Here is a 57,671-nt window from a genome sequence, read left to right as displayed (position 1 = left end):
CGCCTTGATGGCGGGCTCGGAGAAGTCGTTGGCCAGCATGCCGTCACGGAAGCCCGCATAGGCCTCTTCCAGGACCGACAGTTTCTTCTTACCCATGGCGCGGCGCAGAATATCGGCTTGGCCGAGTGAGTACCCGGCCACCTTCTGCGCGATCTGCATGATCTGTTCCTGATAGACGATCAGGCCGAAGGTGTCGGCGAGGATCTCTTTCAGTGGCTCTTCGAGCTCGGGGTGGATCGGTTTTACTTCTTGCCGGTTGTTCTTGCGGTCGGCGTAGTCGTTGTGGGCGTTCATGCCCATCGGGCCGGGGCGGTACAGCGCGAGGACGGCGACGATATCGCCGAAGCCGGTGGGCTGCATGCGGCGCAGCAGGTCGCGCATGGCGCCACCGTCGAGCTGGAACACGCCGAGGGTGTCGCCGCGGGCGAGCAGTTCGTAGGTGGCCGGGTCGTCGAGCGGCAGGTTGTCCATGTCGAGATCGATGCCGCGGTTGGCCTTGATGTTCTCCAGGGCGTCACCGATGACGGTGAGGTTGCGCAGGCCGAGGAAGTCCATCTTCAGCAGGCCGATGGCCTCACACGACGGGTAGTCCCAGCCGGTGATGATCGCGCCGTCCTGGGCGCGCTTCCACACCGGGATCGCGTCGGTGAGCGGCTCCGAGGACATGATGACCGCGCAGGCGTGCACGCCCGCGTTGCGGATCAGGCCCTCCAGGCCGCGCGCGGTCTCGTAGATCTTGGCGACATCGGGGTTGGAGCCGATGAGCTCGCGGACCTCGGCGGCCTCCTTGTAGCGCTCGTGGTCGGGATCGGTGATGCCGGAGACCGAGATGTCCTTGGCCATGATCGGCGGCGGCAGCGCCTTGGTGATCTGGTCGGCGATGGCGAAACCGGGCTGGCCGAACAGGACTCGGGCGGAGTCCTTGATCGCGGCCTTGGTTTTGATGGTGCCGAAGGTGATCACCTGGGCGACGCGGTCGCTGCCCCACTTCTCGGTGGCGTAGCGGACCATCTCACCGCGCCGGCGATCATCGAAGTCGATATCGATATCGGGCATCGACACGCGCTCGGGGTTGAGGAATCGTTCGAACAGCAGGCCGTACGGGATAGGGTCGATATTGGTGATGCCCATCGCGTAGGCGACCAGCGAACCCGCGGCCGAACCACGGCCGGGACCGACGCGGATGCCGACTTCCAGCGCGTGCTTGATCAGGTCACCGACGACGAGGAAGTAGGCGGGGAAACCCATTTCGCAGATGACACCGAGCTCGAAATCGGCGCGCGCCATGTACTCCTGCGACGGGCCGTCGGGGAAACGACGATCGAGACCGTCGAAGACTTCCTTGCGCAGCCAGGTGGCCTGGGTGTGGCCTTCGGGCACCGGGAAGACCGGCATCCGGTCGCGGTGTTCCCAGACGTCGTCGTAGGACTGCACGCGCTCGCCGATGAGCTCGGTGTTGTCGCAGGCGCCGGGGACTTCCGCGTCCCAGATCGCGCGCATCTCCGCGGCGGACTTGAGGTAGTAGCCGTCACCGTCGAACTTGAAGCGGGTCGGGTCCGAGAGCGTCTTGCCGGTCTGAATGCACAGCAGCGCTTCGTGGTTCACCGACTGGTCTTTGGTGACGTAGTGGCAGTCGTTGGTGGCGATCGGCGGGATGCCGAGTTGGTTGCTGATGTCGATCAGGCCCTCGCGGACCCGGCGCTCGATGGACAGACCGTGGTCCATCACCTCGAGGAAGAAGTTGTCGGCGCCGAAGATCTCCTGCCACTTCGCGGCGGCTTCGAGCGCTTCGCGGTCGTGGCCGAGACGCAGGCGGGTCTGCACCTCGCCCGACGGGCAGCCGGTCGTCGCGATGATGCCCTCGGCGTGCTGGGCGATGATCTCCTCGTCCATGCGCGCCCACTTGCCCAGCTGGCCCTCGATGGAGGCCAGGCTCGACAGCTTGAACAGATTGCGCAGACCGGTCGCGTTCTCGGCGACCATGGTCATGTGGGTGTAGGCACCCGAGCCGGAGACGTCGTCGCCCTTCTGGCCCGGATCGCCCCACTTCACTCGCTTGGTGTCGAAACGCGAGCCCGGCGCGATGTAGGCCTCGATGCCGATGATCGGCTTGATGCCCGCCTTCTTGGCCGAGTTGTAGAACTCCGAGGCGCCGTACATGTTGCCGTGGTCGGTCATGCCGACCGCGGTCATGCCCAACCGATCCGCCTCCGCGAACAGCGGCGAAATCTTCGCCGCACCATCGAGCATCGAGTACTCGGTGTGGTTGTGCAGGTGAACGAACGATCCGGACGGAGCCAAGACGGTCCTTCCTCCCAGAGAGTCGGCGGGGGTTGGCCTTGGCATTCTATGCACGGGGGTCCGACAGATTTCGCACTCGGCACGCGCGCCCCGAACCGCACCTCGGCGTGGGTCGGCGTGTCGTGGCGAAGGTCACCGACGAGCACTCGACCGCGCGAAGAAGGCGACCTGATCCGCTACCCGTGCCTACACCGACATAATCGGTGGGTGTACTCCGATCGGCCCACTCGTTGATCACCTTCGTCGTGGCCGCTGTGGTCGTCGCGGCCTTACTGGTCGTGGCACTACTGGTGTGGCGGCGGACCCAGCGTGTCGTCACCACACCGGCCCAGCGTGCGGTCCACCAAGCGCTGCACACCGCCTCGCTGGCCGCCGTGCCGTTGCGTCGTGGGCTGACCCAGGAGTCCGCGAACGAGGCGGCGCCGCACCTGAGGGCCCTCGCCGGTGCCGAGGCACTGGGTGTGGCCGATGCCGAGGGGACTCTGCTGGCCTGGGACGGTCCGCAGACCGGAATGCTCGAGTCGTTCGCCGATGCGGCGCGGCGGGCTGTTGCCGATGAGCGGCCCGTGCTGGTCACCGGCGACGAGCACACACTGATCGCCCAACCGTTGCCGATCGACACGGGGGCGGCGGTCGGTGTGCTCGGCATGGTGACGACCGGCAAGCCGGGACCAGGCATGCTCGGGGCGGCCGCGGAGGTGGCGCGATACGCGTGTGGGCAGCTGGAACTCGCCGAGCTCGATGCTTCCAGGTCGCGGGTCGACCGGGCCGAATTGCGTGCGCTGCGAGCCCAGATCAGCCCGCACTTCATCTACAACGCGCTCAATACGATCGCCTCGTTCGTCCGCACCGACCCGGATCGGGCCCGCGAACTGATCCTCGAATTCGCCGACTTCACCCGCTATTCCTTCCGTGCCGCAGGCGAATTCACCGTCCTCGCCGACGAACTGCGCAATATCGAGCGATACCTGGCGCTGGAACAGGCCCGCTTCGGCGACGCCCTCGACGTGCGTTTACGCATCGCACCGGAAGTGCTCGGCGTCGTGCTGCCCTTCCTCGCCTTGCAGCCACTCGTGGAGAACGCGGTCCGGCACGGCCTCGCCGGCGGCGGCCGGGGCGGGCAGCTGAGCATCGTCGCCAGCGACGCGGGCACCGACTGCTTGATCAGCGTCGAAGACGACGGCATCGGCATGGACCCCGACCTGCTGCGCTCGGGCGCCCTCGACGCCGTCGACACCGATTCCGGCCCGGCCCGCACCGGCGAGGCCGCCCACGTCGGTCTGGCCAATGTCGACGACCGCCTCCGCGCCGCCTTCGGCAACGACTACGGCCTCGTCGTGGAAACCGCGCCAGGCGCCGGGACGAAGGTGAGCATGCGCGTCCCGAAATTCCGCGCCGGCATTCGGGCCTGATCCATCCGACAGGTGGGACCTCGGGGCGATCGATCCGCATCAGCGGCGACGACGGTTACGATGGATGGGTTGTGATCTGGAACACCGATGAACCGTCGACCGCGCTGCGGGTGCTTGCCGTCGATGACGAGAAGCCGGCGCTGGACGAGCTCGTCTATCTGCTGAGCGCGCAGGCCGGGGTCGGGGAGATCCATCGGGCGGGTGAGGCGACGGGGGCGTTGCGGCTGTTGCGGGCGCATCCGATCGACGCGGTGTTTCTGGATATCGACATGCCCGGGCTGACGGGGATGGAATTGGCGGGGATTCTGTCGGAGTTCGCGGAGCCGCCCGCTGTTGTTTTCGTGACGGCGCACGACGATCACGCGGTGGCGGCGTTCGATCTGGGGGCGGTGGATTACCTGCTCAAGCCGTTGCGGGAGGCGCGGCTGGCCGAGGCGGTGCGGCGGATCGTGGCGGCCAGGGTATCGGTGGCAGCCGTCGTGGCGCCGGAGACCGCGCGTCCGAGCGAGGTGATTCCGGTGGAGCTCGGCGGGGTGACCACGTTGGTGAATCGGGCTGATGTGGCCTGGGTCGAGGCGGATGGGGACTACGCGCGGTTGCATACCGGCAGTGGGTCGCATCTGGTACGGATTCCGTTGTCGGCGTTGGAATCACGGTGGGAGGACGCCGGTTTTCTGCGCGTGCATCGGTCGTATCTGGTGGCGTTGCGATTGGTGACCGGGTTGCGGAGTGCGGGGAACGGGACTGTGGTGTGTCTGCGGGCCGAGGGGGCGGCGGGAGCGGTGGAGTTGCCGGTGAGCCGGCGTCAGGTGCGCGAACTCAAGCAGCGGCTCGTGCACGGGCCAAGGCAGAACTGGTCGCAGCGGTGACGGATCCGCAGCGGCCGCCGCGCGAACGGGTGGTGCTGGCGCAGCGGCGGGGTGCGCGTCAGGTGCGCACGCGCACGGAGGTGGTCGAGCAGACCGATCTGGGTGCGGCGTTGATCGGTGGGTTGATCCGGGCGCAGCTGGGTCTGGCATTGCGTCTGGGCCTGGTGGTGGTGGTCGGGTTCGGCGCGCTGCCGGTGCTGTTGCGCGTCGACGCGATCGCCGAGACCACGGTGCTCGGCATTCGGCTGCCGTGGCTGATCCTCGGCGCCGGCGCGTTCCCGGTGCTCTACGCGCTGGGGTGGCTGTATGTCCGCCTCGCTCAGCGCAATGAGGACGACTTCCTGGAATTGGCCGGGGACTGATCCATGCCCTGCGAACAGACGGGATCGCCAGGACGCGGTGAACCCGAGCGCCGAGCCGACGTTGGCCACATCGAATGCGATCGGCGGACGCCGTACCCGTGCCATCCTGCGCCCGGATCGAACACTGCGCAATGCGCGGATCGAACACTGCGCAATGCGATGGGCTGACCCCATGAGCCCCGACAATCCCGCGCTTACGGTCGCCGCACTCTTACTGGCGGCGCTCGCCACCGTCGGCATCGGTTTTTACGGAGTGCGCCTGTCCCGCACGACTTCCGACTTCCTTGTCGCGTCGCGCACGGTGGGTTCGCGCTGGAACGCGGCGGCGATTTCCGGTGAATACCTTTCCGCCGCTTCCTTTCTCGGCGTCGCCGGACTGATCGCCAAATACGGCGCCGACGCCCTCTGGTATCCGGTGGGTTTCACCGCGGGCTATCTGGGCCTGCTGATGTTCGTGGCTGCCCCGCTGCGCCGGTCCGGTGCGTACACCGTGCCCGACTTCGCCGAATTCCGGTTGGGGTCGATTCGGTTGCGGCGCATGGCTGCCGGTCTCGTCGTCTTGGTCTGCGCGGTGTATCTGATTCCGCAGTTCCAAGGCGCCGGACTCACACTGCACATTCTGCTCGGGGTGCCCGGCTGGGTGGGCGCGGTCTCGGTGGGCGCGATCGTACTGGCGAATGTGATCGGCGGCGGAATGCGGTCGGTGACCTTGGTACAGGCATTCCAGTATTGGCTGAAATTGACAGCGGTGGCGGTGCCCGCGCTGGTGCTCGGAATGCATTTCTTCGCCGACGAACGACCGGTCGGCACCTCCGTGCCGCCGACCGTCGACGAGCGAACCACCGTCGACATCTCCACCGATGTCGTGGTGCACCTGGATGTTTCGCAGCAGGTCATGATCACCGGAACGCTCGACGGGCAGCCCGTCGCGGGTCCGGTCGTGCTGACACCGGGCAATCACACTCTCGCCGAAGGTACCGAGCTGATCCTCGCGCCGGGCTCGGCTGTTCCGGTGGTGGCCGGTGCACCGGCCGACGGTGCGAGCTGGGTGGCACCCGGGGGCGGATTCGGCGGGCAACACCCGCAATACCAGGTGTTCTCACTGATCGTGGCGACCTTCCTCGGCACCATGGGCCTGCCGCACGTGCTCGTCCGCTTCTACACCAATCGAGACGGCCCGTCCGCTCGCCGGACCGCGCTGACGGTGATCGGACTGGTCGGCGTCTTCTACCTGTTCCCGATCCTGCTCGGCGTCTTCGCCCGCCTCTACGTGCCCCAACTGCTGATCACCGGCGCCTCCGACGCGGCGGTCGTGCTGCTGCCCGGCGCGGTGCTCGGCGGGCTCGGTGGACAGCTGCTGGCCGCGCTGGCGGCGGCCGGGGCGATCGCGGCGTTCCTGTCCACCTCGTCCGGGCTGCTGGTCAGCCTGGCCGGCGTGCTCAGTACCGACGTGCTGCGCGGGCGCATCCGGGACTTCCGGCTGGCCGCTCTGGTCGCGGGCCTGGTCCCGCTCACGCTCGCGGTGACGGTCGCGTCTCTCGACCTTTCGCGCACCGTCGCCCTCGCCTTCTCGGTGGCCGCGTCGACGCTGTGCCCACTGCTCGTCCTCGGTATCTGGTGGCGCGGACTCACCGCGACCGGCGCGGCCGCGGGCATGCTCGTCGGCGGCATCACCTCAGGTGGCGCGACCGTGCTGGCGGTGCTCGGTGGCGTCTCCCCCGACCTGGCGAACGGCTGGCCCGCCGCGATCGTCGACTATCCGGGCGCGGTGAGCGTGCCGCTGGCCTTCGCGGTGACCATCCTGGTGAGCCTCGCCACCACGGGCCAGGATCCCCGGGCGGTCGCGGGCGTCTTTCTGCGCATGCACGCCCCCGAACGGCTCGGTATGAGCGCCGACCGCGACCCCGAAACCGCCACCCACCGGTGATCTTGCGACGACCGTTCGTCGCACCACACCGACCGCTCACCGCACGGGCGGCCACCTTCACCGAGTGACCCAGGCCACACCATCATGCGCTGCCATCCTGCCCCTTACCGTCATCTTCACGCACGACCCCCCTTCACGCTAGGACGACCGGCATGACCCAAACCGACACCGAGGCGCCAGATCCGCGCACGCCGAGTGCCGACGAATGGCTCGCGGTACAAGCGAGTCCGCAGTTCCAAGATCTGCGAAACCGGCTGCGCCGCTTCATCTTCCCGATGACCGCGCTGTTTCTGGTGTGGTACCTGAGCTACGTGTTGCTCGGCGCCTACGCACACGACTTCATGGCACAGCAGGTCTTCGGCAACATCAACGTGGGCCTGCTGCTCGGCCTGGGCCAGTTCGTCTCCACGTTCCTCATCACCGGGCTCTACGTCCGTTTCGCCAACCGTGAGCTGGATCCGCGCGCCGCGGCCATTCGCGAAGAACTCGAAGGGGCCGCCGCATGATCGGTCAGCGCCCGGAGGCGGCAGCTCGCGTAACCACGCAGGGCACCCGATCATGCAGAGAGGCCACAGCATGAGCGTCACCTTTGCCGCGTCCGACACGGTGGGCAACCCCATCGCCAATATCGCCATCTTCCTGCTGTTCGTCGCGGTCACCATGGTCGTGGTGATCCGGGCCAGCCGCAACAATGCCAGTGCCGCGGACTATTTCACCGGCGGGCGCGGCTTCTCCGGCCCGCAGAACGGCATCGCCATCGCCGGTGACTACCTGTCGGCCGCGAGCTTCCTCGGCATCGCGGGCGCGATCGCCGTCTATGGCTACGACGGGTTCCTGTATTCGATCGGGTTCCTCGTCGCCTGGCTCGTCGCGCTGCTGCTGGTGGCCGAGATGCTGCGCAACACCGGCAAATTCACCATGGCCGACGTGCTCAGCTTCCGGCTGAAGGAAGGCCCGGTGCGCACCGCGGCCGCGCTGACCACCCTCACCGTCTCGCTGTTCTATCTGCTCGCGCAGATGGCGGGCGCAGGCGGCCTGGTCGCGCTGCTGCTCGATATCTCCAGCCGCGCGGGACAATCCGTCGTCATCGCGGCCGTCGGCGTGCTGATGATCGTGTACGTGCTGGTCGGTGGCATGAAGGGCACCACCTGGGTGCAGATCATCAAGGCGGTGCTGCTGATCGCGGGCGCCGCGCTGATGACGGTGATGGTGCTGGCGAAATTCGGCTTCAACTTCTCCGACATCCTCGGTGCCGCACAGGAATCGGTGAGCGATTCCACCAGCAAGGCGGTCGCCGCCCGCGATGTGCTCGCTCCCGGCGCGCAATACGGCGGCAGCGAGCTGTCCAAGCTGAACTTCCTGTCGCTCGGCCTGGCCCTGGTACTCGGCACCGCGGGTCTGCCGCACGTGCTGATGCGCTTCTACACGGTCCCGACCGCGAAAGAGGCCCGGCGCTCGGTGGTCTGGGCGATCGGCCTGATCGGCGCCTTCTACCTGTTCACCCTGGTGCTCGGTTACGGCGCGGCGGCCATCGTCGGCCCGGACAAGATCCTCGCCGCGGCGGGTGGCCAGAACTCGGCGGCGCCGCTGCTGGCGTTCGAACTCGGCGGCGTAATCCTGCTCGGGGTGATCTCGGCGGTCGCCTTCGCGACGATCCTCGCGGTCGTGGCCGGACTCACCATCACCGCGTCGGCCTCCTTCGCCCACGACATCTACGCCAGCGTGCTCAAGCAGGGCGAGGTCGACGAGGTCAAGCAGGTGCGGGTCTCGCGGATCACCGCGGTGGTGATCGGTGTGCTCGCGATCGGTCTCGGCATCCTCGCCAACGGCCAGAACATCGCGTTCCTGGTGGCGCTGGCGTTCGCGGTGGCGGCGGCGGCGAACCTGCCGACCATCCTGTACTCGCTGTTCTGGAAGCGCTTCAACACCACCGGCGCGCTGTGGTCGATGTATGGCGGCCTGATCTCGACCATCGTGCTCATCGTGTTCTCGCCCGCGGTGTCGGGCAGCAAGACCGCGATGATCAGCGGTGCCGATTTCGACTACTTCCCGCTGTCCAACCCGGGCATCGTGTCCATTCCGCTGGCGTTCGCGCTCGGCGTGCTCGGCACCTTCCTCGGTGGACGTGGCGAGCAGGTCGATCAAGCCAAGGCCGCGGAGATGGAAGTCCGGTCGATGACCGGCGTCGGTGCGGAGAAGGCGATCTCGCACTGACGCCACCCCTGCCCGTGCCGGTGGTTCGCCCCACCGGCACGGGCCTGTACCCCCACGCTTTCGAAGGAGAATTTTCTTGTGACCAGTTACCCGCCTGCCCCGGAGTTCGTCGCGCCGGCCAATGCCGATGCCTGGCTGTACGAGCGGGCGCGCGCCGATCGCGACGGTTTCTGGGCCGAGCAGGCCAACCGGTTGCACTGGCACAAGCCCTTCACCGAAGTGCTCGACTGGACCGGCGCACCGGTCGCGCGCTGGTTCGGCGACGGCGAACTCAACGTCGCCTATAACTGCGTCGACCGCCACGTCATCGACGGGCACGGCGACCAGGTCGCCATCCACTGGGAAGGCGAACCGGGCGACTCCCGGGCGATCACCTACGCGGAACTGCTCGACGAAGTGTGCAGGGCGGCGAACACTTTCACCGCGCTGGGTCTCGTGGCCGGTGATCGGGTCGCGATCTACATGCCGATGGTGCCCGAAGCCATCGTGACGATGCTGGCATGCGCGCGCCTCGGGCTCACCCACTCGGTGGTGTTCGCCGGGTTCTCCCCCACGGCATTGCGTCAGCGGGTCGACGACGCCGAAGCCAAGTTGATCGTGACCACCGACGGGCAGTGGCGGCGTGGGAAGCCCGCCGCGCTGAAGTACGCCGTCGACGAGGCGCTGGGGTCGGACCCGTCGACCGTCGAGCATGTGCTGGTGGTGCGCCGGGTCGGCCTCGACGTGCCGTGGACCGAGGTTCGCGACCTGTGGTGGGACGAAACCGTCGCTGTTGCTTCGCCTTCGCACGAGGCGCAGCCCTTCCCCGCCGAGCATCCGCTGTTCATCCTCTACACCTCCGGCACCACCGGAAAACCCAAGGGCATCCTCCACACGACCGGCGGATACCTCACCCAGACCGCCTACACCCACCACAACGTCTTCGACCACAAAGCCGGACAAGACGTCTACTGGTGCACCGCCGACATCGGCTGGGTCACCGGACACAGCTACATCGTCTACGGCCCACTCGCCAACCGCGCCACCCAGGTCGTCTACGAGGGCACACCCAACTCCCCCGACGAACACCGCCACTTCCAGATCATCGAAAAATACGGCGTCACCATCTATTACACCGCGCCCACCCTGATCCGCACGTTCATGAAATGGGGCCGCGAGATCCCCGACGCACACGACCTGAGCACCCTGCGACTGCTCGGCTCCGTCGGCGAACCCATCAATCCGGAGGCGTGGCGCTGGTACCGGGAAGTGTTCGGCGCCAACAAGACTCCGATCGTCGATACCTGGTGGCAGACCGAGACCGGCGCCATCATGATCTCCCCGCTGCCCGGCGTCACCGCCACCAAGCCCGGCGCTGCGATGGGCGCGCTGCCGGGGATCTCCGCCAAGGTCGTCGACGACGAAGGTACGCCGCTGGGTTCCGGCGAATCCGGTCTGCTCGTCCTGGATCAGCCGTGGCCGTCGATGCTGCGCGGCATCTGGAACGATATGGACCGCTACCGCGAAACCTATTGGCAGCGTTTCGCTTCCGATGGCTGGTATTTCGCCGGGGACGGCGCCAAGCTCGACGCCGACGGCGATCTGTGGATCCTGGGGCGCGTCGATGACGTCATGAATGTGTCCGGGCACCGGATCTCCACCGCCGAGGTGGAATCAGCGCTCGTCGGGCACCCGTCCGTCGCCGAGGCCGCGGTGGTCGGCGCCGCCGACGAGACCACCGGGCAGGGGATCGTCGCCTTCGTCATCCTCACCGGCTCGGCGGCCACGGCCGACGCCCTCGTCTCCGAGCTGAAGGCGGCGGTCTCGCTGGAGATCAGTCCGATCGCGCGGCCACGCGAGATCCACATCGTGCCGGAGCTGCCCAAAACGCGCAGTGGCAAGATCATGCGCCGGCTGCTGCGCGATGTCGCCGAAGGTCGCGAACTCGGCGATACCTCCACACTGGTCGACCCGTCGGTGTTCGAGTCGATCGCCACCGCGTGACGGGTCGGCGCTCCGAGCCGGCAGCCGTCTTCCGCACCGACGTCGCACGACGGCGCGGGAATCGGCGGTCGGCCCGAGTCACCATCGAACGGGCCCGACCCCGCCGAAAGGACACAGCGTGAGCGCACCGGATGGACGCGGTATGCCCGGCACCGGGCATGCTGGGACGGTGGAGATACCTATGTTCCCGCTGGGCGCGGTGCTGCTACCCGGTGAGTCGCTGTCGTTGCAGATCTTCGAGCCGCGGTACGTGGCGCTGATCGAGGACTGCATGGATGGGCGGCGGGAGCCGGAATTCGGCGTCGTGCTGATCGCGCGCGGGCACGAGGTCGGCGGTGGTGAGGTGCGCACGGAGGTGGGCACCGTCGCCCGGATCGCCGAGGTCATCGAACTGCCCGGTTCGCGATACCGCGTGCGCTGCAAGGGAACCGACCGTATCCGCATCGACAAGTGGCTCGTCGACGCCCCGTACCCCCAAGCCGAAGCCGCGCACTGGCCCGACGGCCCCGGCACCGACGACAGCGCGTTGCTGGAGGGCTTGCGTGAACGCGCGGACCGCCTGCACACCCTGACGGCCCAGTTCGCGCGCCGCAACGGCATCCGCCGCCCCCCGCCCTCGGCATCGCTGCAGGACCTGTCCGACGATCCGACCACCCGCTCCTACGAACTCGCCGCTCGCCTGCCGATCGGCCCGACCGACCGCCAGTCGGCCCTGTCCGCCCCGGACCCGCACAGTCGACTCGCTGCCTTGTCCACCTCCGTCGACGACGCGATCGCGATGATGGAGTTCCGCCTGCTGTGACGTCAGCCCGCCGGCGCGAGGGTGATCACGATCTTCGCGCGAGCGTGCTCGGTCTCCATGTACTCGATGGCGGCCGGCGTTTCGGCCAGCGGATAGGTCCGGTCGATGGCCGGGCGCAGCAGGCCCGACTCGATCAGTTCGCGGAGCTCGGTGAGTGACCGCGGCGTCTGTTCCGCCAGGGGACACCGGATAGCCGGTTTCACGAACGGCCGAGCCAGCTGACCGCGCGCGAGCAGGCCGACCGGGCCGAACCAGCTGCCGCCGTCGAAGTTGCCGCCACCGGACAGCACCAGCGTGCCGGTGGATTCGACCAGGCGAAGCAGTGCACGCAAGGTCCTGGTTCCGGCCAGGTCGAGGACGGTGTCGTAGCGGCCGGTCACGGTGTCGCGGGTGTAGTCGACGACGTGCTCCGCGCCGAGCGACCGCGCCGCCTCGACATTGCGGGTGCTGCACACCGCGGTGACCCGCGCGCCCCGCGCTCGGGCGATCTGGACCGCGAAGGTGCCGACCCCACCGGACGCGCCGATGATCAGCACCCGCTCACCGTCGCCGACATGGCGCAGGCAGGTCAGGGCGGTATTGGCGGCCAACGGCACCGCCGCCGCTTCCTCGAAGCTCAGATTCGCCGGCTTCCGGTCGAGCAACACCCGCGCCACCGCGACGTACTCCGCGAACGAACCGCTCACCGCCTCGCCGAACACCTCCTCGCCCACGGCCAGGTCCGAGACACCGTCCCCCACCGCCTCGACCGTCCCCGAGAAGTCCCCGCCCGGCACCGGGTTCGCCGGTCCCCGGCGACCGAACACCGACCGATCCATCCACCGCGCGATCTTCGGGTCACCCCGCATCACATGCCAATCCCGCGCATTCACCGACGCGGCGCGCACCCGAACCAGCACCTCCCCCGCGCCCGCCGACGGCCGCCCGACCTCCGTCACCGCCAACATCGCCGATGACCCGTATACCTGCTGCGTAATCGCCCTCACACCGAGAACGCTAGGCGCCCCGACCACCCACCCACATCAGGGAATCCCCCGATGCGTCCGGAGATTTCACGCCAGGTGCGGGCCTACCCGCGTGGCACCGGACGCTGCGGCGAACGTGTCTCGCCAACGGGATTCGCCAGACACCGCTCGAGTGCACCGAACGCTTCGAAGACTTCAGGGGCCTCGAACGCGCGGTTGCGGCGGCCGACTGTGAGTTGCCGCAGGATTCCGGCGTCGACGAGTCGCTCGATCGCGGTGTTGGCAGCGGGAAAACTGCGTTCCACCAGAGCAGCGGCGGTCGCGACGGTGATGATCGGCGCGCCGACGAGATGCGGAAGTAGCAGGGCGGCAGCCGAATCCGCTCGCAATGGCGCAACCCGCTCGCGCCATCGCCGCAACAGGGCGGCGGTTCTCGTCTCGAACATTGTGGCGTCGGTGACCGCCTGTTCACAGGCTGCGGCGAACCTACCGATCCAGGCATTGACGCCGTCCATCGCTGCCCCGGTGCCGGATGGACCGAGGTGACGGAATCCGGTGAGGCCATCGATGTAGCTGCGGGTCGCCGTGGCCAAGACGAGCGAAATCGGCGCGATCACCCGCTCGGAGAGTCCTCGTCGACGGAGCACGAGGTGGATCAGAACACGTCCCGCACGACCGTTGCCGTCGACGAACGGGTGGATCGTCTCGAACTGGGCATGTGCGATCGCTGCCTGCGCGACCGCGGGCAGGTCGGCGGTGTTGACGAACGCGATCAGGTCCGCCATCAACTCCGCGACATAGCGCGGCGGCGGTGGCACATACGCAGCGGAGCGCGGGTTGTACGAACTGCCGCCGATCCAGTTCTGCTGATCCCGGTACCTGCCGCCGTGGGAGGCGAGGTGCGTGCCCGTCATCAATCGTCGATGCACATCGGTCAGTACCTCATCGGTGATTTCCTGACCGCGCGAGACCGAACGCACGCCCAGTGCCATCGCATCGATGTTCGCCAGCACCTCCACCGCGGTGACATCGGTGGAGACTTCGTCGAAGGCCGCGGCAACCTCAGCGCGCAACAACCGTCGTGCGCCGATTTCGAGGCCTTCGATGCGCGAGGACGCGACGGCCTCGGCCCGCAGCAGCAGTCGCGACAGCACCTCGGTATCGGACAACGCCGACGCGTCCCGATCGAGCCGGGCAATCGCGATCTCGGCATCCGCGACATCGGCGGCCGTGGCGCCATCGAAGGTGAATGCCCTGCCCATCAGCGGATCCGGTAGGTAGGCATCAAAAGAACCGGCGCTCCGGTCACGACGGGACAGCCCACCACGATCGAGGGAACTCTCCCACTGACACGACAATAGCTCGGCCAATTCACACCTCCTTATTAAAGCTTATCAGTCAATCTTTAATAAGGAATTCGAGATCGCTGACTTCTACCTCGGAAACGGTCGAACCAGGAGGGGGTGTGGGCCGTTGACAGGGAAGGAGCTGGTGCGCGCGAGACGCGGACCAGCTGCCTCCTCGACCGAAGCGGAGAGCGACCGATGACCATCAACGATTTCTCGCTGAACCGCCGCGCCGTCGTGGTGGGTGCGGGCGTATTGGCCGCCGCGGGAACGCTGACCGCGTGCGGTACCTACGAGAAGAACGACGCGGCGCCCGCCAGGGCTGCCGAACCAGGGGCACCCGCCGGTGCGCTGACCAAGGCGGCCGATGTCCCGGTGGGCGGCGGGGTGATCGTCGGCGACACCGTCGTCACCCAGCCGACGGCGGGCAATTTCGTCGGGCTGTCATCGACCTGCACGCACGCTGGGTGCAAGGTCGCCACGGTGGCGAACGGCACCATCAACTGCCCCTGTCACGGAAGCCGATTCGGGCTCGACGGTGCCGTGCGCGGCGGTCCCGCGACCGAGCCGCTGCCCGCCAAACCCGTTCGCGTCGAGGGAGACTCGATCGTTGCCGGGTAACCCGAACGCGCACCACACCCGCACCGCGGCAGTGCGGGCGTGGCGATGCGATCAGCCTGCGGCGTCCATCATTTCGGACATGCGCCGTTCCATTTCTTCCGGCGAGACGTCCTCGATGTGGGTGGCCACGGTCCAGCGGTGACCCCACGGGTCTTCGAAGGCGCCGCTGCGGTCGCCGTAGAACTGGTCGGTCACGGGGGTGATCGCGGTGGCGCCCGCGGTGAGCGCCGCGGCGAAGGCGGCGTCGGCGTCGGCGACGTAGACCATCAGGTTCACCGGGGAGCCGCCGACGGACTTCGGGTCGCTGAAGCCGATCTCGGGGACCGGGTCGCCGACCATCAGTACCGAGTCGCCGACCAGCAGCTCACTGTGGACGATGGTGCCGCCGGGGCCGTCCATCTTCATGCGCACGGTCGCGCCGAAGATCGCGGTGTAGAAGTCGATCGCAGCGGCCGCGCCCGCGCACGCCAGCCCGGGACAGATCCGCGGATAGCCGTCGGGGAAGGGGGAAACATCAGACATCGGAGACCTCCGTGTCGAGAGTGATGCTCGGACGACCACCAGCGTATTCCCCTGGCCTGATCGGGGAAAGGCCGCCGCACCCTTCGGCCAGTCGGTGAGATCAGGACTAGTAGAACTCGTTTTACTCCTGTAGAACTTGGTGCAGGTTGTAGAACCTGTTTCAGTTTTGCTGTCGAAGTCGGAGGGCCGGGACGTGCGCTACGGGGTTGTCTTGTTCACCAGTGACCGGGGCATCACGCCCGCCGATGCGGCCAAAGCCGCCGAGGACGCCGGATTCGACGCGTTCTACGTCCCCGAGCACACCCATATTCCGGTGGTGCGGGCCGCGGCCCATCCGCAGACCGGGGACTCCTCGCTGCCCGACGACCGGTACCTGCGCACCCTCGACCCGTGGGTCGCGCTGGCCACCGCCGCCGCGGTCACCGAGCGGATCACCTTGTCGACGGCGGTGGCACTGCCCGCCGAGCACCACCCGATCACCCTCGCCAAGACCATCGCCTCCCTCGATCACCTGTCCGGTGGGCGGGTGGAACTGGGCGTCGGATTCGGCTGGAACACCGATGAACTCGCCCATCACGGCGTTCCCGCGAACAAGCGACGCACGGTATTGCGCGAGAACCTCGACGCGATGCGGGCACTGTGGTCGCAGGAGGAAGCCGAATTCGCCGGTGACTTCGTGAAATTCGGACCGAGCTGGTCCTGGCCGAAGCCGGTGCGCGCCGGGGTCCCGGTATTGCTCGGAGCGGGCGGTACCGAGAAGTCGTTCGGCTGGCTGGCGGCCAATGCGGACGGTTGGATCACCACCCCGACCGAAGGTGACCTGGGCGCCAAAGTCGAACTCCTGCACCGGGTCTGGAAGGACGCGGGCCGCGACGGCACCCCCCGGGTGATCGCGCTGGCCGGTCGTCACAATGCCGAGCAACTCGCCCGCTGGGCCGACCTCGGCGTCACCGAGGTGGTCTTCGGTCTTCCCGATAAGAGCGCCGACGACGTCGGTGGCTATCTCGGCCACCTCGGCGGGAAACTCGCCGTCGCGGCGTAAATCCGAACCGGCTCAGCCGCACCGGTTTCAGCCGCTACTGGTTTCAGCCGCTACTGGTTTCAGCCGCGGAGTTTGCGCACCTGAGCCGCGGTGAGATCGGAGAGCACGCCGGGGTCGACGACTTCCGGCGCGGTGACAACAACCTGAACCAGCGTGTTCCCCACCTGAACCAGCGAAGTCGCCGACGTGAGCGTGAGCCCTTCGCTGGTAGCGGTCAAGGCGAACGCCGAGCCGGCATCGCCGGCAGGCGGCTGAGCGAGTGCGCTGGTTCGATACTCGATCCGCACCCCGGCGTCGTCACCCGAGTAGCTGGTACAGCGCCGGGGCTGGGCCTGCAGCGCATCGAACGCCGGGGCCAGCGCCGCGTCCGCATAGCTCGCGGCATCGATGTCGATGGTGGCGAAGCTGGGCCCGGCGAACTGCACCGACGCGGCGGCGGCCGACCCAGGCCACTGCTGCGCGATCGGCAAGAGCAAACGCCCACAGTCCGGCGGATCCGTCAGCGCCGCGGGCGGCACCGCGGGCTCGCCGGACTCACCGCGCGGCGGCACCACCGCGAAATCACCGGGCAGATCCGTCGCGGCGAGCAGACCCGCCGACAACTGCGCCGCATCGCGGACAACGGCGCCGGTTCCGGGTGCGGCCGCGACCGCGACCGCGGCAGAGAACGGGACCGATCCCGGCGAGTCCACCGTGTCGCCGGACCCACAGCCCGCGATCCCGGCCAACCCGAGACATGCCGAAACAACCGCGCCCACGCGCAGCGAACGTACCCGCATCATTCCGTCCAGGTCACGCGTGTCGACTGCGTCTGCACCAACGTGCTCACACTGCGCGCGTCCCGATAGGTCTGCTGTCCGCCGATCTCGATGGAGCCCGAAACCGGCAGCGGCATACCGAGATCGATGGTGATCGAGCCGACGCCTTCCATCACGTAACCGTCGATGTCGAGCTCACCCGCGTCGTTGGGCAACTCCCACACAGTGTCGGTGGGTGTCTGATTCACCTGCAGATCGATGGTGAGCCGGTCGCCCTCCCGGCTGGTGAGCGTGGCCGTGGTGATCTGGTCCAGGGTGACCCCGCCGGTGATCTTCTGGTGCACCGTCCACACCGCACCGATCCCGACGGGCTGGTCCGGGAACGCGATCGATTGATACACAGCCTGGTAGAAGGCCTGCTCGAGCGCGGCCCGCGCCGTATTCGGGGTGTCCGGTGACGGGGCCATGCGCAGCTCGGTGATCGCGCCGAGGTCGCTCATCCCCAAACCGGCGTGTGAACCGCCGGCGGAGGTGAACGCCTTGTTGAGCGCGGGGTCGGGGGTGGTGACCGCGCCGACGGTGAGGTCGACGCCATCGGCGCCCGCGCGCGCGACCATCGGGATGGTCAGCGCGGCGGGCGAGAAGTCGCGGACAGGCTGATCGTTGACCTGCTGCTGGATCCGGTAGTCGGTGCGCAACGTCACTTCCTGGGTGGTCCCCGCGGCATAGCGCGGTCGCAGCAGATCTCGCGGCTCCTCGCCGGGCGAGACCATCGTGGTGACCGCGGCCGAGATCGGCACGGTGACTTCCTTGCCGATGCCGAGCGGCTCGGTGCCGTCGGCCTCCGCGGCAGGGGCCGAGCGGTCGGCGCACCCGGCGCCGAAGGTCGCGAACCCGAGCACGAGCGCCACCAGTAACACCCCGGGGCGCGCGATGCGGGGTAAGCGAGATCTAGACAACACCGTCACAGCCATCAGGGTACGACCGCTTCCTGAGTAACACCTGGGACTCCTCGGCACCGCGGCGAAGGCCAGATCACCATTAGGGAATGATGGACGCGTGAGTGAAGACCGGCCAACCGACAACGCTGCCGTCCCCGAGACCGGCGACGACTCAGCCACACCGTCGGCGGCTGCCGTGCCCGAGACGGCCGAGACGGCGAAACCCGCTGGTCGCCGCCGTTTGACGACGTTGCTGATCATCGCCGTCGTCCTGTTCGGGCTCGACCTGCTGACCAAATGCCTCGCGGTCGCCCTCATCGACCCGGGCGAATCCGTCCCGATCATCGGCGATTTCGCGCGGTTCACCCTGGTGCGCAACCCGGGCGCGGCGTTCTCGATGGCGACCGGCATGACCTGGCTGCTGACCCTGATCGCCGCCGCGGTGGTGATCGGTGTGATCCGGATCGGGCGCACCCTGCGTTCGCTGTGGTGGGCCATCGGCCTCGGCATGGTGCTCGGCGGGGCGCTGGGCAACCTGGTGGACCGGATCTTCCGATACCCAGGCCCGCTGCAGGGCCATGTGGTCGACTTCGTCGCCGTCGGGTGGTGGCCGGTCTTCAACGTCGCCGACTCGGCCATCGTGTGCGGGGCGATCTTGCTGGTCGCGCTCACCGTGTTCGGTTTCGAACCGGACGGGACCCGCAGCGGTCGCAAACACACCGAGGAGACCGTATGAGAGAAACCAGAACGATGCCCGTCCCCGATGGACTCGACGGGATGCGGGTGGACGCGGGACTCGCCCGCCTGCTCGGCCTCTCGCGGACCGCGGTCGTGGCGCTGACCGAGGACGGCTCGGTGCAGATCGACGGGGTCGCCGCGGGGAAGTCCGACCGGCTCACCGCGGGCGCGTGGCTGGAAGTGATCTTCCCCGAACCCAAGCAAGCGCTGACAGTCGAGGCCACTCCCGTCGAGGGGATGAACATTCTCTACGCCGACGACGACATCGTCGCCGTGGACAAGCCGATCGGCGTCGCCGCGCACTCCGGTGTCGGCTGGACCGGACCGACCGTGGTCGGCGGCCTGGCGGCGATGGGTTATCGCATCTCCACCTCGGGCGCGCACGAACGGCAGGGCATCGTGCACCGGCTCGACGTGGGCACCTCCGGTGTGATGGTGGTGGCACAATCCGAACACGCTTACACGATGCTCAAGCGCGCCTTCAAGGAACGCACGGTCGACAAGCAATACCATGCACTCGTGCAGGGACACCCGGATCCGAGCAGCGGCACCATCGACGCGCCGATCGGGCGCGCGCGGGGTAATGCCTGGAAGTTCGCGGTGACCGGTGACGGCAGGCCCAGTGTCACCCACTACGACACCATCGAGGCGTTCCAGGCGGCCAGCCTGCTCGACGTCCACCTCGAGACCGGCCGCACCCACCAGATCCGGGTGCACTTCTCCGCGGTCCGCCACCCCTGCGCGGGTGACCTCACCTACGGCGCCGACCCGACGCTGGCCAAACGCCTCGGCCTGGAACGGCAGTGGCTGCACGCGCGTCAGCTCGGCTTCCACCATCCCGCCGATGGTCGCTGGCTCGAGATCACCAGCGAGTACCCCGACGATCTGGCGGGCGCCCTGGACGTTTTACGCAATGCCTGACGACCCGCGGTCGTCCGAACCGGCGCCGGATACGGCGCCGGACGACCGCGGGGAACCGCCCGCCGACCAGGCGGGAGACAGCGCGAACACCTCCTCGGAGACACTCGGGAAAATGCCGGCGGAGCCGGGATCGCAGGCCGACGATGACGATGGCCGATTCTCCCTGCGCAATGCCGCCTTCTACGCGATCGCGGCCATCGGCGCGGTGATCCTGCTGGTTGTCGCCTACCGCGAACCGGCGCCCACGTCGGCAGTGGCGACCGATCGGCTGGGACCCGCACCCGGCGAGCAGGTTCAGCAATACCTCGGCGACGCACGGGCCTCCCTCGGCGGTGCCGGCACCGACCCACACTGGGCGCTGGTGTCGTTCGCCGAATACCTGACGCCCCAACAGATTCCGGCCGCGGCCGATGGGTTGCGGGTTTCCGGGGTGATCCAGCACGTGCCCGTCGAGCGGGTACAGACACCGGTGATCACCGTCGCCACCCCGGGCGGCGACGAGCCGGCGGTGAATTCCGGTGACGCGGCCGCGGGCTTGGTCGCGGCACAACAGTTCCGCGATCAGCGCAGCGCCGAGATCGCCCGTCTCACCGAGACCCGCCTGCGCGCGGGCTGCGCATGTACGGCGGGCATCGTCGTGCGCGGCACGCTCCCCCAATTACGTGACCTGGCAACACAACCCGGAGTCAGGGCGGTGCAGGCGCTGCCCGCCGACGCCGTCGCAGGCCGGTTCGCGGTGAGCCCGTTGCTGCCCGGCAGCACCGATACCGTCGCCCCGAACCCCGATGACGGCCCGGTTCCGACCGAGTAGTACTGCGGTCGAGGCGACGACTGTCCTTGAATCGCAACGATGTTCGCCGATGCTGGAGCTGCCTACGGCCGATCGGTGGTGCGGCGCGTATCGGCCAGTTCCCACAGCGTGCGCGCCCGGTCCACATCGCCGGCGCGGTCGTAGGCAGCCGCCATCAATGCGAGCGCACCGGCATCGAGCCGGTCGAGCTGCACGATGAGGCCGGAAAACAGATCGTCGAGTTCGTCGGGGGTCACCGGGTGGTCCCGAGACGATGCGACAGCGTTACCTCCATAACCGGCAAAGGTACTCCAACACCGAATGTCGGTCCGGCACAAGGGTTCTCGAATCGATTACGGTCGAGTCAGGGATTCCTCACGCCCCCTGCGCACCGACCGGGGGAAAGAACTTACCCGCGCCGCCGGAGCGCCGCGCCTGCACCCACCACGCCAGCTCGACCAGCACGATGCCGATCGCACCGCACACCACCGCGGCCAGCGTCAGGCGCGGGTTGGACGGGTCGAGTTTGAAGAACTCGCGGGTGAACGGGATCGTGAACAGCGCGACGTAGGCCAGCACCGATACCGCGATCAGCACCACCTTCCACCACACATACGGCCGCGCCACCAGCACGAGCACCCACACCGCGATCATGATCAGCGTGATCAACGCGGTGGTGCCCGCCTGCACCTTCTGCGTCTCGGAGGCTTCCGGCCCGGCGTAGGCGATGAGGTAGGACACGAAGGTCGCGACGCCGATCACCACGCCGGAGGGCACCGCGAGGCGCATCACCCGGCCGACGAAGCCGGTACGGGCGCGCTCGTTGTTGGGCGCCAGTGAGAGCACGAACGCGGGGATGCCGATGGTGAACCAGGCCGCGATGGTGACGTGGCGCGGCAGGAACGGGTAGCCGATGGGGTCGTAGCCGAAGATCTGCGAACCGACGCCCGCCAGGCCGACGAGGAAGGCCAGCAGCACCGAGTACACGGTCTTGGTGAGAAACAGGTTCGAGACGCGTTCGATATTGCCGATCACCCGGCGCCCCTCCCCCACCACATACGGCAGGGTCGCGAACTTGTTGTCCAGCAACACGATCTGCGCCACCGCGCGGGTCGCCGGGCTACCGGCCCCCATCGCGACACCGATATCGGCATCCTTGAGCGCCAGTACGTCGTTGACGCCGTCACCGGTCATGGCGACGGTGTGCCCGCGCGACTGCAAGGCACCGACCATGGCGCGCTTCTGATCGGGACGGACACGGCCGAAGGTGGTTTCGTGATCGAGGACGTCGGCGAGCGCGGCCGGATCGTCGGGCAGAGTGCGCGCGTCGACGGCGTGGTCACCGCCGGGCAGGTCGAGCGATGAGGCGACGGCACCGACGGACACGGCGTTGTCGCCGGAGATCACCTTGATCGAGACCTGCTGGCTCGCAAAGTATTCCAGGGTTTCCTTGGCGTCGGGACGCACCTTCTGCTCGAGCACGACCAGCGCGGCGGGCTCGACCCGGCCGGGCGCGTCGTCGGCGTCGACCGGACGGTCGCTGCGTGCCAGCAGCAGCACACGCAGACCCGACGAGCCGAGCTGTTCGGCGTTGGCGGCGTCGGCGGAGGCGGGATCGAGCAGCACGTCGGCGGCGCCGAGCAGCCAATCACCGTGGGCGCCATAGGAAATGCCGCTCCACTTCTTGGCCGAGGAGAACGGCGCGATGGCGGTCTGCGACCAGCCGGGCGAGTCGGGCAGTGCTTCGGCGATGGCCTGGACACTGGCATTGGGGCGCGGGTCGTCGCTCGCGAGCGCAGCCAGTACGGCGTGCAACTGTGCCTCGTCGAACGCGCCGAGCGGTTGGACCTGCGCCAGGCGCATGCCGTTCTCGGTGAGGGTGCCGGTCTTGTCGGCGCACACCACGTCGACGCGCGCCAGGCCCTCGATCGCGGGCAGTTCCTGCACCAGGCACTGACGTTTACCCAGGCGCACCACACCGACCGCGAAGGCGATCGAGGTCATCAGCACCAGGCCCTCGGGGACCATCGGGACCAGCGCGGCGACCATCCCGGTCACGGCGGGCCGCCACGATTCCCCGCTCGAGACCAGCTGGTTGTAGATGCTGAGCAGACCGGCCGGGATGAGCAGGTAGGTGATGAATTTCAGGATCTTGTCGATGCCCGAACGCAATTCGGAGTGCACCAGCGTGAACTTGCTGGCCTCCTCGGCCAGTTTCGCGGCGTAGGCGTCCTTGCCGACCTTGGTCGCGCGGTAGGCGCCCGAACCCGACACCACGAAGCTGCCCGACATCACCGGTGCGCCGATGCCCTTGTCGATCGGGTCGGCCTCACCGGTCAGCAGCGACTCGTCGATCTCGAGCGCGGCGGACTCTTCGACCTCGCCGTCGACCACGATCTGATCGCCGGGGCCGAGCTCGATCAGATCGTCGAGCACTACCTCGCCGGGCGAGACCTGATGAGCGACGCCGTCGCGGCGCACCGTCGGCTTGGCCTGGCTGACGATCGCCAGCTCGTCGAGGGTTCGCTTCGCCCTGACCTCCTGGATGATGCCGACCGCGCTGTTGGCCACGATGAGCAGACCGAACATGCCGTCGATGATCGAGCCAGTCGAGAGCACCAGCAGGAACAGCACGCCGAGAATGGCATTGATACGGGTGAAGACATTCGCGCGGACGATCTCGCCGACCGAACGACTCGCCCTGGCCGGGACGTCGTTGGTGCGCCCGTCCCGGCGGCGCTCATCGACCTGTGCTGCGGTGAGCCCGGCGGCGGCGGGCTCCTGCACGGAAATGGACATGCTCGCCAGATTAGCGGGTCGTATCATGGGATGAATGCAGCGCAGCTCATCCCCGCCCGGTGTCGTTTTCGGTGCGGGCGCCTACCTCATCTGGGGCTCGTTCGCCGCCTTCTTCGGGCTGCTGTCGTTCGCCTCGCCTGCCGAAGTGGTGGCTCAGCGGATCGTCTGGACGCTGGTCGTGGTGCTGCTCGTGCTCACGCTGACCGGGCGGCTCGGTGGCTTGCGCGGGATCGATGCCAGGACCTGGCGCATGGCCGCGGCCGCCTCGGCGGCGCTGTCGCTGAACTGGGGTGTGTACGTCTTCGGCGTCACCACCGGGCACATCGTGGAATGCGCGCTCGGCTACTTCATCAACCCACTGGTCACCGTCGCCATCGGGGTGCTGCTGTTCCGGGAACGGCTCACCAGGGCGCAATGGGTGGCGCTGGGGCTGGGTGCGCTGGCGGTGGTGGTGCTGACCGTCGATTACGGCAGGCCGCCGGTGATCGCGTTGATCCTGGCCTGCTCGTTCGCCGCCTACGGGCTGGTGAAGAAGGTGATCCGGCTCGACGCACTGCCCGGCATCGCGGCCGAGGGCATGGTGGCTGTGCCGTTCGCGCTGGCGTTCCTGATCGTCCTGATGGCCACCGGCCGTAGTGAGATGACTTCCAGCCCCACCCATTTCGGTCTCATGCTCGCCACCGGGCCGGTCACCCTGCTGCCGCTGCTGCTGTTCGCGGTGGCGGCCAAGCGGGTCCCGCTCTCGACCATGGGCATCCTGCAGTACCTCACCCCCGCCCTGCAGATGGCCTGGGGCGTTGCAGTCATGCACGAACCCATGCCTGCCTCACGCTGGGCCGGATTCGCCCTGATCTGGGTGGCGCTGGCGGTGTTCACCACCGACGCCCTGGTGCGGGGACGGCGCAATCGGCAGCTCTCGGTGGCCGAGGCGAAGGACGCGACTGCGCATTAGCTCGATTCGGTGTCAGCCCGGCGCGACGCGCCGGTGGATCGCATGCCGACCGGTAGGCTCGCTAGTCGGACAATCGGCTGGTGGGCACCCGAGAGAGGTGGGTTCTGTGCACGATGCGGGGTTCTCGGATCGGGTCGCCGGCGTGCTGGTGGGTACTGCGGCCGGTGATGCGCTGGGGGCAGGCTACGAGTTCACCCATCCGGGGCCGGACACGGTGATCGACATGGTCGGCGGCGGGGTATTCAGCTGGGCGCCGGGTGAGTGGACCGACGATACGTCGATGGCCGTAGCCGTAGCGGTAGCCGCTGCCAACGGGCCGGGGATCGATCTCGACGCGGTCGCTGCCGGGTTCGTCTCCTGGTACGACTCGAAGCCGCCCGACATCGGGAATCAGACTCGAACTGTGTTGTCCGCCAGGCCTTCCTCCGCGCTGGACATGCAGGCCGTGGCGATGTCGCTGACCGGGCGAACCGGAGGTAACGGGTCGCTGATGCGAACCGCGCCGGTCGCGTTGGCCTACCTCGACGACGCCGCCGAATGCGTCGCGGCGGCGGGCCGGGTCGGACTGCTCACGCACTACGACGAGAACGCCGTCGAGGCGTGCAAGTTGTGGACCTACGCGATCCGGCACGCCGTACTGAACGCCGATTTCGACGGCGTTCGCGAATATGTCAGCGGCTCACCACAATCCGCGTACTGGACCGAACGTCTCGACGAAGCGGAGAAGGGCACCCCCGCCGACTTCCCGAACAACGGCTGGGTGGTGCACGCCCTGCAAACCGCGTGGTGGGCGATCACGTCCACCGATCCTTCTACGCCCGAACAGCTTCCACTCGCCCTGGAGGCGTGCGTGCGCGCGGGAAACGACACCGACACCACCGCGGCCATCGCGGGCGGCCTCCTCGGCGCCCGCTGGGGAGCCTCGGCCGTGCCCGCCCACTGGCGCGCCATCCTGCACGGCTACCCCGGCCTCACCGGCGCCGATCTCCCGGATCTCGCTCTCCGTATCGCCACCAACTCTCGCTAGGCGCACCTGATCTCAGGTGTGCCACCACGCAGGAGCGCGACAGCGGTGCGCACGCTGGCCGTGTCCGTCGCTGACCGTCCTGAGCGCGTGTGACACCGGGTCGGCAACGCGCGTGGAACAATGCCCGACCCAGAGTCGGCATTCGTCGCAATGCCATGGGGGATCGCGGTCCGCATCGTGAGGTCGCGAGGGGAATCCGGACGGCGTCCTCGTGCGACCCGATACCCAGGCGGCCCGTCAGACCGCAGGGCGACCTGGCGGCTACCAGGCGGTGATGGTGGGTCCGGGAGTCCAGGTACCCCAGCGGTTGTCGGAGTTGATATCCACCTTCGCCGGGGTGGCGGTGGTGTCGAGGGGGAGGTATTGCTCGAGGGAGCCCCAGTCCCTGTCCCAGTCGTTGTTCAGGTAGGTCGGCAGGGTGCGGGCGGTGAACAGGAGCTGGGTCCAGCCGAGTGGGCCGCCGCCGTCGTGGCCCTGCCAGAGGTTGGTGATGGTGGCGCCGTTGCGGTCGGGCAGGATGCGGTATTCGGGGAGCTCGGCGATACCGTTGTAGGTGGGCATCTGGTTCTGGCACGGGAAGTGCAGTCCCACAGCCCAATCCAGCAAGACCGGGGCCGTACGGCCGACGAGCGCACTGAGCGTGGTGGTCTGCGGCATGCGCGGCGGGGTGACCGCGAGCCACTGGTCGGGACCGAGGTCCTTGTCGGCGGCGACCAGGCGGACAGCGCTCGTATCGGAGGGCAGCTGGTCCATCGGGATGCGCAGATTGCGCCACATCGGCGCCGGGCCGATATCGGTGGGAGCGATCTGGCCGGTCACGGTCACGGTGCCGTCGGCCGCGGCGGTGCCGTATTCGACGGCCAGTTCCTGGCCGGGGTGGACGATGCCGTCGGCGTCGACCGAGCGGATCCGGCCTGCCACCGACATCGCGAGCAGCGGGCCACGCGGGCCGTCCGGCAGGCGGAACCAGCCGGTTGTCAGCGCGGCGGGTTCCTGGGTGCCAGAGCGGTAGCTACCGAGGACGGGGGTGGTCGCGGGGTCGAGACCGAACGGCAGTTGCAACGAGCCCTGCCGTGATTCCGAGCCCGCCGAGGTGGAGGCCTCGCGCAGCTTGTCGGGGTCGTCGGACACCGAGTTCGCTTGGCCGGTGGTCGATTCCACCTCGTCGGAGGTGAGCACGGGCGCGACGCCATCGGCCCGGAAGCCGGTGGAGTCGGTGCCGTTCATCGTGGTGATCATGTCGCCGGACAGCGGCGCGAGCAACGAGGCGTTCGGGTCGGTTTCGACGAGCACCTCGTCGGCCATGCCACAGCCACCGGCGAAGGCCGCGGAGAAGTTGGAGCCGGCCAGGGAGTACGCGGGGTATTGGGCGACGGTGGCCTTGGCGAAGGATGCCACTTCGAACAGCACCATCATCGCGGCCGCGATGGCGAGGACGGGCAGCCCAGCCACGCGCCCCACCTTGGCTTTCGGGTTCGGGTGGATGTGGAACCACGCGGCAACAGCGAGCGCCAGCACGGTCAGGCCGACGAACAAGGTCGAGACGCCATAGCCCGCCACGGTCGGCGGCTTGTCCCACCAGGGGATCCCCCATGAAGAGACATACCAGTAGCCGTTGGCGCCGACCCACGTCATGGCGAGGGTGAAGAAGACCCCCGCGGCGAACAGCGCGCGATTGCGCATCGGCCGCAGGACATTCGCGCTCACCGCGACCGCGGTCACCGCGGCGACACAGGTGGCCAGGCCCGCGAACACACCGAACTGGTGGGTCCACTTGGTGGGCGAGAACATCATCAGCACCATGGCGGCCAGGGTGATGCCGAGCATGCGCCGAGTCGGACCAACGGCGATGCCGGGGATGTGGCCGCCGCGCCGCAGCATGACGGCAATGCAGACGATGACGCCGATCAGCATCGCGAAGACACCGAATCGCCTTGTCAGCCAGCCATCGGCGTTGAGTTGCAGCAGGTATTGGTAGCGCAGGAATTCCATGAACCAGGATTCCTTCGGGCCGATCACGGCGTGCACGGCGAACATCTCACGCACGCCGGCGAACGTCCGGTCGGCGAACACGACCGTCATCACCACCGCACCCGCCGCCAGAATCGGCAGCAACAGCGCGAGATAACCCACCGTCTTCGCCCGCTTCATGATCACCGCAGTGACCACGCGCGCACCGGCGGCCAGCGCGCCGAGGCAGATCAGGCCCGACGGTGCGCCCGTGAGAGTGAATGCCGCCACGATCACCGCGACGGCGAACGGCACGAGTCGCCGGGTCGCGATCGCTCGCTCCACCGAGACCCAGGTGACCAGAACACCCAGCGCGACAACGAATTCCGCGCGCAGACCGTTGTTGTAGGGCAGCCAGAAGGCCAGGAAGACGAAGGCCGCGGTCCAGGTGGCGACGCGTTCGCGGCGCACAGCCACACCGAGGCGGGGCAGCACTTCGCGGCTGATCAACCACCAGGTGAGCACGCCCGCGCCGAGCGCGGGCAGCCGGACCAGCGGGCTGACCGCGGAGATGTGGGTGAGCCAGCCGATGATGTCGGTGTAGGGGGTGTAGAACGGGCCCTCGTCGACACTGAACCAGCGGTAGTAGTTGGACATGTTGCCCGAACTGCGCGCACCCCTTGCCATACCGAGGATGTAGCCGTCGTCGGAGGTGTTGGCGCCGATGAAATGCCAGACCAGCAGGACCGAGAACACCAGCCAGTCGACGGGGCGCAGCCGCCACCAGCGTTGCGGCAGGAATCGGCGCGCGGAGCGGCCGTCGAGGGCATCGAGGCGGTGCAGGGCGAACAGCGACAGTGCCGTCGCCAGCAGACACAGCACGATCGCGGCCAGTTTGAGCCAGGTCGGCGACGACGTGTAGCGGGCGTCGACGTCGACGCGCACCGCGAGGTCCGCGGGGGCGGCGCCGGTCAGCTCACTGAACACGCCGACGACCTGCGGACGCAGATCAGCGGCCACCGCGGCGCCGGACGCGGTGAGACCTGTTGTGGTGACCGTGGATTGCTGCGCAGTGATCGCGATCGTCAGCGCGCAGGAGCGGTCGATGACCTCGGCCAGCGGCGCTGTCCACACCAGGGTCGAGCGCGAGACCACGTCCACGCGGCCGGGGCGTTCGGCGGTATCGGCGACGACCTTGACGACGAAGCCGTACTTCTCCATGTCGGCGGACTGCCGCGGCACGGTGGAGACCGCGACACCGCCGGTTGCGGCCAGGGAACTCAACGCGGCGCACGGCACCGTCGCCGACAGGGCGGCGGGCGCGTAGGCGATGAGCGGCGATTCGACCGCGGCGGGCGATCCCTGCTGCGGCCAGGACACTGTCGCGGCGTCGACCCGGACGGGCAGGAACGGGATCACCGCGGCACTGAGAATGCCGATCAGTCCCGCGACGATCGCGACGATGCGCGCCCACCCCGCACGATCACGTCGCGTCGGCTCCGAAACACCCTTGGGCGGATGCCCCTGCCGCACGATCGTCTCTACCACGGGGCCCGATAGTAGCCGCGCCACCGACAGCAGGCGAAACACCGTCGCGCCTCGCACGCAAAAGCCCCGTCCGCCAAACATCCGAACGGGGCAAGAGCGTGCACGATCAGGGGCAGGCGACCGAGGTCTGACCCAGGTTGGTCATCATGCCGCAGGCCCACGACTTCTGGACCTTCCACTTGCCGTCTTCGGCCACGAACGGCACATCGACGACATTGGTCTGGCCGTTGACCGTGAAGTTGGCCTTCGCGTTGACACTGTCACCGAAGGAGGTCACCTCGGTGACCTGCACCTGGACGTTGGCGTCCGAGGCGGCCTGGGCCAAGCGGTTCGGCAGCTCGGGGTCGGCCTCGCCGCCCTGCACGAAGTCCAGTTTCTGGTCGTTGGGGACCGACGGATCCAGCGCGGTGGTGAGCTGCTCGTTGAGCTGCTCCACGGTCGGCACCGGGGGCAGGTCCGCTGCCGCCGAGGCCGGCGCCTTCGCGCTGGTGGTGGTTTTGGCGGCGGGCTTGTCACCCTTGTCGTCGCTGCACGCGCTCAGGCCGAGGGCGGCGACCACGGCCAGTCCGGCGATCGCTACACGTCCGGTCGTACGAAGCTTCAACTGCTCGTCCTTTGCGTTCGAGGTGGGAGTGATTCCATCGCGGTAGCCGAGGCTACTCCTCACGCGAGACTGGCGAGCGGATCGGCCCGTGTCAGCCCCGTGTCGTCGGCTGGAAAGGTACGCGCCGGGCCGGGACCTGTCGAGCTGGTCTCGAATCGCACGGTCACCACGCCGTAACCCGCACCCTGCACCCAGCCGTGCCCGAAGTCCGGATGACTCACGTCCATACCCGGAAACCATAGTCCCGCAGGCAGATTCGGTTGTTCCTCCGGGGGTGGTGCGGTGTCGGTGACGGTGCCGAGGTCGGCGGGCACCGCCTGATCCAGTTCGGGAAACAGCGATTCCTGGCGCACCAGCGACAATCCCCCGTAGCCGACGCCGACGAGGCGGATGGGGCCGAGCTCGGCGGGATCGATCGCGGAACGCTGCGCGGCCGCGGCCAGGGTGGTCAGGTCGGCGGTGGCGTAGGGCAGGGTGAACGACCTGGTCACGATGCCCATATCCGACTTCTTGAGTTTCAGGACCACGGTGCGGGCAGCGCGGCCGTCGCGTTCCAGCCTGCGATGCGCCGACGCGGCCATCGCGGTAACAGCGGCGCGCAGCTCGGCCATGGTGACGATGTCGCGCTCATAGGTGTTCTCGGCGCTGATCTGCTTGGCCTCGGCGCGTTCGGTGACCGGACGGTCGTCGATCCCGCGCGCGAGCCGGTGCAGCGCGGCGCCGATGCTGCCCCCGAGGGTCGATACCGCCTCCGACTCCGGCAGCGCGGCGAACGCGCCGACCGTCTCGATGCCGAGGCTGCGCAGCCTGGCCTCGGCCACCGGACCGATCCCCCACAGTGTGCGCACCGGCAGCGAGGCGAGCAGCTCGCCCTGTTCCGATGGTGAAATGACCCGCATCCCATCGGGTTTGGCGAGACCGGAGCCGATTTTGGCGAGTTGTTTCCCGGTCGCCGCGCCGATCGAGGCAGTGAGCCCGGTCTGCGCTCGAACGAGAGCGCGCAGCATCGCGCAATAGTCCTCGACCTGAGCGACACTCGCGCCCGCCAGCTCGGCCGGTTCGGCGAAGGCCTCGTCGAACGACAGCGTCTCCAGCACCGGAACACAGCTGCGCAACGCGTCGAACACCTGCGCGCTCAGCACCGAGTACAGGGCGCCACGCGGCGGCACGACCACCGCCGACACGCCGATCAGGCGCCGGGCCTGATGCATCGGCATGGCCGAGCGCGCGCCGTAGACCCGAGCCTCGTAGCTGGCCCCCGCGACGACACCGCGCTGCGTCGCCCCACCGACAAGGACCGGGCGCCCACGCAGCGTGGGTCTGGTCAATTGTTCGACCGAGGCGAAGAAGGCATCCATATCGATGTGCAGCACCCAGCGACGGGCGGTGACCGCCGCATCGGACCTGGCCGGGGCCCCGGCGGCAGGGGTGTGGGTGCTCACACCGCGCAATCTACGCCGGACCACCGACATTCCTCGAGCCAATTGCCAGCGGTCACACACCGATGACACAGCCGACTATGTGATGATCGGGGGATGAAGATCCGCAAGGCTGTCATTCCGGCGGCGGGCATCGGCTCCCGGCTGCTTCCGCTGACCAAGGCGACGCCGAAGGAGATGCTGCCGGTCGGGGACAAACCGGTCATCGAGCACACGGTGCGTGAACTGGTTGCCTCCGGGATCACCGACATCACCATCGTCGTGAGCAGCGGCAAGTCGCTGATCCAGGATCACTTCCGGCCGAATCCGGCGCTGGTCGCCCAGCTTCGCGCCGACGGCAAATCCGCCTACGCCGACGCGGTGGAGGAGGTGGGCGAGCTCTCCCGCGAGGGCCACATCACCTACCTCGACCAGCACGGCCCCTACGGCAACGGCACGCCCGTGCTCAACGCGGCGCGCCATCTCGGCGACGAACCGATGCTGGTGCTGTGGCCCGACGATGTGTTCGTCGCCGAGGTACCGCGTGCCCAGCAGCTGATCACCGCCTACGAATCCACCGGGTGCCCGGTGCTGGCGCTGCTGCCGATGTCGCCGGGTGAATCGCAGCGCTACGGCGTGCCGGTGGTGCGCGAGGATCTCGACAACGGACTGCTTCGCATCTCCGGCCTGATGGAGAAGCCCAAGCCCGAAGACGCCCCGTCGGCCTTCGCGGCGATCGGCGGGTATGTCGTGACGCCGGGCATCATCGACGAGCTGCGCATCCAGACCGAGAACTGGTACACCCACCGGACCGGCGAGGTGTATCTGACCGACGCGATCAACAACTACGCCGCCGAGCACGCGGTGTACGGCCAGGTCATCCAGGGCCGCTGGTACGACACCGGCAACCCGGCCGACTACCTGGTAGCCCAGTTCGCCTCGGCCCTTGCCCATCCCGAGTACGGCCCGCTGTTGCGCCAGCTCGTGGACTGAGCTTTCGTCGGGACCCCCAGGTGGTGCGCGGCAGGGTCACGCCGACCAGCATACTTTTGCGAACGCTCAGGCGATGAGGGTCAATGCCGCGCGAATTCCGGCGCGCACCGTGTCGCTGTCGCCGACACCTCCACTGATGGTGACGCCGTCACGGGTGAGGAGCAGGGCGCGGGCCGCATCGTCGGGGGCGCTGTGACCGCCCGCACGGAGGTGTTCGGCCATCAGTTCGCGAAACCAGGTGCGGTAGTCGTCGACGACGCGGCGCACCGGGTGTTGCGGGTCGGGGAATTCGACGGCGGCGTTGAGGAAGGGGCAGCCGCGGAAGCCGGGGCCGCAGCTGATGTCGCTGAGCGTGTCGAAGATGGTGGTGATGGTGGCGAAGCCTTCACCCGGTACCGATTCCAGCGCGTCGCGCTGGCGCGCGTATTCGCGCTGTAAATAGGCGACTACCAGGTCTTCCTTGGTCTTGAAGTGCCGGTAGAACGTGGCTTTGGCGATGTCGGCCTCGGCGATGATCCGGTCGATGCCCACCGTGTGCACCCCCTCGGCGTAGAACAACCGGGTTGCCGTGTCGAGCAGACGCTCACGAGCCGCACTCATCGCCTGACCTGCGTCCTTTCTGGGAATCAATGCCTCCCCTTGACGATACCAGACAGGTCTGTCTACTCTGGGGTTCACAAGTGAACAGACAAGTCTGTCTAGGAGGACACCATGGCACCTATCTACACCGCGGTCGCAACCTCGGTCGGCCGCGAAGGCCGTTCCTACAGCGATGACGGCGTGCTCGATCTGACGCTCGCCCACCCCAAGGCGATGGGCGGCGACGGCGCGGGCACCAACCCGGAGCAGCTCTTCGCGGCGGGCTATTCGGCCTGCTTCGCCAGCGCGCTGCAGCTGGTCGCCAAGCGGATGAAGATCGACGCCGACGACGCGTCGGTGACCGCCGAGGTCGGATTGAATCCCCTCGAGGGCGGTCGGTTCGGACTCTCGGTCGTGCTGCGCGTGGAACTTCCCGAGCACCTGCACACCGAGCACGGACAGCAACTCATCGAGACCACCCACCAGGTGTGCCCGTACTCCAACGCCACCCGGGGCAACATCCCGGTGGAACTGATTGTCGAGTAGGTCCACCATATAAGGAAGGTCCGGGCTCTGAATGCCCGGACCTTCCTCAGCTGCAAAAGAACTTAGACCTTGGCGACCGAAACCTTCACGCCGCCCGTGATCTCGGCGGCATCGGCACCCGCGTCACCGAAAGTCAGTGCGGTGGCGAGGATTTCCCCGGCGATCAGGTCGCGGTGGGTCGCAGCCCACTCCGCCCGCTCGGCCGGCACATCCAGGATCACACTGATCCGGTCGGACACCTCCAGACCCTGCGACTTGCGGGTTTCCTGCAGGTCGCGGATCAGGTCGCGGGCCCAGCCCTCGGCCTCCAGCTCCTCGGTGACCACCGAGTTCAGCACCACCAGGCCGGCATTGCCGGGCAGGGCGGCGGTGGACTCGGGCTCGGCGGCCACCAGGCGCTGGGTGTACTCCTCGGGCAGCAGGGTGATCCCGGCGGCGGTGACGACACCGTCGGCGGACTCGCTCCACTGTCCCGCCTTGACCGCCTTGATCACCGTCTGGACCTGCTTGCCGATGCGCGGACCGGCGGCGCGCGCGTTCACGACCAGCTCGAACCGGCCGTGCGCGGAGACGTCGGTGGTCAGGTCGACCTTCTTGACGTTGACCTCGTCGGCGATCAGCTCGGTGAACGGCGCGAGCCGCTCGGCATCGGCCGCGGCGATGGTGACCTCGGCCAGTGGCAGCCGCACCCGCAGGTTCTGCGCCTTGCGCAGGCTCAGCACCGTCGAGCACACGACCCGCACCTCGTCCATGGCGGCGACGAGTTCGGGATCGTGCGGCAGCTCGGTCTCGGTCGGCCAGTCGGTGAGGTGCACCGAACGCTCGCCGGTGAGCCCACGCCAGATGACCTCGGTGATCAGCGGCAGCAGCGGCGCGGCCAGTCGGGTGACCACTTCCAGCACCGTGTGCAGGGTGTCGACCGCGTCGCGGTCCTCGGACCAGAACCGCGAACGCGACCGGCGCACATACCAATTGGTGAGCGCGTCGGCGAACCCACGCAACTCGTCGGCGGCACCGGCGATGTCGTAGGTCTCCAGCGCCTCGGTGACCACGTCGCGGGTGACCGCGAGCTTCGCCAGGATGTAGCGGTCGAGCACGTTCGGCGAATCCGTGCGCCACACACCGGGCTTCGAGGCGTAGAGCTGCAGGAACGTCCACGCGTTCCACAGCGGCCGCATCGCATGGCTCACGCCCTCGCGGATGCCACGCTCGGTGACGATGAGGTTGCCGCCACGCAAGATCGGCGAGCTCATCAGGAACCAGCGCATGGCGTCGGAGCCGTCGCGGTCGAAGACCTCGTTGACGTCGGGGTAGTTACCCTTCGACTTCGACATCTTCAGGCCGTCGTCACCGAGCACGATGCCGTGCGCGGCAACGGTTTTGAACGATGGCGAGTCGAACAGCGCGGTCGAGAGCACATGCAGCGTGTAGAACCAGCCACGGGTCTGCCCGTTGTACTCGACGATGAAGTCGCCGGGGAAGTGGCTGTCGAACCACTCCTTGTTCTCGAACGGGTAGTGCACCTGGGCGTAGGGCATCGAGCCCGACTCGAACCAGCAGTCGAGCACCTCGGGCACCCGGCGCATGGTCGAGTTCCCGGTGGGGTCATCGGGATTGGGCCGGGTGAGGTCGTCGATGTGCGGGCGGTGCAGGTCGGTGGGGCGCACGCCGAAGTCGGCTTCGAGCTCGTCGAGCGATCCGTAGACGTCCACGCGCGGGTAGGCCGGGTCGTCGGAGACCCAGACCGGGATCGGGCTGCCCCAGTAGCGGTTTCGGCTGATGTTCCAGTCGCGCGCGCCTTCGAGCCACTTACCGAACTGGCCGTCGCGGATGTGCTCGGGCACCCAGCTGATCTGCTGGTTGAGCTCGACCATCCGGTCGCGGAACTTGGTGACCGCGACGAACCACGACGGCACGGCCATGTAGATCAGCGGCTGACCGGAGCGCCAGCTGTGCGGGTAGGAGTGCTCGATCGTCTCGTGCCGCAACAGCTTTCCGGCGGCCTTGAGATCCTTGATGATCACCGGGTTGGCGTCGAAGACCATCATGCCCTCGTACGGCGGCACCATCGAGGTGAACTTGCCCGCCGGATCGAGTGGCTGGACGATCTCGATGCCGTTGGCCGCGGCGACGTCCATGTCCTCTTCACCGAAAGCCGGTGCGAGGTGGACGATTCCGGTGCCGGAGTCGGTGGTGACATAGTCGGCGGTGAGCACGCGGTGCGAGTTCGGATGGCCGACGAAGAAGTCGAACGGCGGGGCGTAGGACAGGTCGGACAGGGCGGCACCGTCGTACTCGCCGAGCACCGTCGGCTCCTCGCCGAGTTCGCGGCTGTAGTGCGAAACGCGTTCGGCAGCAAGTAGATAGCGCTTGTCGTCGGCGCCGCGCACGTGCACGTAGCGCACATCGGGGTGCACCGCGATAGCGAGGTTGGACGGCAGGGTCCACGGCGTAGTGGTCCAGATCAGCGCGTTCGCGCCGTCCAGTGCGGCGAGGGGGTGCTCGGCCGGGACGCTCAGTGCCATGTCGACGGTGACCGCGGGGTCCTGACGCATCTTGTACGCGTCGTCGAGGCGGGTCTCCTGGTTCGACAGCGGCGTCTGCTCGTACCAGCTGTAGGGCAGCACGCGGAAGCCCTGGTAGATCAGACCCTTCTCGTGCAGCGACTTGAACGCCCACATGACCGACTCCATGAAGTCGAGGTCGAGGGTCTTGTAGTCGTTGTCGAAGTCGACCCAGCGGGCCTGGCGGGTGACGTAGTCGCGCCACTCACCCGTGTAGCGCAGCACCGACGACTTACAGGCGGCGTTGAACTCGGCCAGCCCCATCTCGTCGATCTGGGCCTTGTCGGTGATGCCGAGCTGTTTCTCGGCTTCGATCTCGGCGGGCAGGCCGTGGGTGTCCCAGCCGAAGCGGCGGTCGACCTTCTTGCCACGCATGGTCTGGAAGCGCGGGATCAGGTCCTTGACGTAGCCGGTCAGCAGGTGCCCGTAGTGCGGCAGGCCGTTGGCGAAGGGCGGGCCGTCGTAAAAGACGAACTCACCAGCTGCGCCTGGTTTGGCGTCTACGGGGGCCTCCGTGGTTACGCATGCTGCCGCCTCCGGGCCCGTCGCAGACGCCGGGCGGTTGTCGATGCTGGCGCGGAAGGTGTCGTCGCGAGCCCAGTAGTCGAGCACCTGGGTTTCGAGCTCCGGGAACGTCGCGCCCGAACCCGCGCCGAAGTCGACCCGGGGGTATGCGCTACCGGTAGTTGTCTCGTCCGCCATCGCGGATTGCTCCTCGTGCCGCCGCGCCGTGAGCGCGAGATGTGGGCACGGGGACGATGTCGGCGCCGGTGCGCCGTACCGCGGTACCACCCCGTTTGCTCGCGCTGCCCCTCGCCGGGAGCGGCACGAGCCTCTCGTTGTGTGAGCTGTGACGGGCTCCCCCGTTCGGTTCTACTGAGCGCTCACGCGCCGTTCTTCCGAAGGCTCCCCGGTGATGGCCGGATCAGTGCCATGTGTAGTTCGATTCTAACCGGGTGCGTCCAGTCGATATGCCGCGCCCGCTCAGTTCCGCCGGGCATGTCGGCCGGGTGGGACCGGTTCGCTCTCGGGCTTCCGGGTGGCCAGTGCGCTCACGAGCAAACTCGCGGCACCGACAACGCAGATCAGAATGCACCCCCACGCCCACACCACCGAACCGGTGGCGAGCGCTGCGACGAGCAGTCCGAAGCCGATCGCCGCAAGAACAAGCGTCAAGACGAGCATGGCGACTCCCAAGCCAACCGAGCAGCCCGACCAAACTGGGCATTCCCGAATCACGCGACGCGCTGCGCCGCGCGACTCGGGAACTAGTTTACTTGCCGCCCTTGGCGAAGGAAGCCGGAGCCAGACTGTTGGCCGAACCGTTGGTTTCGCCCGCAAACTCGCCGCCGTCGACCGGCACAGCCGACCCACGGTTCTCGAGCTCTTCCAGCTGCGATTCCAGGTAGGACTTCAGGCGCACCCGGTACTCGCGCTCGAAGGTCTTCAGCTGCTCGATGCGGCTTTCCAGCACCGTGCGCTGCTGGGTGATCGTGGCCATGATCTCGGCGTGCTGACGCTCGGCGTCGGCGGTGAGCGCCTCTGCCTTGTCCTTGGCCTGGCGGATCTGGGTGTCGGAGCGGTTCTGCGCGTCGGCCAGCATCGCGTCGGACTTCTGACGCGCGTCGGAGATCATCGCTTCCGAACGGGTGCGAGCGTCGCCGACCAGTCGCTCGGAGTTTGCTCGCGCGTTCGAGAGCAGACCCTCGGCTTCGGTCTTGGCGTCGGTGGTGAGGCGGTCGGCCATCTCCTGCGCCAGGGTGAGCACCTTCGCGGCCTGCATGTTCGCGTCCGGGCCGTTGTTCTGCACCGGTGCCGCGACGGGCATCGGGGCGGGCGGCGCGACGGGAACAGGCTGCGGAACTGGTTCTGGCACTGGGGGAGGCGCCTGCTGCACGGGCGCCTTCGCGGCGCTGACCGGGGCGGGCCCGCGGTTCTTCTTGGCGTCGGCCAGTTCGGTGTCGAGTTCGGCGACCCGCTGACGCAGGTCGGCGTTCTCCTCGATCAGGCGCGAAAGCTCCTGTTCGACGAGATCCAGGAAGGCATCGACCTCGTCCTCGTTGTAGCCGCGCTTACCGATCGGCGGTTTGCTGAACGCGACGTTGTGCACATCGGCAGGAGTCAGCGGCATCGAAGGATCCCTTCACGCGTCTTTTGGAGAACTAGCAAGCGGTCTTCTCGATTCATTGTGTCACACGGAGGTCACGGGCTGACCGAGCCTACCCACGATCGACATCAGGATGAAGACGAGGAAGAGCAGGACCATTATCGAAAGATCGAGACGAATCCCCCCGAGATTCACAGGAGGTATCAACCGCCTCAGAAGTTTCACCGGGGGGTCGGTAACGGTGAAGATCACCTCGAGGACGATCACCACCACACCGGTCGGGCGCCAGTCGCGCGCGAAACTGCGAATGAACTCGACGATCACCCGGCTGATGAGCAACAGCCAGAAGATGAAAAGCACGAGGTACAGAACCGCGAACAGGGCCACGGCTTCACTCTGCCGCAAAACCGGCAGGGTGCAAAATGGCCGCGCCGCGCAGTGCGCGGGCGGCCATCCCGGTATCGGGTGTGCGTTCCCTATTTCTGGTTGTAGAAGCCGTTTTCGGCGATGCGGCGGCGTTCTTCTGCTGATACGTCGACATCGGCGGGTGAGAGCAGGAACACCTTCGTCGCCACCTTGTCGAACGAACCGCGCAGCGCGAAAGCGAGTCCGGCCGCGAAATCGACCAGCCTTTTGGCATCGGCATTGCTCAGGTCGACCAGGTCCATGATGACCGGATTCCCTTCGCGGAACCGTTCACCGATGATCCTGGCCTCGCTGTAGTCGCGCGGACGCAGCGTGGTGATCTTGGACAAGGGACCTCCGTCCTCGAAGATCCCAGGACGCCGTGCGGGCGCGGGCTCGGGGCGCAAGCGCTCCTCCAGCCTGCGCTCCTCGGCGTCGGGATCGACCGCGAGCGCACCACGAGTGGAGCCGCGCATACCGGGTGCGACACCGCCTGCCCGGAAGGACCGGCCCGACGACGGCGCCGTTTCGATCCTGGTGGGGCGACGCGGCGTCTCATAGCGATCGTCGGCGTAGGTGTCGGCGACATAGTCGTCACGACGCGCCTGGTAGGCCGACTTGTAAGCCGGCTGGGGGAAGTCGTCGGCCTCGTCCTCGAAACGGCCGGAACCGTAACGGTCTTCGGCGTAACGGTCGTAACTGCGCGGACGGGCGCGGACAGCGCGCTCCTCGGCGCCGCGAGGGGCATGATCGTCGACGTAGTCGTCTTCGTACTCATCGAGCGGAACCATGCCGAAGTACGCCTTGAACTTATGCAGGGTACTCATCTGGTCGACCTTCCTTCGGCCCCGGTGGCGGCCGGGTGTTGAAGTTCTTGCTCAGCGCCTCTTCAGCCCAATCGTATGTGTCGAATGTGACTGATGAGGTTTCTTTGCTACGCCGAGGTTATCGGCCGGGCGCCCATCAAGGCAGTTCCGACACGCACACACGTCGAACCGTGTTCGACCGCAATCTCCAAATCACCCGACATACCTGCAGAAAGTTCGGTGGCTTCGGCGTGTTGCGCCAGCAGCGACGTGTGCAATGTCGCAAGATTCGCAAACGACACATGACTGGGGACGTCAAGGGGCGGAATCGCCATCAGACCGGCCAGATGCAGGCCGGGCGCCTTCGCTACCAGGTCGGAAAGGGCGAGCAGATCCGCCGGTGCGACACCCCCGCGTCCGGGGTCGGTGTCCAGGCTCACCTGCACCAGGACCCGCAGCGGCGCGATACGCTCGCCGGCTGCGAGTGCGTCCTGCGCGGCACGGTCGAGAGCGTTTGCCAGACGTTCGCTGTCGACCGAGGCGACGGTGTGCGCCCACCGCGCTACCGCGCGCGCCTTGTTGCGTTGTAAACGGCCGATCATGTGCCATTCGACGTCGTCGTAGGCGAGCTGATCGACCTTCGCGGAGGCTTCCTGTTCGCGGGACTCGCCGAATTCGCGTCGGCCGAGGGCGTGCAGGATGGCGACATCGGTGGCGGGGAAGAACTTCGTCACCGGGAGCAGGCGCACCGAACCCACGGGGCGTCCAGCGGAGGCGACGGCGGCGTCGATGCGGGCGAGTAGGCCGTCGAGCCGAGCCGAGAGTTCTCCGGTGCGGGCTGTCGCCGAGGTCATCGGAGTGCTCCGCTGGTCGCGCGGGCGCTGCCCGTGGGGGTTTCCGTCGTCATGCGGCGGGGTCCATCCAGATCACGCCGGCGATGCGGCCGGTGGGTGCGCCGCGGCGGTGGCTGAACAGGGTTTTGTCCTCGATGGTGCAGCGGGGGTCAACGGCGATTCCTGCTACGCCCGCCTCGGTGAGCTGTCGGCGGATGCCCGCCCGCAAGTCGAGACCGGGGGTCTTGCGGACGGTGGTGGTCGCGCTGCCGGGTAGGTGGGCTTCCACGTCGGCGCGCATGGCGGCCGGTACTTCGTACTGGCGACCCGAGGCGGCGGGGCCGAGGAAGGCACCGATGCGGTCGATGCGGGCCCCTGCCGAGACCATCGCGTCGAGAACTCGCGCCACGATGCCGATCCGGGCGCCGATGCGGCCCGCGTGGACGGCGGCGATGACGCCCGCCTCGTCATCGGAGAGCAGGATCGGCACGCAGTCGGCGGTGAGCACCACCAGCGCCAGTCCCGGCACGGTCGTGACCAGCGCGTCGGTCACCGGTACCGGTTCGGCGCGCGGCCCGTCGACGATCTCGACGGTGCGCCCGTGCACCTGCTCCATCCACACCAGCCGGTCGGGAGCGAGGCCGATGCCCTCTGCCAGCCGGATCCTGTTGCGGCGCACAGCTTCCGGATCGTCTCCGACGTGGTCACCCAGGTTGAACGAGTCGTAGGGCGCGGCGGAGAAGCCACCGGCGCGGGTGGTGGTCACCCGGCGAACGGTCACGGTTGGCGGTGCGGAAGTCATAGTTCGAGCGTAGTGCGGTCACGGAATCGTGCGGTCACCGCGCAGGGTGACGTCGGCAACCCCGGTGCGAACAGTCACAGGGCGACGGGCGGCCGAGACGGCCTCGTTGGATAACGCGATAGCGCCCGAACTCGAGGGGAGTTCGGGCGCTATCGCGCAGGCGAATGCCTATCGGCGCATGAAGTCCGGGACGTTGATCTCGTCGTCATCGTCGCCTTCGCGAACTTCCGGGTTGTTGACGCGGTTCATGGCCGCCTCGGTGACCCGCTGACGCTCCGACTCCCGGTACCGCTCGGTATCGCGGTAGTTCGGCGCCGCCGCCCGGCCACCGGACACCCCGGCCGTGGCGGGCTCGATGGGACGCGACGGCGCCTCGGACGTGCGTCCCTGGCCGATCTCGCCCGCGCGGCCGGAACCGATCGGGTTGGCCCCGGTCCGGCTCGTCGTGGCCGCACTGGACTCGGTATTGCGCCGCGACGGGCCGCCACCGTCGAAACCCGCGGCGATGACGGTGACGCGCACCTCGTCGCCGAGCGAATCGTCGATGACCGTACCGAAGATGATGTTGGCCTCGATGTGGGCCGCCTCCTGCACCAGCGAAGCCGCCTCGTTGATCTCGAACAGTCCGAGATCGGAACCGCCCGCGATCGAGAGCAGCACGCCGTGCGCGCCGTCCATGGAGGCCTCGAGCAGCGGCGAGTTGATCGCCGTCTCAGCCGCCTTCACCGAACGACCCTCGCCACGCGCCGAGCCGATGCCCATGAGTGCCGATCCGGCACCCGACATCACGCTCTTGACGTCGGCGAAGTCGACGTTGATCAAACCGGGGGTGGTGATCAGGTCGGTAATACCCTGAACACCGTTGAGCAGCACCTCATCCGCGGAGCGGAAGGCGTCCATCAGACTCACCGCCGCGTCGCCCAGCTGCAGTAGCCGGTCGTTCGGAATGACGATGAGGGTGTCACACGACTCGCGAAGCAGGTTGATCCCTACTTCGGCCTGGTTCCCGCGCCGCTTGCCCTCGAAAGAGAACGGCCGGGTGACGACCCCTATAGTCAGGGCCCCCAACTTACGGGCGATGCTGGCGACGACGGGAGCGCCACCGGTACCGGTGCCACCACCCTCGCCTGCCGTGACGAAGACCATGTCGGCGCCCTTGAGCACCTCTTCGATCTCGTCCTTGTGGTCCTCGGCGGCCTTGCGACCGACTTCCGGATCAGCTCCGGCTCCGAGTCCGCGGGTGAGTTCGCGGCCGACATCGAGTTTGACGTCGGCATCGCTCATCAACAGGGCTTGCGCGTCGGTATTGACCGCGATGAACTCGACTCCCTTGAGTCCCTGTTCGATCATTCGGTTGACGGCGTTCACGCCGCCGCCGCCGATACCGACGACCTTGATCACTGCAAGGTAGTTGTGCGGGGGCGTCATGGGCTCTCGCCTTCCTTCGATCTTAAACCCTCAACCTCAACCATAGGGTTGGCGTTATGTCAAGTATCCGACTGCTGCGGAACGCTATTCGCAGCCACTGCGATCCCGGCGCAGGCGCGCCGTGATGAGAGCCAGAATCTTGTGCCACAAAGAATGTCGCTCACTTTACCGTGACCAGATTCGGACTCGAAACGTCGAACACGGTCCCCTCACGGGTCAGTAGCGGCAACACGACGGCAGCTTTGCGCTCGCCGTCGCCCGTGCTGCCCCACACTACCTGCCTGCCATCGCGCAGGTTCAGCGAGACGTCCGAAATCGACCGTGCGACAACCTCACCCACCTGTACCGACAAGGCGGGCGGCAGGGTGACCAGCACATCCACCGCTGCCCTGGCCGCCGCGGGCCCGGTGAACGTGCCCTCGGTGAGCAGTTTCGGCACCCCGATGGGCAGTTCGGGCTCGATCGCGAATTCGACGCTCTCGGCGTCGATCAGGTGGGCGCCGTCCGGGGCCTCGAAGTACACCACCGGTGTTCGCTCCACGACGGTGACCAGCACTGTCGAGGGGAATTTACGCTGCACCCGGACCGAGCGAACCTTCGGGATCGCGGCCACGCGCTGGGCGATCGCGGTGGTATCGATCCGTAACATAGAACGGCCGTCCGGAATTTCGAGCCGCCCGCGCACATCGGTCTCCGGCACCGCCGACAGGCCGTCGATCCGCACGGTGCGCACCGACAGCGCCGGGGTGAACCAGGCCGCTGCCACCAGCAGGCTCACCACGACCACCCCGACCATCGTCCAGAGGCGGTAGCCGTGCCACCCGCGCGCGGCGGGCATCGGCAATCTCACCGGCCGCCCTGCTGCGGCCTGGCCCGCAGGCCGTCGAGGATCTGGCTGCCGAGCATGGTGACATCGCCTGCGCCCATGGTGATCACCACGTCACCGTCGCGGGCGAGCCCGGCGACCTGCCTGCCCACCTTGGACATATCCGGCTGGTAATGCACGGGTTTGGTCACCGACTGGGCTACCAGCGCGCCGTTGACGCCGGGCAGCGGGTCCTCCCTGGCGCCGTAGACGTCGAGCACGACCACCTCGTCGGCCAGGCTCAGCGCGGTGCCGAACTCGACGGCGAACGTGGCGGTGCGGCTGTACAGATGCGGCTGGAACACCACGATCACCTGGCCGCGCCGGGTGCGGGCGCCATCGCGCGCCTCCTGGGCGACGAGCTGCGCGGCGGCCTCGAGCACGGCGCGGACCTCGGTGGGGTGATGGGCGTAATCGTCGAAGACGCGCACACCGTTTTCCCGGCCGGTGAACTGGAACCGGCGATGCACGCCGCCGAATCCCTCCAGGCCCTGCACGATCTCGTCGATATCGGCGCCGGTGGCGCGGGCGGCCAGCAGCGCCGCCAGCGCGTTGAGCGCCATGTGCCTGCCCGGAACCGACAGCCGCAACGAACGCGCCGTGGTTTCGCCGTCGAGCAGGAACTCGACGATGCCGCCGACATCACGCGGTTGCCAGTCGAGCAGCCGCGCGCCGACGGGCACGGGGGCATCGGTGAGATCGCCCGATCCGTAACCGAGGACCGCGATCCCGCGCTCGGACATGCGCGGTGCGACCCGCTGGGCCAGCGCGAGCGAACCGGGATCGTCGAGGCACACCACCAGCAGACCGCCGGGGGCGAGCCGGTCGGCGAAGTCGTCGAAGACCTGGATGTAGGCCTCGTCGGTGCCGAAATAGTCGAGGTGGTCGGATTCGATATTGGTGACCACGGCGACGTCGGGATCATATTGCAGCAGTGAGCCATCGGACTCGTCGGCCTCGGCGACGAAGATGTCACCGCTGCCGTGATGGGCGTTGGTGCCCGCCTCGTTGAGCTCGCCGCCGACCGCGAACGACGGATCGGCGCCGCAGTGCTGCAGCGTGACGATCAGCATCGAGGTGGTCGAGGTCTTGCCGTGGGTGCCCGAGACCAGCAGGGTCTTGTGCCCGCGCATCAGCGCGGCGAGCACGGTCGGGCGCATCAGCACGGGGATATCGCGCCGATTCGCCTCGACCAGTTCCGGATTGGTCTTCGGGATGGCCGCGTAGGTGGTGACGACGACCGTCGGGCCGCCGGGCAGCAGGTCGAGCGCGTCGGCGGCGTGGCCGATGCGCACCTCGGCGCCGCGGGCCCGCAGCGAGAGCACACCGCGGCTCTCGCGGGCATCGGAACCGGAGACCTTGCCGCCACGCGAAAGCAGGATGCGCGCGATACCGGACATGCCGGCGCCACCGATGCCGACCATGTGCACGCGTTCGAGTTCGGGTGGCAGGGGTGCCCCGATCGACTCCCCGATCTCGCCTGCGACCGAACCGCCGCGCGGCTGTTCCGGCTCGCTCATCGGGCGACCTCGGTGACGATCCTGGCCACCGTGTCGGCAGCGTCGCGATGGCCTGCGCCTGCGGCGGCGCGGCTCATCTGCGCGAGTCGAGCGGGGTCGAGCAGCAGCGGAATCACCTCATCGATCACGTATTTCGGGGTCAGCTCGGCATCGGCCACAATTGTGCCACCACCTTGGGTCACCACCGGTCGGGCGTTGAATTCCTGTTCGCCGTTGCCGTGCGGCAGCGGTACGTAAAAGGCGGGCAGTCCGACCGCCGACACCTCGGCCACAGTCATCGCACCGGATCGGCACACCACCGCGTCGGCGGCGGCGTAGGCCAAGTCCATCCGCGACAGGTAGGGCACCGCCCGATAAACGGCGGCTGGCGCCGCGGGTTCTCGGCCCCGAAGCCTCGATTCTTCCCTCCCTCCGGTCAGTCCAGAATCAAGGCGGCCGAGAACCGACGTATCCAGTTCGAGGGTGTTCTTGGGGCCGTGCGCGTGCAGCACCGAGATGCCTGCGGCCGCGAGTTGCGGTGCGGCACCGGAGACGGCCTCGTTGAGGCTGCGCGCACCCTGCGAACCACCGAACACCAGCAGCACCGGCCCCTCGGCGGGCAGACCGAAGTGCGCGCGAGCCTGCGCCCGCAGCGCGGGACGGTCGAGTTCGGTGATGGAGGCGCGTACCGGAATACCGACGACCTGCGCGCCCGCCAGCCCCGAGTCCGCAACGGCGGCGAGCACTTTCGCGGCGAGTTTCGCGCCGACCTTGTTGGCGATACCGGCCTTCGCGTTGGCCTCGTGCACGATCACCGGCACCTTGCGCTTGCGGCCGAACACCCCGCCACGAGCGGCGAGGTACGCCGGCAATGCGACGTAACCACCGAAGCCGATGATCACGTCGGCCTGCACGTCGTCGATCACCGCTCTGGTCGCCTTGACCGACGCGAGCACCCGGCCGGGCAGTCGCAGCAGGTCGGCGGAGGGCTTGCGCGGCAACGGCACCGGCGGGATCAGGGCAAGGGGGTACCCGCGTTCGGGCACCAGTTTCGTCTCGAGTCCACGCTCGGTGCCCAAGGCGGTCACCCGGATCGAGTCGTCGAGTCTGCGCAGCGCGTCGGCGACAGCCAGCGCGGGTTCGATGTGGCCTGCGGTTCCCCCGCCTGCGACGATCACCGACAACCCGGATCGCGGGTTACTCACCTGGATCTACCTCGTTCTCTGTCGTGTCGAATCGATCTCGCGAAAGCGTGCGTGCTCATGCGCCGCCGCCTCCGCCGGTCCGCCGTTTCACCGGGCGGTGTGGCATCGGGTAGGTCGGCTCCCACGCTCTTGTCGACCGTAGCGAACTCGTGCCGCGGCTTTCCGGCGCGCGTCGCCTGCGGTCGGCGGGCGGCTGGCGACGTGGGGCCTGACTTGGGCGTTCGGTTCGGGCACGCGGCGCGACTTTCCGTGGCGCGGGCGGGGTGTACACCTCGGGCACCGGCAGCCGCAGCAGCCTGCTGAACCTGCCGTCCTGGCCTGCCTTCAACGCCGATACCGCTTCCGGTTCGTGCCGGGCGGCGCTGGCGATGATGCCGAACATGAACAGCGTGATCGCCAGCGACGAACCACCGGCCGAGACCAACGGCAACTGCAGCCCGGTCACCGGCAGCAGCCCGACGACATAGCCGATGTTGATCAGCGCCTGCGCGGTGATCCAGGTGGTGGCGGTGGCGGTGAGCAGGCGCAGGAACGGGTCCACCGAGCGCAGCGCGATGCGGATGCCCGCGTAGACGAACAGGGCGAGCAGCGCCAGCACCAGCATGCAGCCGAGGAAGCCGAGCTCCTCACCGATGATGGCGAAGATGAAGTCGTTGTGCGAGTTGGGCAGGTAGCTCCACTTCGCGCGGCTCTGCCCGAGGCCGCGGCCCCAGATGCCACCGTCGGCGAGGGAGTACTTGGCTTGACGCGCTTGATAATTGGCGCCCTGCGGGTCGTCACCGGGGTTGAAGAACGCGCGTACCCGGTCGGAGCGGTAGCCGGCCGACAGCGCGAGCACGGAGGCGGCGACGATGCCCGTCACCATGATGCCGACGAACAACCGCACCGGCAGCCCGCCGAACCACAGCAGCGCCATCAGCACGATGCCGAGCGCGATGGTGGTCGACAGGTTCGGTTCGAGCACCACCAGCAGGCACACCAGCAGTCCGGCGGGCACCAGCGGCACCAGGATGTCCTTGAGCGCCGCTCCGCGCCGCGAGGCGAGCAGGTGCGCGCCCCACACGACCAGGGTCACCTTGACCACTTCGGACGGCTGGATCGACAGCGGCCCGATATCGAACCAGCGCCGCGCGCCACCGTGCATCGAGCCGATGCCGGGGATCAGTACCAGCATCAGCGCGAGCACCGAGATGCTGAAGATCGGAAACGACCACTGCCGCAACAGCCGCAGCGGCAGCCGCAACGCCACATAGAAGGCGATCGCCCCGAGCGCGGCGAACATGGCCTGCTGGATGAACAGCGCGTAGGCCGAACCACCACCGGCATAGGCCTCGACGCTCGACGCCGACAGCACCATCACCAGACCGAGCACGGTGAGCAGGGTCGCGATGGTGACGATCAGGTGAAACGACGCCAGCGGCCGGGCCAACCACGCACCGAAGCGCTCCCCCGCCCAATTCGGCTGCCCCGAACCGCGCCGGGTGGTAGCCGCGCTGCCCTGGCTACCGACCCGGCTGCTGTCCACGCTGCCCCGGCGCTTACCCACGCTGCCCCCTTGTGGGCGGTGACGGGTCGGCCGGGCGCGCCTTCGTCATAGCGCCCGCCCGATGTCACCGTCTTCCAGTGCCGTCACCGCATCCACGAAACAGCGTCCGCGATGGGTGTAGTCGTCGTACATATCCAGGGAAGCGGCCGCCGGCGCGAGCAGGACGGTGTCTCCGGCACGAGCCAGGCCCGCCGCGGCGCGCACCGCGCGGCCCATGACCGCCTCGGCTCGCTGGGATCTCGACGACTCCATGTCTGCATCGTCTCCCGCATCCAGCTCGATGACCGGGACTTCGGGTGCGTGTCGCGTCATCGCGGCGGCAATCACCGGCGCGTCGGCCCCGAACAGCACCGCGCCGACCAGTCGGTCACCGATCTCTTCGATCAGATCGTCGACACTGGCGCCTTTGAGCAGACCGCCCGCCACCCACACCACGTGCGGGTGCGCCATGATCGCGGCGCGCGCGGCGTGCGGGTTGGTGGCCTTGGAGTCGTCGATGAACTCGACACCGCCCAGTTCACGGACGAACGCGGTGCGGTGCGGGCCCACCTTGTGCTCGGCGAGGCCCTCCTTGACGAACTGGGGTGCCACATCGATGGCCCTGGTCAGGGCGGACGCGGCCAGTGCGTCGGCGATGCCAGCGGGTCCCGGCGGGCTGATGTCGCTGGTCTCGGCGAGGATCGCGGCCTTGGTGAAGGCGCGGTCGAGGAGCTTGCCGTCGACCACACCCAGCTCACCGTCGGCGGGGACACCGATGCGGAAGCCGACCGTGCGGCGGGCCTTGGCTTTGCGGGCCAGTGCGCCCGCGACCGGATCGTCGAGGCCGACCACGCCGACCCGACCGGTCAGCGCACGCGCCTTCGCGGCGGCGTAGGCATCGAGGCCGCCGTGCCAATCCAGGTGATCCTCGGCGACATTGAGCACGACACCGGCTTCGGGCCGCACCGATGGTGCCCAGTGCAGCTGGAACGAGGACAGCTCGACGGCGAGGACCTGCGGACCGGGGTTGCGGCGCAGGGCGTCCAGGATCGGCAGGCCGATATTGCCGCAGGCCACGCTGGAGATGCCGGCGGCTCGCAGGATCGAATGCGTCATCTGGGTGGTGGTGGTCTTGCCGTTGGTGCCGGTGATCACCAGCCACTTGCGGACCGGCCCGTAGATGCGGGCCTGATCGACCCACCAGGCGAATTCGACGTCACCCCAGACGGGCACGCCCTCGGTGACCGCGGAGACCAGCACCGGCGAGTCCGGTCGCCAGCCGGGGCTGGTGATCACCAGCGCGAACCGGCTCAGGTCGGCGCTTTCGAGTTCGACGCTGGTGGCGACCTCGAGGCCGAGTTCGGCGGCCTCGGCGAGTGCCTTCGCGCCGTTGTCGGTGACAACGGGGTGGGCGCCGATATCGCGCAGCGGTTCGATCAGCGAGCGCCCGGAGACGCCCCAACCGGCGACGAGAACATCGCGGCCACGCAGGAATTCGAGCATCGGGCCCGGGGAACGCAGGGCGCGGGGAGAGTGTTCGACCATGTCTCTACTCACCCGACCTGTGACAGATATTCGCTATAGAACAGGCCGAGGCCCACCGCGGCGGAGATGCCCGCCAAAATCCAGAACCGGATGATCACCGTGGTTTCGGCCCACTTACTCAACTCGAAGTGATGGTGGAACGGCGCCATCTTGAACAACCGATTGCGCGTGGTGCGATACACCGCCACCTGCAGCATCACCGATGCCGCCTCGGCGACGAACAGCGCGCCGATCACGGCCATCAGCAGCTCGGTGCGGGTGGTGATCGACAGCCCGGCGATCAGGCCGCCGAGCGCCAGCGAACCGGTGTCGCCCATGAAGATTCGCGCGGGCGCGGCATTCCACCAGAGGAAGCCGATGCACGCGGCGGCCGCGGCGGCACAGACCAGGGCCAGATCGAGCGGATCGCGCACGTCGTAGCAGCCGGGGCCGGGGCTGGTGGAGCAGGAATTGCGGTACTGCCAGAAGGTGATGATGACGTACGCGCCGAGCAGCAGGCTCATCGAACCGGCCGCGAGACCGTCGAGGCCGTCGGTCAGATTGACCGCGTTGGACCAGGCCACGACCAGGAACAGCACCCAGACGACGAAGATGATCGCGCCCATCGACACCGTGTTCCAGTCGCGCACATACGACAGATGCTTGCTGGCGGGAGTGAGCCCGTCGGGGCTGCGGAACTGCAGGGCCAGCACCGCGAAGATGACCGCCGCGGCGGTCTGCCCGATGTACTTGCCCGCGGCCGAGAGTCCGAGGTTGCGCTGCTTGCGCAGCTTGATGAAATCGTCGAGGAACCCGACGATGCCGAGCGCGGTGGTGAGCCCGAGCACGAGCAGACCCGACGCCGTCGGACCTTCCGCGTCGTAGCCGATACCGATCAGGTGCGAGCCGAGATAGCCCGCCCACATGCCGATCAGGATCGCGACACCACCCATGGTCGGGGTGCCACGCTTGGCCTGGTGACTGGCCGGGCCGTCCACCCGGATCTCCTGGCCGAAGCCCTGTTTGGCGAAGACCCTGATCAGCAACGGCGTCAACAGGATCGACACCGCCAGTGCGATCCCCGCCGCGAACAGAATTTGCCTCACGACTGCGCCTCGCTAACGCTCGGCTCCGTCGTCAGGCCTTTGGCCGCTGCGCACATGATTCGTTCGCTACGCTCACTCATCGAGCTGTCTTACCTTCCGCTGCCCCGGTCAGGTGCTCGGCGACGGCCCACAGGCCCACCGCCTTCGACGCCTTGACCAGTACCACATCGCCTGCGGCGATCTCGTCGTCGAGCAGCGCGATCGCCGCGTCGATATCGGGAACGAGGATCGATTCCTCGCCCCATGAGCCTTCCATTACCGCTCCCTGGTGCATGCCGTGGGAGGGTCGTCCGGTGCCGACCACGATCAACCGGTCGACATCGAGGCGCACGGCCAGCCGTCCGATCGCGTCGTGTTCGATCACCGAGGTGTCGCCGAGTTCGCCCATCTCGCCGAGCACGGCCCAGCTGCGCCGGGGTTCGGAGCTCGACTTCGCGAGGGTGACCAGCGCTTTGAGCGCCGCGCGCACCGAGTCGGGGTTGGCGTTGTAGGAGTCGTTGATAACGGTGACGCCCGCGGGGGTGGTCGTCACATCCATCCGGCGGACCGAGGCCGCGGTGGCGCCGGACAGCGCCTGAGCGACGGTCGCCAGATCGGCACCACATTCGAGGGCGACGGCCGCGGCGGCCAGGGCGTTGCCGACCTGGTGCTCGCCGTGCACCGCGAGCTGGATCGGGATCGACTCGCCCGCGACGTGCAGGGTGAAGCGGGCGCGGGCCTGGTCGTCGGTGATCACGTCGGTGGCGCGGATGTCGGCATCGCCGGACAGGCCGACCTTCACCACGCGCGCCTTGGTGCGCGATGCCATGGCCGAGACGTTCGGGTCGTCGGCGTTGAGCACGGCCAGCCCGTCAGCGGGCAGTGCTTCGACGAGCTCGCCCTTGGCTTGCGCGATCGCCTCGCGGCTACCGAATTCGCCGAGGTGGGCGGTGCCGACATTGAGCACGACACCGATCCGGGGCGGTGCGATACGGGCCAGTTCCGCGATGTGTCCGCGACCGCGGGCGGACAGCTCCAGGGCGAGGAACTTGGTGTCGGGGCCGGCGCGCAGGGCAGTCCACGGGTGGCCGAGTTCGTTGTTGAACGAGCCGGGCGGCGCGACCACCGCACCCAGCGGTGCGAGCACCGCCGCGAGGAGGTCCTTGGTCGAGGTCTTGCCGGAGGACCCGGTGACGCCGACGACGGTGAGCCCGGTGCGCTCGGTCAGCCGCTCGGTGCTCACCCGTGCCAGTTCGGCCAGTGCCGCCAGCACGGCGGCGCCGGAACCGTCACCGTCGGCGCTGAGCGCGACCGAGGTCGCGGGAACCGAGCCGAGATCAGGGGCGACGACGATCGCGGGCACCCCGACCGGGCGAGCGGCGAGTACCGCGACCGCCCCCGCGGCGACCGCGGCGGCGGCGTAGTCGTGCCCGTCTGAGTTGGCGCCGGGCAGGGCAAGGAACAGATCGCCGGAACCGATTCGGCGCGAATCGAATTCGACCGAACCGGTCACCAGTGCCTGGGGGTCGGGTACGTCGTGCAGCTCGCCGCCGACGACGTCCGCGATCTCCCGCAGTGTCATCTCGATCATGAAACCGTCAAGTCCTCCGAGTCCGTGTGCGGACTGTGTCGTATCCGCAGGGCATCCAGCGCCGCCGCGACCACCTCGCGGTCGTCGAAGGGGTGCTTGACGCCCTTGATCTCCTGCCCCGCCTCGTGGCCCTTACCCGCGACGAGCACTACATCGCCGGAACGCGCCCAGTCGAGTGCGGCGGCGATGGCCGCCGCGCGGTCACCGATCTCGCGGATCTCGCCGCGGTCGGTGGCCGGGAGTTCGTGCGCACCGGCCACCACAGCGGACCTGATGGCCGCCGGGTCCTCGGTGCGTGGGTTGTCGTCGGTGACGATCAGCAGGTCGGCGCGTGCCGCCGCGGCGCCCATGAGCGGGCGTTTGGCCACGTCACGGTCGCCACCGGCGCCGAGCACGACGGCCAGCCTGCCTGCCCCGGCTTCGGCGAGGTGGCCGCGCAGGGTCGTCACCACCGATTCGATGGCGGCGGGCTTGTGCGCGTAGTCGACGACGGCGAGGAAATCCTGGCCCCGCTCGACGCGCTGCATCCGGCCCGGCACGTCGACGACAGCGAGCGCCGGGGCCGCGATGGCGGGATCGACGCCGGTCGCGGCGCAGGTGGCGACGGCCAGGAGCGCGTTGGCGACGTTGTAGCGGCCGGGCAGGCGCAGGCGCACCGTCAGTTCGCCGTCGGGTCCGGCGGCGGTGAATTCCTGTTCGCCGCCGGTGGTTTTGATGTCGCCGCTGACCTGCCAGGTCGCGGCGCGATCGGCGGGCTGGGACACGCTAGCGGAGCGTGACCACGCAGGGCCCTCGGTCGCGGCGCCATCGGATGCAGCCGCGCCGGTCGTCGACACGGTGACCGGATCGACCAGGTCACCGGCGAGGCGGGTGCCCCATTCGTCGTCGACGCAGATCACCGCGGTGCGCGCGGCGACCAGCGAATCCGCGTCGAACAGCCGACGTTTCGCGGCGAAGTAGTCCTCGAAGCCGGCGTGGAAGTCGAGATGGTCCTGGGAGAGATTGGTGAACGCGCCGACCGCGAACCGCACACCGTCGACCCGGCCCAGCGCGAGCGCGTGGCTCGACACCTCCATCACGACCGCGTCGACGCCCTGCTCGACCATCGCGGCGAACATCGCGTGCAGTTGCGGCGCCTCGGGGGTGGTGAGCGCGCTCGGCACCCGCTGCCCGCCGATCCGGGTCTCGATCGTGCCGATCAGCCCGGTGGACAGTCCGGCCGCGGCCAGACCGGCTTCCACCAGATACGCGGTGGTGGTCTTGCCCGAGGTGCCGGTGATGCCGACGATGCGCAGCCGGTCGCTGGGGTGGCCGTAGATCTCGGCGGAGAGTTCGCCGAGTACCGCGCGGGGCTGCTCGCGCACCAGCACGGGCACCGCGACGTCACCGATCAGCTCGGCACCCGCGGCATCGGTGAACACGGCCACCGCGCCGTTCGCGATCGCGTCGGCGGCGAATCGGGCGCCGTGCGAGTTCGCGCCGGGCAGCGCGGCGAACAGGTCACCGGTGCGCACCGCGTTGGATCGTTGCTCGATGCCGGTGACCGTCACCTCGGTGGACGCCGGGGCCACTGTCGTGGCACCGGTGAGGTCCGCCACGGCCTGCAGCGACGTCGACAACGGAGTGGTTGGCCGGAGCGCGTGCGGGCTGGACTGCGCGGGCACAAGGCTCCTCTCTGAGAGTGATCGAGCGCGTAGGCGAGACGAGCAGTCAGGTTACCGACGCGCGGTGTCGGACGGACAACGTGGGTTGAGTTAATTGTTGGTTCTCGGCCCGCCCGCCTCTGGACTGAGTGGAGGGTGCGACGAAGGAGTACCCGGAGGGAGGGAAGAGGCGGGGAACAGGGCCGAGAACCAGCGGCGCCAGCCGCTATGATGTTGCCTCCAGCACCAGCCGCTTCGGCTCCGGCGAGGGCGGCACCCGATCGCGCTGCAACGCCCAGGAGGCGATGCTGTGGAACAGCGGTGCGGCCGACCCGCCGCCGGTGCCGTCGGAGCTGCGCACGGGCGCGTCGAGCATCATGCCGATCACGTAGCGGGGGTTGTCGGCGGGTGCCATCCCGGCGAACGTGCTGTAGAACGACGAGGTCGAATAGCACCGGCACGCGGGGTCGACCTTCTGCGCGGTGCCGGTCTTGCCCGCCACCTGGTACCCCTCGATCGAGGCAGGTGCGCCGGTGCCCATCTGCACACCCATCGGGTCCTTCTGCACGGTCGCCTGGAACATCTCGCGCAAGGTGTGCGCGGTCTGCGGGCTCACCACGCGCACGCCGTCGGGCTGCAGTTCCTCGGTGCGGGTGCCGTTCGGGGCCACCTTGGCCTTGACGATGCGCGGCGGGATCCGCAGGCCGTCGTTGGCGATGGCCTGATACATCGCGGTCATCTGCAGGGTTGTCATCGAAAGGCCCTGGCCGATGGGCAGATTCGCGAAGGAACCACCGGACCACTGGTCACGGGCGGGTACCTGGCCACCGCTCTCACCGGGCAGGCCGACGCCGGTGCGCCGACCGAGCCCGAACCGGTCGATCATATCGGCGAACCGGTCCTCACCCACGCGCTGTGCGAGCATGAGAGTGCCCACGTTGGAAGACTTTCCGAAGATGCCGGTCGTCGTATAGGGCGCAACGTCGTGTTGCCACGCGTCGTTCACGGTGACGCCCGACATGCGGATCGAGCCGGGCACCTGCAGCACCTCGTCGGGAGTGGTCACGCCGTATTCGATGGCGGCCGCCGCGGTGACGATCTTGTTGACCGAGCCGGGTTCGAAGGGTTCGGTGACCGACGGGTTGCCCATCTTGCCCGAGGCCCAATGATTCGGGCCGAGTGCGGGATTGAAGGTGCCGTCGTTGGCCATCGCGAGCACCTGACCGGTCTTGGCGTCGAGCACCACCGCCGAGGCCGAGGACGCGCCGGAGACCTGTTTGGCCTGTTGCACCTGCTGCTGCACGTAGTACTGCAGGTCCGCGTCGAGCGTCAGCTCGACGCCGTAGCCGTTCACCGCGGGCTGCAGGTCACGGTAGCTACCGGGGATCACCGCACCGTCGGAACCCTGGTCGTAGGTGCGCGAACCGTCGGTACCGGAGAGCACCGAGTCCAGCGCCGATTCCAGGCCCATCTGACCGTGTTTGTCGCCGCCGATCGCGCCGATGACATTGGATGCCAGTGAGCCACCGGGATATTCGCGCAGGTCCTGTCGTTCGGCGCCGACCTCCGGGAATTTGGTGGTGATCTCGGCAGCCACTCGCGGATCGACATTCTTGACCAGGTAGTGGAACAGTTTGTCGCTGCGCAGCTTGTCCAGCAGTTCTTGCTCGGTGGGCGTTCCGGCGGCCGCACCGAGCTTCTCGTGGATGAACTTCGCGATATCCTTCAGCCGCTGCTCCGGGTCCGGTGCGCTCGGCTTGAGCTTCTTCGCCTCCGCCAGCTGCTTGCGCACCGTAACCGGCTGGAATGTCAGGGCTTTCACGGTGAGCGTGAACGCGAGCTGATTGCCGTGCCGGTCGGTGATCGGACCACGCACAGCGGCCTCTGTGTCCTTTTTGGTGCGCTGCGACGCCGACTGTGCCTGCAACGCCGGGGCGGCGAGGCTCTGGATGTAGAGCAGCTGCAACGCGACCACCGCCAGGGTGGCCAGCAGGGTGACCCGGCCGACACCGAGGCGAAGGCGGATCGGCCGGTCCGGCGAGAGCGAACCGGAGCGGCGCGCCCTCGACGAGACCGGCCCGCGTCGCTGCTGCGACACGGGCCCGCTCTGCTTCATCGAGGACCATCTTGCGATTCGACCACCTGCGGCTGTTCGCTCGGCGATCCGGCGGCCGGGGCTCGTAGTCCGGGAGCCGGAGCGACGGCACCCGGTGCGGGTAACGGCGCATCCGCCGCGATCGCCGGGTCGGCGACGGCACCCGGTGCGAGCGGTGGCATGTCGGCGGAGGCCAGCGGTTCACCCTGACCTGCGACGTCGACCCGATCGGGCACGGTCACCGGAGCGAGCGGAGCCGGGGCACCGCCATCCGCCGGGGCGGGTGCGGCCGCGTCGATCGGTGCGGTGGCGAGCGGAGCCGGAGCCGCCGCGGGCTGCGACGAAACCGCCGGATTCTGGGGCGAATTCACGGCGGGCGCCGTCGGGGTGACAGGAGCCGCGAGCACGTTCGCCGGAGCACTGTTGGGCGCGGCGGGGCTCGGCGCGGCCGCACCCGGCTGGACCGGAACCACACGCTCGCCCTGCGCCTGGGCATGCCCCGGTGCCGGACTGTTCGGCGTGGTGGTCGGCGGACCGTTCAGCGGCGGCACCGGCGCACCCTGCGCGGGCGTCGGGTTACCGATCACGGTGACCTCACCGTCGGCACCGATCACCAGCCGGGCCGGATCCTTCGCGGGGATCATGCCCAGTTCGCGTGCGCGTGCGGCCAGTTCGGGGGCGGAATCGGCGGCCGCGACCTCCCGCTGCAGCGCGGCCCGCTCGTCGGCGAGCGTGCGGTTGACCGTCCTGGCGTCACCGAGCTGGTAGCTGTCCTCGGCGGCGCGGGTGGTGAGCAACAGGGTCAGGGCGAGGCCGCAGCCGAGCAATCCGATGATCGCGGTGACGAACGGGATCCGCCCCGCCATCGTCGAGGACGGTTCGGGCAGTTCGATGCCATCGAGCAGCTGCTCCCTGGTGCGCTTGCGGGCGTAAGCCCGCTGGGCCGCACCGGACTTCACTCGTTCGGCCGCCTCCACGCGCCGTGCCGTCTTGCTCGGCACCGCGACTGTGCTCGTCCGCACGCTCATCGTGTCCCCTCCTGTGTCCTCCCTGACCTCTCCGCGATTCGTTCGGCCGCGCGCATCCGCACCGGCGCGGATCGCGGATTGACCTCGATCTCGGACTCGGTCGCTTTTTCCGCGCCACGGGTCAGCATCCGGAATTCCGGTCCCATGCCGGGCAGTTCGACCGGCAGGTCCATCGGCGACCGGGAGACGATCCGTGGCGCGAGTTCGTGTTTGACCAGCCGGTCTTCGAGCGACTGGTACGACATGACGCAGATCCGTCCGCCCACACGCAGTGAATCCAGTGCCGCGGGCAGTGCCGCCCGCAGCGAGTCGAGCTCACCGTTGACCTCCACCCGCAGCGCCTGGAACGAGCGCTTGGCCGGATGTCCGCCGGTGCGGCGGGCCGCGGCCGGAATGGTCGCGTAGAGCACCTCGACGAGTTCGGCGCTGGTGGTGAACGGCTTGACCGCCCGCCTGCGCAGCACCTCCGAGGCGATCTTTCCCGCGAACCGTTCGTCGCCATAGGTTTTCAGCACCCGGGCCAGATCGCCGTGGCTGTAGGTGTTGAGCACGTCGGCCGCGGTGATCCCGGTGGTCGGGTCCATCCGCATGTCCAGCGGCGCGTCGACGGAGTAGGCGAAGCCGCGCTCGGCCTCGTCGAGCTGCATCGACGACACGCCCAGGTCCATGAGAACGGCTGAGACGGAACCGGTTTCGTCCAGCCCCGCTTCGGCCAGCGCCGCGGGGATGCCGTCGTAGCGGGTGTGCACCAGCGTGATCCGGTCCGCGTAGGGCGCCAGTCGCTCACCTGCCATGCGCAGCGCGGTGGTGTCGCGGTCGAGACCGACCAGACGCGCTTGCGGGTAGGTGTGCAGGAAATGCTCGGCGTGCCCGCCCAATCCGAGGGTCGCGTCGATGTAGACGGCGCCCGGTTCGCTCAGCGCGGGGCCGAGCAGGTCGTCGGCGCGCTCGAGCAGAACTGGCACATGACGGGGGTTCTCGGCGTCATGGTTCACCTCGACCTCCCGGGATACTGCCTCGCGTCGCAGACGGGTCGCCTTGCCACACAGTGCTTTTCGAATGAGTGCTTGTCGAACGAGTTGATGATGCGAATGCTTCGAGGTCTCTGACCGGGGCAAGGCACCTGGCGTCGGGGAAGTACGTCAGGGTCCACGCCCGGGCAGAGGCCTCGCAGCACTCGCGTGCTCCGGGTCAGAAGATTCCGCCCAGCGACTCGTCTCCGGCTTGCGCGTAGTCCTCCTCATGTTCTTCGAGGTAGGTCTCCCACGCCTGCTTATCCCATATTTCGAGGAAGTCGACCGAACCGATCACCACGCAATCCCGCGAGAGGTTCGCGTAGCGCCGATGGTCCGGCGACAGCGTGATCCGGCCCTGTGCGTCCGGACGTTGCTCGTCGGTGCCTGCCGCCAGCGCTCGAACGAAAGCCCTTGCCTGCGGGTTGCTTCGGGACGCCGACGCGGCTCGCCGCGCGAGCGCGGTGAACTCGTCTTTGGGATACACGGCCAGGCTGTGGTCTTGGCCTTTCGTGACCATCAACCCTCCCGCCAGATCGTCTCGAAACTTCGCAGGCAACGTCAGCCGCCCTTTGTCGTCCAGTCGGGGGGTGTAGGTACCGAGGAACATCCCGGCCACCTCCCTACTGGATTCACCTCGCCGTACGGCCTCTCCTGTAGTGCGCGACCCACATTACCCCACTTTCCCCCACTTTCAATCGAAACCCTGAGTGATCCTGCTCC

Annotated in this window: 49 protein-coding genes (1 of these 49 running past the window's edge); 17 read left to right on the top strand and 32 right to left on the bottom strand. The window is 68.2% G+C overall.

Features of this window, described 5'->3' with window-relative positions:
* Positions 1 to 2,346, bottom strand: the 5' portion of a protein-coding gene (dnaE, locus tag ACTWPB_RS17330) for a DNA polymerase III subunit alpha (protein WP_446221675.1). 1,245 nt of this gene lie to the left of the window's left edge; 2,346 of the gene's 3,591 nt are visible here — the first part of the coding sequence; its start codon is at positions 2,344 to 2,346; its stop codon lies beyond the left edge, outside the window.
* A gap of 188 nt (positions 2,347 to 2,534) precedes the next feature.
* Here dnaE and ACTWPB_RS17325 point away from each other — a divergent pair, with 188 nt between their 5' ends.
* The 8 genes from ACTWPB_RS17325 to ACTWPB_RS17290 all read left to right on the top strand — a co-directional run bounded on the left by ACTWPB_RS17325 (position 2,535) and on the right by ACTWPB_RS17290 (position 11,870).
* Positions 2,535 to 3,713, top strand: a complete 1,179-nt coding sequence (locus ACTWPB_RS17325; protein ID WP_446226385.1) for a sensor histidine kinase — start codon at positions 2,535 to 2,537, stop codon at positions 3,711 to 3,713.
* Positions 3,714 to 3,784: 71 nt separating this feature from the next.
* The gene (locus ACTWPB_RS17320) at positions 3,785 to 4,582 is read left to right on the top strand and encodes a LytR/AlgR family response regulator transcription factor (protein ID WP_446221674.1); all 798 of its coding nucleotides are present in this window, start codon (positions 3,785 to 3,787) and stop codon (positions 4,580 to 4,582) included.
* On the top strand, positions 4,579 to 4,944 hold the full coding sequence (locus ACTWPB_RS17315) for a hypothetical protein (protein ID WP_446221673.1): 366 nt from the start codon (positions 4,579 to 4,581) through the stop codon (positions 4,942 to 4,944). Before ACTWPB_RS17320 ends, ACTWPB_RS17315 begins: the two co-directional genes overlap by 4 nt.
* A gap of 172 nt (positions 4,945 to 5,116) precedes the next feature.
* Positions 5,117 to 6,871, top strand: a complete 1,755-nt coding sequence (locus tag ACTWPB_RS17310; RefSeq protein WP_446221672.1) for a sodium/solute symporter — start codon at positions 5,117 to 5,119, stop codon at positions 6,869 to 6,871.
* A 152-nt stretch (positions 6,872 to 7,023) separates the two neighbouring features.
* Positions 7,024 to 7,377 (top strand): DUF485 domain-containing protein, encoded by a 354-nt coding sequence (locus tag ACTWPB_RS17305; RefSeq protein WP_446221671.1) that lies wholly within the window; start codon positions 7,024 to 7,026, stop codon positions 7,375 to 7,377.
* Between the two features lie 70 nt (positions 7,378 to 7,447).
* Positions 7,448 to 9,085, top strand: a complete 1,638-nt coding sequence (locus ACTWPB_RS17300; protein ID WP_446221670.1) for a solute symporter family protein — start codon at positions 7,448 to 7,450, stop codon at positions 9,083 to 9,085.
* 78 nt (positions 9,086 to 9,163) lie between these two features.
* Positions 9,164 to 11,068 (top strand): acetate--CoA ligase, encoded by a 1,905-nt coding sequence (gene acs, locus ACTWPB_RS17295; protein WP_446221669.1) that lies wholly within the window; start codon positions 9,164 to 9,166, stop codon positions 11,066 to 11,068.
* A 118-nt stretch (positions 11,069 to 11,186) separates the two neighbouring features.
* Positions 11,187 to 11,870, top strand: a complete 684-nt coding sequence (locus tag ACTWPB_RS17290; protein WP_446221668.1) for an LON peptidase substrate-binding domain-containing protein — start codon at positions 11,187 to 11,189, stop codon at positions 11,868 to 11,870.
* A 2-nt stretch (positions 11,871 to 11,872) separates the two neighbouring features.
* On the opposite strand, the gene ACTWPB_RS17285 is transcribed toward ACTWPB_RS17290, so the two are convergent.
* Both ACTWPB_RS17285 and ACTWPB_RS17280 read right to left on the bottom strand, forming a co-directional pair.
* On the bottom strand, positions 11,873 to 12,856 hold the full coding sequence (locus ACTWPB_RS17285; RefSeq protein ID WP_446221667.1) for an NAD(P)-dependent alcohol dehydrogenase: 984 nt from the start codon (positions 12,854 to 12,856) through the stop codon (positions 11,873 to 11,875).
* Positions 12,857 to 12,939: 83 nt separating this feature from the next.
* Positions 12,940 to 14,097: a Fic family protein gene (locus tag ACTWPB_RS17280; RefSeq protein ID WP_446221666.1), complete on the bottom strand. Its 1,158-nt coding sequence runs from the start codon at positions 14,095 to 14,097 to the stop codon at positions 12,940 to 12,942.
* 282 nt (positions 14,098 to 14,379) lie between these two features.
* On the opposite strand from ACTWPB_RS17280, the gene ACTWPB_RS17275 reads away from it, so the two are divergent.
* Positions 14,380 to 14,802: a QcrA and Rieske domain-containing protein gene (locus ACTWPB_RS17275; RefSeq protein ID WP_446221665.1), complete on the top strand. Its 423-nt coding sequence runs from the start codon at positions 14,380 to 14,382 to the stop codon at positions 14,800 to 14,802.
* A 51-nt stretch (positions 14,803 to 14,853) separates the two neighbouring features.
* Here the strand turns inward: ACTWPB_RS17275 and ACTWPB_RS17270 are convergent, their stop codons facing one another.
* Entirely contained in the window at positions 14,854 to 15,324 is a 471-nt protein-coding gene (locus ACTWPB_RS17270; RefSeq protein WP_446221664.1) for a VOC family protein, read from the bottom strand.
* 193 nt (positions 15,325 to 15,517) lie between these two features.
* Between ACTWPB_RS17270 and ACTWPB_RS17265 the strand changes: the two genes are divergently transcribed.
* Complete coding sequence (locus ACTWPB_RS17265) at positions 15,518 to 16,366, top strand: TIGR03619 family F420-dependent LLM class oxidoreductase (protein WP_446226384.1); 849 nt, start codon at positions 15,518 to 15,520, stop codon at positions 16,364 to 16,366.
* A gap of 59 nt (positions 16,367 to 16,425) precedes the next feature.
* Here the strand turns inward: ACTWPB_RS17265 and ACTWPB_RS17260 are convergent, their stop codons facing one another.
* Together ACTWPB_RS17260 and ACTWPB_RS17255 are read right to left on the bottom strand one after the other, a co-directional pair.
* Positions 16,426 to 17,148 (bottom strand): hypothetical protein, encoded by a 723-nt coding sequence (locus ACTWPB_RS17260; protein WP_446221663.1) that lies wholly within the window; start codon positions 17,146 to 17,148, stop codon positions 16,426 to 16,428.
* Entirely contained in the window at positions 17,145 to 18,098 is a 954-nt protein-coding gene (locus tag ACTWPB_RS17255) for a hypothetical protein (protein ID WP_446221662.1), read from the bottom strand. The genes ACTWPB_RS17260 and ACTWPB_RS17255 overlap by 4 nt, the downstream gene beginning before the upstream one ends.
* 85 nt (positions 18,099 to 18,183) lie before the next feature.
* On the opposite strand from ACTWPB_RS17255, the gene lspA reads away from it, so the two are divergent.
* From lspA to ACTWPB_RS17240, 3 genes are all read left to right on the top strand, one after another.
* Entirely contained in the window at positions 18,184 to 18,801 is a 618-nt protein-coding gene (lspA, locus tag ACTWPB_RS17250) for a signal peptidase II (RefSeq protein WP_446221661.1), read from the top strand.
* Positions 18,798 to 19,724 (top strand): RluA family pseudouridine synthase, encoded by a 927-nt coding sequence (locus ACTWPB_RS17245; protein ID WP_446221660.1) that lies wholly within the window; start codon positions 18,798 to 18,800, stop codon positions 19,722 to 19,724. The genes lspA and ACTWPB_RS17245 overlap by 4 nt, the downstream gene beginning before the upstream one ends.
* 112 nt (positions 19,725 to 19,836) lie before the next feature.
* Positions 19,837 to 20,535: a hypothetical protein gene (locus tag ACTWPB_RS17240; protein WP_446221659.1), complete on the top strand. Its 699-nt coding sequence runs from the start codon at positions 19,837 to 19,839 to the stop codon at positions 20,533 to 20,535.
* A 62-nt stretch (positions 20,536 to 20,597) separates the two neighbouring features.
* Here ACTWPB_RS17240 and ACTWPB_RS17235 read toward each other — a convergent pair whose 3' ends face one another.
* Both ACTWPB_RS17235 and ACTWPB_RS17230 read right to left on the bottom strand, forming a co-directional pair.
* Positions 20,598 to 20,771 carry a hypothetical protein gene (locus tag ACTWPB_RS17235; RefSeq protein WP_446221658.1) on the bottom strand — a complete coding sequence of 58 codons (174 nt, stop codon included), beginning with the start codon at positions 20,769 to 20,771 and terminating at the stop codon, positions 20,598 to 20,600.
* Between the two features lie 118 nt (positions 20,772 to 20,889).
* Entirely contained in the window at positions 20,890 to 23,313 is a 2,424-nt protein-coding gene (locus ACTWPB_RS17230; protein ID WP_446221657.1) for an HAD-IC family P-type ATPase, read from the bottom strand.
* Positions 23,314 to 23,347: 34 nt separating this feature from the next.
* Between ACTWPB_RS17230 and rarD the strand changes: the two genes are divergently transcribed.
* Positions 23,348 to 24,265 (top strand): EamA family transporter RarD, encoded by a 918-nt coding sequence (gene rarD / locus ACTWPB_RS17225; RefSeq protein ID WP_446221656.1) that lies wholly within the window; start codon positions 23,348 to 23,350, stop codon positions 24,263 to 24,265.
* Between the two features lie 97 nt (positions 24,266 to 24,362).
* Positions 24,363 to 25,292, top strand: coding sequence for an ADP-ribosylglycohydrolase family protein (locus ACTWPB_RS17220; protein ID WP_446221655.1), 930 nt, complete (start codon positions 24,363 to 24,365; stop codon positions 25,290 to 25,292).
* 261 nt (positions 25,293 to 25,553) lie between these two features.
* On the opposite strand, the gene ACTWPB_RS17215 is transcribed toward ACTWPB_RS17220, so the two are convergent.
* The 3 genes from ACTWPB_RS17215 to ACTWPB_RS17205 all read right to left on the bottom strand — a co-directional run bounded on the left by ACTWPB_RS17215 (position 25,554) and on the right by ACTWPB_RS17205 (position 30,752).
* Positions 25,554 to 28,790, bottom strand: a complete 3,237-nt coding sequence (locus ACTWPB_RS17215) for an arabinosyltransferase domain-containing protein (RefSeq protein ID WP_446221654.1) — start codon at positions 28,788 to 28,790, stop codon at positions 25,554 to 25,556.
* A gap of 106 nt (positions 28,791 to 28,896) precedes the next feature.
* Positions 28,897 to 29,394 carry a hypothetical protein gene (locus ACTWPB_RS17210; RefSeq protein WP_446221653.1) on the bottom strand — a complete coding sequence of 166 codons (498 nt, stop codon included), beginning with the start codon at positions 29,392 to 29,394 and terminating at the stop codon, positions 28,897 to 28,899.
* 59 nt (positions 29,395 to 29,453) lie between these two features.
* Positions 29,454 to 30,752: a DNA polymerase IV gene (locus ACTWPB_RS17205; RefSeq protein WP_446226383.1), complete on the bottom strand. Its 1,299-nt coding sequence runs from the start codon at positions 30,750 to 30,752 to the stop codon at positions 29,454 to 29,456.
* A 177-nt stretch (positions 30,753 to 30,929) separates the two neighbouring features.
* Between ACTWPB_RS17205 and ACTWPB_RS17200 the strand changes: the two genes are divergently transcribed.
* Positions 30,930 to 31,805: a UTP--glucose-1-phosphate uridylyltransferase gene (locus ACTWPB_RS17200; RefSeq protein WP_446221652.1), complete on the top strand. Its 876-nt coding sequence runs from the start codon at positions 30,930 to 30,932 to the stop codon at positions 31,803 to 31,805.
* Positions 31,806 to 31,871: 66 nt separating this feature from the next.
* On the opposite strand, the gene ACTWPB_RS17195 is transcribed toward ACTWPB_RS17200, so the two are convergent.
* Entirely contained in the window at positions 31,872 to 32,405 is a 534-nt protein-coding gene (locus ACTWPB_RS17195) for a TetR/AcrR family transcriptional regulator (protein WP_446221651.1), read from the bottom strand.
* A 111-nt stretch (positions 32,406 to 32,516) separates the two neighbouring features.
* Between ACTWPB_RS17195 and ACTWPB_RS17190 the strand changes: the two genes are divergently transcribed.
* On the top strand, positions 32,517 to 32,930 hold the full coding sequence (locus ACTWPB_RS17190) for an organic hydroperoxide resistance protein (protein ID WP_446221650.1): 414 nt from the start codon (positions 32,517 to 32,519) through the stop codon (positions 32,928 to 32,930).
* Positions 32,931 to 32,992: 62 nt separating this feature from the next.
* Here the strand turns inward: ACTWPB_RS17190 and ileS are convergent, their stop codons facing one another.
* From ileS to mraZ, 20 genes are all read right to left on the bottom strand, one after another.
* Positions 32,993 to 36,196, bottom strand: coding sequence for an isoleucine--tRNA ligase (ileS, locus tag ACTWPB_RS17185; RefSeq protein WP_446221649.1), 3,204 nt, complete (start codon positions 36,194 to 36,196; stop codon positions 32,993 to 32,995).
* 282 nt (positions 36,197 to 36,478) lie between these two features.
* Positions 36,479 to 36,679, bottom strand: coding sequence for a hypothetical protein (locus tag ACTWPB_RS17180; RefSeq protein WP_067459298.1), 201 nt, complete (start codon positions 36,677 to 36,679; stop codon positions 36,479 to 36,481).
* Positions 36,680 to 36,767: 88 nt separating this feature from the next.
* Positions 36,768 to 37,625: a DivIVA-like cell division protein Wag31 gene (wag31, locus tag ACTWPB_RS17175; protein ID WP_446221648.1), complete on the bottom strand. Its 858-nt coding sequence runs from the start codon at positions 37,623 to 37,625 to the stop codon at positions 36,768 to 36,770.
* A gap of 60 nt (positions 37,626 to 37,685) precedes the next feature.
* The gene (locus ACTWPB_RS17170) at positions 37,686 to 37,988 is read right to left on the bottom strand and encodes a YggT family protein (RefSeq protein WP_056816435.1); all 303 of its coding nucleotides are present in this window, start codon (positions 37,986 to 37,988) and stop codon (positions 37,686 to 37,688) included.
* An 89-nt stretch (positions 37,989 to 38,077) separates the two neighbouring features.
* Complete coding sequence (locus ACTWPB_RS17165) at positions 38,078 to 38,833, bottom strand: cell division protein SepF (RefSeq protein ID WP_446221647.1); 756 nt, start codon at positions 38,831 to 38,833, stop codon at positions 38,078 to 38,080.
* Positions 38,834 to 38,940: 107 nt separating this feature from the next.
* Positions 38,941 to 39,666 (bottom strand): YggS family pyridoxal phosphate-dependent enzyme, encoded by a 726-nt coding sequence (locus tag ACTWPB_RS17160; RefSeq protein ID WP_446221646.1) that lies wholly within the window; start codon positions 39,664 to 39,666, stop codon positions 38,941 to 38,943.
* A gap of 49 nt (positions 39,667 to 39,715) precedes the next feature.
* Positions 39,716 to 40,447, bottom strand: a complete 732-nt coding sequence (gene pgeF / locus ACTWPB_RS17155) for a peptidoglycan editing factor PgeF (protein ID WP_446221645.1) — start codon at positions 40,445 to 40,447, stop codon at positions 39,716 to 39,718.
* Between the two features lie 168 nt (positions 40,448 to 40,615).
* Positions 40,616 to 41,875 (bottom strand): cell division protein FtsZ, encoded by a 1,260-nt coding sequence (gene ftsZ / locus ACTWPB_RS17150; protein ID WP_446221644.1) that lies wholly within the window; start codon positions 41,873 to 41,875, stop codon positions 40,616 to 40,618.
* Positions 41,876 to 42,035: 160 nt separating this feature from the next.
* The gene (locus ACTWPB_RS17145; RefSeq protein ID WP_446226382.1) at positions 42,036 to 42,713 is read right to left on the bottom strand and encodes a cell division protein FtsQ/DivIB; all 678 of its coding nucleotides are present in this window, start codon (positions 42,711 to 42,713) and stop codon (positions 42,036 to 42,038) included.
* Positions 42,714 to 42,721: 8 nt separating this feature from the next.
* Complete coding sequence (murC, locus tag ACTWPB_RS17140; protein WP_446226381.1) at positions 42,722 to 44,164, bottom strand: UDP-N-acetylmuramate--L-alanine ligase; 1,443 nt, start codon at positions 44,162 to 44,164, stop codon at positions 42,722 to 42,724.
* A gap of 92 nt (positions 44,165 to 44,256) precedes the next feature.
* A complete protein-coding gene (murG, locus tag ACTWPB_RS17135; protein ID WP_446221643.1) occupies positions 44,257 to 45,444 on the bottom strand; it encodes an undecaprenyldiphospho-muramoylpentapeptide beta-N-acetylglucosaminyltransferase in 1,188 nt (395 codons plus the stop codon).
* A 55-nt stretch (positions 45,445 to 45,499) separates the two neighbouring features.
* Entirely contained in the window at positions 45,500 to 46,990 is a 1,491-nt protein-coding gene (ftsW, locus tag ACTWPB_RS17130; protein WP_446221642.1) for a putative lipid II flippase FtsW, read from the bottom strand.
* Between the two features lie 45 nt (positions 46,991 to 47,035).
* Positions 47,036 to 48,472, bottom strand: coding sequence for a UDP-N-acetylmuramoyl-L-alanine--D-glutamate ligase (murD, locus tag ACTWPB_RS17125; RefSeq protein ID WP_446226380.1), 1,437 nt, complete (start codon positions 48,470 to 48,472; stop codon positions 47,036 to 47,038).
* Positions 48,473 to 48,522: 50 nt separating this feature from the next.
* Positions 48,523 to 49,599 (bottom strand): phospho-N-acetylmuramoyl-pentapeptide-transferase, encoded by a 1,077-nt coding sequence (gene mraY, locus ACTWPB_RS17120; RefSeq protein WP_446221641.1) that lies wholly within the window; start codon positions 49,597 to 49,599, stop codon positions 48,523 to 48,525.
* A gap of 76 nt (positions 49,600 to 49,675) precedes the next feature.
* A complete protein-coding gene (locus ACTWPB_RS17115; RefSeq protein WP_446221640.1) occupies positions 49,676 to 51,169 on the bottom strand; it encodes a UDP-N-acetylmuramoyl-tripeptide--D-alanyl-D-alanine ligase in 1,494 nt (497 codons plus the stop codon).
* Entirely contained in the window at positions 51,166 to 52,833 is a 1,668-nt protein-coding gene (locus ACTWPB_RS17110) for a UDP-N-acetylmuramoyl-L-alanyl-D-glutamate--2,6-diaminopimelate ligase (protein WP_446221639.1), read from the bottom strand. The genes ACTWPB_RS17115 and ACTWPB_RS17110 overlap by 4 nt, the downstream gene beginning before the upstream one ends.
* Before the next feature lie 205 nt (positions 52,834 to 53,038).
* A complete protein-coding gene (locus tag ACTWPB_RS17105; RefSeq protein ID WP_446221638.1) occupies positions 53,039 to 54,928 on the bottom strand; it encodes a peptidoglycan D,D-transpeptidase FtsI family protein in 1,890 nt (629 codons plus the stop codon).
* Positions 54,925 to 55,935, bottom strand: coding sequence for a hypothetical protein (locus ACTWPB_RS17100; RefSeq protein WP_446221637.1), 1,011 nt, complete (start codon positions 55,933 to 55,935; stop codon positions 54,925 to 54,927). Before ACTWPB_RS17100 ends, ACTWPB_RS17105 begins: the two co-directional genes overlap by 4 nt.
* The gene (gene rsmH / locus ACTWPB_RS17095) at positions 55,932 to 56,930 is read right to left on the bottom strand and encodes a 16S rRNA (cytosine(1402)-N(4))-methyltransferase RsmH (RefSeq protein ID WP_446221636.1); all 999 of its coding nucleotides are present in this window, start codon (positions 56,928 to 56,930) and stop codon (positions 55,932 to 55,934) included. The genes ACTWPB_RS17100 and rsmH overlap by 4 nt, the downstream gene beginning before the upstream one ends.
* A 196-nt stretch (positions 56,931 to 57,126) precedes the next feature.
* Positions 57,127 to 57,558 (bottom strand): division/cell wall cluster transcriptional repressor MraZ, encoded by a 432-nt coding sequence (gene mraZ, locus ACTWPB_RS17090; RefSeq protein ID WP_056816815.1) that lies wholly within the window; start codon positions 57,556 to 57,558, stop codon positions 57,127 to 57,129.
* Between the last annotated feature and the right edge of the window lie 113 nt (positions 57,559 to 57,671).

This window comes from Nocardia sp. IBHARD005 (assembly GCF_052814245.1).
Note: the sequence above shows the minus strand (reverse complement) of the source record. Positions and strands in the feature narration are given on the sequence as shown.

Excerpts from the sequence above, each read along its gene's own strand:
- ACTWPB_RS17310 (WP_446221672.1), top strand. The coding sequence starts at position 5,117 with ATGAGCCCCGACAATCCCGCGCTTACGGTCGCCGCACTCTTACTGGCG.
- ACTWPB_RS17305 (WP_446221671.1), top strand. The coding sequence starts at position 7,024 with ATGACCCAAACCGACACCGAGGCGCCAGATCCGCGCACGCCGAGTGCC.
- ACTWPB_RS17300 (WP_446221670.1), top strand. The coding sequence starts at position 7,448 with ATGAGCGTCACCTTTGCCGCGTCCGACACGGTGGGCAACCCCATCGCC.
- ACTWPB_RS17280 (WP_446221666.1), bottom strand. The coding sequence starts at position 14,097 with ATGGGCAGGGCATTCACCTTCGATGGCGCCACGGCCGCCGATGTCGCG.
- ACTWPB_RS17275 (WP_446221665.1), top strand. The coding sequence starts at position 14,380 with ATGACCATCAACGATTTCTCGCTGAACCGCCGCGCCGTCGTGGTGGGT.
- ACTWPB_RS17270 (WP_446221664.1), bottom strand. The coding sequence starts at position 15,324 with ATGTCTGATGTTTCCCCCTTCCCCGACGGCTATCCGCGGATCTGTCCC.
- ACTWPB_RS17260 (WP_446221663.1), bottom strand. The coding sequence starts at position 17,148 with ATGATGCGGGTACGTTCGCTGCGCGTGGGCGCGGTTGTTTCGGCATGT.
- ACTWPB_RS17255 (WP_446221662.1), bottom strand. The coding sequence starts at position 18,098 with ATGGCTGTGACGGTGTTGTCTAGATCTCGCTTACCCCGCATCGCGCGC.
- ACTWPB_RS17245 (WP_446221660.1), top strand. The coding sequence starts at position 18,798 with ATGAGAGAAACCAGAACGATGCCCGTCCCCGATGGACTCGACGGGATG.
- ACTWPB_RS17240 (WP_446221659.1), top strand. The coding sequence starts at position 19,837 with ATGCCGGCGGAGCCGGGATCGCAGGCCGACGATGACGATGGCCGATTC.
- ACTWPB_RS17230 (WP_446221657.1), bottom strand. The coding sequence starts at position 23,313 with ATGTCCATTTCCGTGCAGGAGCCCGCCGCCGCCGGGCTCACCGCAGCA.
- rarD (WP_446221656.1), top strand. The coding sequence starts at position 23,348 with ATGCAGCGCAGCTCATCCCCGCCCGGTGTCGTTTTCGGTGCGGGCGCC.
- ACTWPB_RS17205 (WP_446226383.1), bottom strand. The coding sequence starts at position 30,752 with ATGGATGCCTTCTTCGCCTCGGTCGAACAATTGACCAGACCCACGCTG.
- ACTWPB_RS17200 (WP_446221652.1), top strand. The coding sequence starts at position 30,930 with ATGAAGATCCGCAAGGCTGTCATTCCGGCGGCGGGCATCGGCTCCCGG.
- ACTWPB_RS17195 (WP_446221651.1), bottom strand. The coding sequence starts at position 32,405 with ATGAGTGCGGCTCGTGAGCGTCTGCTCGACACGGCAACCCGGTTGTTC.
- ACTWPB_RS17190 (WP_446221650.1), top strand. The coding sequence starts at position 32,517 with ATGGCACCTATCTACACCGCGGTCGCAACCTCGGTCGGCCGCGAAGGC.
- ileS (WP_446221649.1), bottom strand. The coding sequence starts at position 36,196 with ATGGCGGACGAGACAACTACCGGTAGCGCATACCCCCGGGTCGACTTC.
- ACTWPB_RS17180 (WP_067459298.1), bottom strand. The coding sequence starts at position 36,679 with ATGCTCGTCTTGACGCTTGTTCTTGCGGCGATCGGCTTCGGACTGCTC.
- wag31 (WP_446221648.1), bottom strand. The coding sequence starts at position 37,625 with ATGCCGCTGACTCCTGCCGATGTGCACAACGTCGCGTTCAGCAAACCG.
- ACTWPB_RS17165 (WP_446221647.1), bottom strand. The coding sequence starts at position 38,833 with ATGAGTACCCTGCATAAGTTCAAGGCGTACTTCGGCATGGTTCCGCTC.
- ACTWPB_RS17160 (WP_446221646.1), bottom strand. The coding sequence starts at position 39,666 with ATGACCTCGGCGACAGCCCGCACCGGAGAACTCTCGGCTCGGCTCGAC.
- pgeF (WP_446221645.1), bottom strand. The coding sequence starts at position 40,447 with ATGACTTCCGCACCGCCAACCGTGACCGTTCGCCGGGTGACCACCACC.
- ftsZ (WP_446221644.1), bottom strand. The coding sequence starts at position 41,875 with ATGACGCCCCCGCACAACTACCTTGCAGTGATCAAGGTCGTCGGTATC.
- ACTWPB_RS17145 (WP_446226382.1), bottom strand. The coding sequence starts at position 42,713 with ATGCCCGCCGCGCGCGGGTGGCACGGCTACCGCCTCTGGACGATGGTC.
- murC (WP_446226381.1), bottom strand. The coding sequence starts at position 44,164 with ATGGTCGGCATCGGTGGCGCCGGCATGTCCGGTATCGCGCGCATCCTG.
- murD (WP_446226380.1), bottom strand. The coding sequence starts at position 48,472 with ATGCTCGAATTCCTGCGTGGCCGCGATGTTCTCGTCGCCGGTTGGGGC.
- ACTWPB_RS17115 (WP_446221640.1), bottom strand. The coding sequence starts at position 51,169 with ATGATCGAGATGACACTGCGGGAGATCGCGGACGTCGTCGGCGGCGAG.
- ACTWPB_RS17105 (WP_446221638.1), bottom strand. The coding sequence starts at position 54,928 with ATGAAGCAGAGCGGGCCCGTGTCGCAGCAGCGACGCGGGCCGGTCTCG.
- ACTWPB_RS17100 (WP_446221637.1), bottom strand. The coding sequence starts at position 55,935 with ATGAGCGTGCGGACGAGCACAGTCGCGGTGCCGAGCAAGACGGCACGG.
- mraZ (WP_056816815.1), bottom strand. The coding sequence starts at position 57,558 with ATGTTCCTCGGTACCTACACCCCCCGACTGGACGACAAAGGGCGGCTG.